The organism is Thioclava sp. F28-4 (genome assembly GCF_002020045.1).
GTDB classification, from domain to species: Bacteria; Pseudomonadota; Alphaproteobacteria; order Rhodobacterales; family Rhodobacteraceae; genus Thioclava; species Thioclava sediminum.
The window spans coordinates 56094-111055 of record NZ_MPZQ01000004.1; the positions used below are offsets into that span (position 1 = coordinate 56094).

The 54962-nt window shown below is 64.1% G+C and carries 57 protein-coding genes (2 of these 57 cut by a window edge); 21 read left to right on the forward strand and 36 right to left on the reverse strand.

The genetic code is table 11. The features are described from left to right. Positions 1–302, reverse strand: partial view of a 5-carboxymethyl-2-hydroxymuconate semialdehyde dehydrogenase gene (gene hpaE, locus BMI87_RS10300; protein ID WP_078521158.1) — the beginning only. Its footprint begins 1207 nt before the window's first position; only the first 302 of its 1509 coding nucleotides appear in the window; its start codon is at positions 300–302; its stop codon lies off the left edge, out of view. After that, a complete protein-coding gene (locus BMI87_RS10305) occupies positions 302–700 on the reverse strand; it encodes a 5-carboxymethyl-2-hydroxymuconate Delta-isomerase (RefSeq protein ID WP_078521160.1) in 399 nt (132 codons plus the stop codon). The genes hpaE and BMI87_RS10305 overlap by 1 nt, the downstream gene beginning before the upstream one ends. A gap of 104 nt (positions 701–804) precedes the next feature. On the opposite strand from BMI87_RS10305, the gene hpaR reads away from it, so the two are divergent. Continuing rightward, on the forward strand, positions 805–1287 hold the full coding sequence (gene hpaR / locus BMI87_RS10310; protein WP_078521162.1) for a homoprotocatechuate degradation operon regulator HpaR: 483 nt from the start codon (positions 805–807) through the stop codon (positions 1285–1287). A gap of 61 nt (positions 1288–1348) precedes the next feature. Further along, positions 1349–1807, forward strand: a complete 459-nt coding sequence (locus BMI87_RS10315; RefSeq protein ID WP_078521164.1) for a MarR family winged helix-turn-helix transcriptional regulator — start codon at positions 1349–1351, stop codon at positions 1805–1807. Positions 1808–1823: 16 nt separating this feature from the next. On the opposite strand, the gene BMI87_RS10320 is transcribed toward BMI87_RS10315, so the two are convergent. Genes BMI87_RS10320 through hmgA form a run of 8 tightly spaced genes read right to left on the reverse strand, consistent with a single transcriptional unit; the run spans position 1824 to position 10039 of the window. After that, positions 1824–3137 (reverse strand): TRAP transporter large permease, encoded by a 1314-nt coding sequence (locus BMI87_RS10320; protein WP_078521166.1) that lies wholly within the window; start codon positions 3135–3137, stop codon positions 1824–1826. Further along, entirely contained in the window at positions 3134–3580 is a 447-nt protein-coding gene (locus BMI87_RS10325) for a TRAP transporter small permease (RefSeq protein ID WP_078521168.1), read from the reverse strand. The genes BMI87_RS10320 and BMI87_RS10325 overlap by 4 nt, the downstream gene beginning before the upstream one ends. After that, positions 3577–4617: a TRAP transporter substrate-binding protein gene (locus BMI87_RS10330; RefSeq protein WP_246832684.1), complete on the reverse strand. Its 1041-nt coding sequence runs from the start codon at positions 4615–4617 to the stop codon at positions 3577–3579. The genes BMI87_RS10325 and BMI87_RS10330 overlap by 4 nt, the downstream gene beginning before the upstream one ends. 40 nt (positions 4618–4657) lie before the next feature. Continuing rightward, positions 4658–4903: a DUF2783 domain-containing protein gene (locus tag BMI87_RS10335; protein WP_078521172.1), complete on the reverse strand. Its 246-nt coding sequence runs from the start codon at positions 4901–4903 to the stop codon at positions 4658–4660. Beyond that, positions 4900–6456, reverse strand: a complete 1557-nt coding sequence (locus BMI87_RS10340; protein ID WP_078521174.1) for an FAD-dependent oxidoreductase — start codon at positions 6454–6456, stop codon at positions 4900–4902. Before BMI87_RS10340 ends, BMI87_RS10335 begins: the two co-directional genes overlap by 4 nt. Positions 6457–6480: 24 nt before the next feature. Further along, positions 6481–7431 (reverse strand): MBL fold metallo-hydrolase, encoded by a 951-nt coding sequence (locus BMI87_RS10345; RefSeq protein WP_078521176.1) that lies wholly within the window; start codon positions 7429–7431, stop codon positions 6481–6483. Positions 7432–7448: 17 nt separating this feature from the next. Then, the gene (gene fahA / locus BMI87_RS10350; protein WP_078521178.1) at positions 7449–8681 is read right to left on the reverse strand and encodes a fumarylacetoacetase; all 1233 of its coding nucleotides are present in this window, start codon (positions 8679–8681) and stop codon (positions 7449–7451) included. After that, positions 8678–10039, reverse strand: a complete 1362-nt coding sequence (gene hmgA / locus BMI87_RS10355) for a homogentisate 1,2-dioxygenase (RefSeq protein ID WP_078521180.1) — start codon at positions 10037–10039, stop codon at positions 8678–8680. Before hmgA ends, fahA begins: the two co-directional genes overlap by 4 nt. Before the next feature lie 174 nt (positions 10040–10213). Here hmgA and BMI87_RS10360 point away from each other — a divergent pair, with 174 nt between their 5' ends. The 3 genes from BMI87_RS10360 (at position 10214) to maiA (ending at position 11864) form a co-directional block, all read left to right on the forward strand. After that, positions 10214–10666 (forward strand): MarR family winged helix-turn-helix transcriptional regulator, encoded by a 453-nt coding sequence (locus BMI87_RS10360; protein ID WP_078521182.1) that lies wholly within the window; start codon positions 10214–10216, stop codon positions 10664–10666. A gap of 125 nt (positions 10667–10791) precedes the next feature. Beyond that, positions 10792–11250: a MarR family winged helix-turn-helix transcriptional regulator gene (locus BMI87_RS10365; protein WP_078521184.1), complete on the forward strand. Its 459-nt coding sequence runs from the start codon at positions 10792–10794 to the stop codon at positions 11248–11250. Next, positions 11247–11864, forward strand: coding sequence for a maleylacetoacetate isomerase (maiA, locus tag BMI87_RS10370; protein ID WP_078521186.1), 618 nt, complete (start codon positions 11247–11249; stop codon positions 11862–11864). The genes BMI87_RS10365 and maiA overlap by 4 nt, the downstream gene beginning before the upstream one ends. 57 nt (positions 11865–11921) lie before the next feature. On the opposite strand, the gene BMI87_RS10375 is transcribed toward maiA, so the two are convergent. Genes BMI87_RS10375 through BMI87_RS10385 form a run of 3 tightly spaced genes read right to left on the reverse strand, consistent with a single transcriptional unit; the run spans position 11922 to position 14828 of the window. Then, positions 11922–13274: an aminotransferase class III-fold pyridoxal phosphate-dependent enzyme gene (locus BMI87_RS10375; RefSeq protein ID WP_078521188.1), complete on the reverse strand. Its 1353-nt coding sequence runs from the start codon at positions 13272–13274 to the stop codon at positions 11922–11924. An 11-nt stretch (positions 13275–13285) separates the two neighbouring features. Continuing rightward, positions 13286–13933: an HAD-IA family hydrolase gene (locus BMI87_RS10380; protein ID WP_078521190.1), complete on the reverse strand. Its 648-nt coding sequence runs from the start codon at positions 13931–13933 to the stop codon at positions 13286–13288. Beyond that, positions 13926–14828: an IclR family transcriptional regulator gene (locus BMI87_RS10385; protein WP_246832685.1), complete on the reverse strand. Its 903-nt coding sequence runs from the start codon at positions 14826–14828 to the stop codon at positions 13926–13928. Before BMI87_RS10385 ends, BMI87_RS10380 begins: the two co-directional genes overlap by 8 nt. 12 nt (positions 14829–14840) lie before the next feature. Here BMI87_RS10385 and BMI87_RS10390 point away from each other — a divergent pair, with 12 nt between their 5' ends. From BMI87_RS10390 to BMI87_RS10410, 5 genes are read left to right on the forward strand one after another with little or no spacing between them, the layout of a single operon-like run. Next, a complete protein-coding gene (locus BMI87_RS10390) occupies positions 14841–15794 on the forward strand; it encodes a tripartite tricarboxylate transporter substrate binding protein (protein WP_078521194.1) in 954 nt (317 codons plus the stop codon). Then, the gene (locus tag BMI87_RS10395) at positions 15784–16395 is read left to right on the forward strand and encodes a tripartite tricarboxylate transporter TctB family protein (RefSeq protein ID WP_078521196.1); all 612 of its coding nucleotides are present in this window, start codon (positions 15784–15786) and stop codon (positions 16393–16395) included. Before BMI87_RS10390 ends, BMI87_RS10395 begins: the two co-directional genes overlap by 11 nt. A gap of 12 nt (positions 16396–16407) precedes the next feature. Further along, positions 16408–17931, forward strand: coding sequence for a tripartite tricarboxylate transporter permease (locus tag BMI87_RS10400; RefSeq protein WP_078521199.1), 1524 nt, complete (start codon positions 16408–16410; stop codon positions 17929–17931). 3 nt (positions 17932–17934) lie between these two features. Then, the gene (locus BMI87_RS10405; protein WP_078521201.1) at positions 17935–19419 is read left to right on the forward strand and encodes an aldehyde dehydrogenase; all 1485 of its coding nucleotides are present in this window, start codon (positions 17935–17937) and stop codon (positions 19417–19419) included. Positions 19420–19429: 10 nt separating this feature from the next. Continuing rightward, positions 19430–20662: a Tm-1-like ATP-binding domain-containing protein gene (locus BMI87_RS10410; protein WP_078521203.1), complete on the forward strand. Its 1233-nt coding sequence runs from the start codon at positions 19430–19432 to the stop codon at positions 20660–20662. A 50-nt stretch (positions 20663–20712) separates the two neighbouring features. Here the strand turns inward: BMI87_RS10410 and BMI87_RS22115 are convergent, their stop codons facing one another. From BMI87_RS22115 to BMI87_RS10420, 3 genes are all read right to left on the reverse strand, one after another. Beyond that, on the reverse strand, positions 20713–20844 hold the full coding sequence (locus tag BMI87_RS22115) for an SDR family oxidoreductase (RefSeq protein WP_146681577.1): 132 nt from the start codon (positions 20842–20844) through the stop codon (positions 20713–20715). A 693-nt stretch (positions 20845–21537) separates the two neighbouring features. Next, positions 21538–23280 (reverse strand): dihydroxyacetone kinase subunit DhaL, encoded by a 1743-nt coding sequence (gene dhaL / locus BMI87_RS10415; protein WP_078521204.1) that lies wholly within the window; start codon positions 23278–23280, stop codon positions 21538–21540. 1 nt (position 23281) lies between these two features. Continuing rightward, positions 23282–24100, reverse strand: a complete 819-nt coding sequence (locus BMI87_RS10420; RefSeq protein WP_078521205.1) for a sugar phosphate isomerase/epimerase — start codon at positions 24098–24100, stop codon at positions 23282–23284. 227 nt (positions 24101–24327) lie between these two features. On the opposite strand from BMI87_RS10420, the gene BMI87_RS10425 reads away from it, so the two are divergent. From BMI87_RS10425 to BMI87_RS10450, 6 genes are all read left to right on the forward strand, one after another. Beyond that, complete coding sequence (locus tag BMI87_RS10425; protein WP_078521206.1) at positions 24328–25179, forward strand: transketolase; 852 nt, start codon at positions 24328–24330, stop codon at positions 25177–25179. Beyond that, a complete protein-coding gene (locus BMI87_RS10430; protein ID WP_078521208.1) occupies positions 25176–26204 on the forward strand; it encodes a transketolase family protein in 1029 nt (342 codons plus the stop codon). The genes BMI87_RS10425 and BMI87_RS10430 overlap by 4 nt, the downstream gene beginning before the upstream one ends. A gap of 33 nt (positions 26205–26237) precedes the next feature. After that, entirely contained in the window at positions 26238–26993 is a 756-nt protein-coding gene (locus tag BMI87_RS10435) for an SDR family NAD(P)-dependent oxidoreductase (RefSeq protein ID WP_078521210.1), read from the forward strand. 143 nt (positions 26994–27136) lie between these two features. Then, a complete protein-coding gene (locus tag BMI87_RS10440) occupies positions 27137–28111 on the forward strand; it encodes a TRAP transporter substrate-binding protein (protein WP_078521212.1) in 975 nt (324 codons plus the stop codon). Positions 28112–28161: 50 nt separating this feature from the next. Further along, positions 28162–28686, forward strand: a complete 525-nt coding sequence (locus tag BMI87_RS10445; RefSeq protein ID WP_232621666.1) for a TRAP transporter small permease — start codon at positions 28162–28164, stop codon at positions 28684–28686. An 11-nt stretch (positions 28687–28697) separates the two neighbouring features. Further along, the gene (locus BMI87_RS10450; RefSeq protein WP_078521217.1) at positions 28698–29954 is read left to right on the forward strand and encodes a TRAP transporter large permease; all 1257 of its coding nucleotides are present in this window, start codon (positions 28698–28700) and stop codon (positions 29952–29954) included. 56 nt (positions 29955–30010) lie between these two features. On the opposite strand, the gene BMI87_RS22925 is transcribed toward BMI87_RS10450, so the two are convergent. From BMI87_RS22925 to BMI87_RS10480, 7 genes are all read right to left on the reverse strand, one after another. Beyond that, the gene (locus tag BMI87_RS22925) at positions 30011–30355 is read right to left on the reverse strand and encodes a LysR substrate-binding domain-containing protein (protein ID WP_256376237.1); all 345 of its coding nucleotides are present in this window, start codon (positions 30353–30355) and stop codon (positions 30011–30013) included. Then, entirely contained in the window at positions 30352–30999 is a 648-nt protein-coding gene (locus BMI87_RS22930; RefSeq protein ID WP_256376238.1) for a LysR family transcriptional regulator, read from the reverse strand. Before BMI87_RS22930 ends, BMI87_RS22925 begins: the two co-directional genes overlap by 4 nt. A 212-nt stretch (positions 31000–31211) precedes the next feature. Beyond that, positions 31212–31979, reverse strand: a complete 768-nt coding sequence (locus tag BMI87_RS10460; RefSeq protein ID WP_078521219.1) for a DeoR/GlpR family DNA-binding transcription regulator — start codon at positions 31977–31979, stop codon at positions 31212–31214. A 22-nt stretch (positions 31980–32001) separates the two neighbouring features. Then, a complete protein-coding gene (locus BMI87_RS10465; RefSeq protein ID WP_078521221.1) occupies positions 32002–32937 on the reverse strand; it encodes a sugar-binding transcriptional regulator in 936 nt (311 codons plus the stop codon). Positions 32938–33032: 95 nt separating this feature from the next. Further along, positions 33033–33965 (reverse strand): sugar phosphate isomerase/epimerase, encoded by a 933-nt coding sequence (locus tag BMI87_RS10470; protein WP_078521223.1) that lies wholly within the window; start codon positions 33963–33965, stop codon positions 33033–33035. Continuing rightward, positions 33965–35473, reverse strand: a complete 1509-nt coding sequence (locus BMI87_RS10475; protein ID WP_078521225.1) for a glycerol-3-phosphate dehydrogenase — start codon at positions 35471–35473, stop codon at positions 33965–33967. The genes BMI87_RS10470 and BMI87_RS10475 overlap by 1 nt, the downstream gene beginning before the upstream one ends. Position 35474: 1 nt before the next feature. Next, positions 35475–37076 (reverse strand): FGGY-family carbohydrate kinase, encoded by a 1602-nt coding sequence (locus tag BMI87_RS10480; protein WP_078521227.1) that lies wholly within the window; start codon positions 37074–37076, stop codon positions 35475–35477. Positions 37077–37605: 529 nt separating this feature from the next. On the opposite strand from BMI87_RS10480, the gene BMI87_RS10485 reads away from it, so the two are divergent. The 4 genes from BMI87_RS10485 to BMI87_RS10500 all read left to right on the forward strand — a co-directional run bounded on the left by BMI87_RS10485 (position 37606) and on the right by BMI87_RS10500 (position 41883). Next, the gene (locus BMI87_RS10485; RefSeq protein WP_078521229.1) at positions 37606–38247 is read left to right on the forward strand and encodes a DUF2291 family protein; all 642 of its coding nucleotides are present in this window, start codon (positions 37606–37608) and stop codon (positions 38245–38247) included. Beyond that, on the forward strand, positions 38244–39794 hold the full coding sequence (locus BMI87_RS10490) for a sugar ABC transporter ATP-binding protein (protein ID WP_078521231.1): 1551 nt from the start codon (positions 38244–38246) through the stop codon (positions 39792–39794). The genes BMI87_RS10485 and BMI87_RS10490 overlap by 4 nt, the downstream gene beginning before the upstream one ends. An 11-nt stretch (positions 39795–39805) precedes the next feature. Continuing rightward, positions 39806–40840, forward strand: coding sequence for an ABC transporter permease (locus BMI87_RS10495; protein WP_078521234.1), 1035 nt, complete (start codon positions 39806–39808; stop codon positions 40838–40840). A gap of 92 nt (positions 40841–40932) precedes the next feature. Beyond that, positions 40933–41883, forward strand: a complete 951-nt coding sequence (locus BMI87_RS10500; RefSeq protein ID WP_078521236.1) for a D-ribose ABC transporter substrate-binding protein — start codon at positions 40933–40935, stop codon at positions 41881–41883. A gap of 161 nt (positions 41884–42044) precedes the next feature. Here BMI87_RS10500 and fba read toward each other — a convergent pair whose 3' ends face one another. From fba to BMI87_RS10520, 4 genes are all read right to left on the reverse strand, one after another. Next, on the reverse strand, positions 42045–43076 hold the full coding sequence (gene fba / locus BMI87_RS10505; protein ID WP_078521238.1) for a class II fructose-bisphosphate aldolase: 1032 nt from the start codon (positions 43074–43076) through the stop codon (positions 42045–42047). 3 nt (positions 43077–43079) lie between these two features. Next, on the reverse strand, positions 43080–44048 hold the full coding sequence (locus BMI87_RS10510) for a class 1 fructose-bisphosphatase (protein ID WP_078521240.1): 969 nt from the start codon (positions 44046–44048) through the stop codon (positions 43080–43082). Positions 44049–44109: 61 nt separating this feature from the next. Continuing rightward, on the reverse strand, positions 44110–44574 hold the full coding sequence (locus BMI87_RS10515) for an RpiB/LacA/LacB family sugar-phosphate isomerase (RefSeq protein WP_078521242.1): 465 nt from the start codon (positions 44572–44574) through the stop codon (positions 44110–44112). After that, complete coding sequence (locus BMI87_RS10520) at positions 44571–45356, reverse strand: triose-phosphate isomerase (protein ID WP_078521244.1); 786 nt, start codon at positions 45354–45356, stop codon at positions 44571–44573. The genes BMI87_RS10515 and BMI87_RS10520 overlap by 4 nt, the downstream gene beginning before the upstream one ends. Before the next feature lie 134 nt (positions 45357–45490). Between BMI87_RS10520 and tkt the strand changes: the two genes are divergently transcribed. After that, complete coding sequence (gene tkt / locus BMI87_RS10525; RefSeq protein ID WP_078521247.1) at positions 45491–47497, forward strand: transketolase; 2007 nt, start codon at positions 45491–45493, stop codon at positions 47495–47497. A 114-nt stretch (positions 47498–47611) separates the two neighbouring features. On the opposite strand, the gene BMI87_RS10530 is transcribed toward tkt, so the two are convergent. The 9 genes from BMI87_RS10530 to BMI87_RS10570 form a co-directional block, all read right to left on the reverse strand. Next, positions 47612–48343, reverse strand: a complete 732-nt coding sequence (locus tag BMI87_RS10530; RefSeq protein ID WP_078521248.1) for a hypothetical protein — start codon at positions 48341–48343, stop codon at positions 47612–47614. After that, positions 48333–49271, reverse strand: coding sequence for a sugar kinase (locus tag BMI87_RS10535; protein WP_146681578.1), 939 nt, complete (start codon positions 49269–49271; stop codon positions 48333–48335). Before BMI87_RS10535 ends, BMI87_RS10530 begins: the two co-directional genes overlap by 11 nt. Before the next feature lie 12 nt (positions 49272–49283). Continuing rightward, entirely contained in the window at positions 49284–50234 is a 951-nt protein-coding gene (locus BMI87_RS10540; protein ID WP_078521250.1) for an NAD(P)-dependent oxidoreductase, read from the reverse strand. After that, the gene (locus BMI87_RS10545; protein WP_371326882.1) at positions 50231–50944 is read right to left on the reverse strand and encodes an amino acid ABC transporter ATP-binding protein; all 714 of its coding nucleotides are present in this window, start codon (positions 50942–50944) and stop codon (positions 50231–50233) included. Before BMI87_RS10545 ends, BMI87_RS10540 begins: the two co-directional genes overlap by 4 nt. An 88-nt stretch (positions 50945–51032) precedes the next feature. Further along, on the reverse strand, positions 51033–51860 hold the full coding sequence (locus tag BMI87_RS10550) for a transporter substrate-binding domain-containing protein (RefSeq protein ID WP_078521254.1): 828 nt from the start codon (positions 51858–51860) through the stop codon (positions 51033–51035). A gap of 35 nt (positions 51861–51895) precedes the next feature. After that, positions 51896–52552 carry an amino acid ABC transporter permease gene (locus BMI87_RS10555; protein ID WP_078521256.1) on the reverse strand — a complete coding sequence of 219 codons (657 nt, stop codon included), beginning with the start codon at positions 52550–52552 and terminating at the stop codon, positions 51896–51898. A 1-nt stretch (position 52553) separates the two neighbouring features. Further along, complete coding sequence (locus tag BMI87_RS10560; protein ID WP_078521258.1) at positions 52554–53222, reverse strand: amino acid ABC transporter permease; 669 nt, start codon at positions 53220–53222, stop codon at positions 52554–52556. A gap of 135 nt (positions 53223–53357) precedes the next feature. Continuing rightward, positions 53358–54371, reverse strand: a complete 1014-nt coding sequence (locus tag BMI87_RS10565) for a LacI family DNA-binding transcriptional regulator (protein WP_078521260.1) — start codon at positions 54369–54371, stop codon at positions 53358–53360. 78 nt (positions 54372–54449) lie between these two features. Next, positions 54450–54962: the final stretch of a DUF2252 domain-containing protein gene (locus BMI87_RS10570; RefSeq protein ID WP_078521262.1), read on the reverse strand. It continues 936 nt past the right edge of the window; 513 of the gene's 1449 nt are visible here — the last part of the coding sequence; its start codon lies off the right edge, out of view — the gene reads right to left on this strand; it ends in the stop codon at positions 54450–54452.

Genomic DNA, 54962 nt, shown 5'->3' on the forward strand with positions numbered 1-54962 from the left:
CGCTCGGCATTCGCCTCGATCGCCTCGGCGACTTTGATCAGGATTTTGCGGCGGTCCGCTCCGGGCATCTTGCTCCAGGTCTTGAACGCGTCTTTCGCGGCGGCGACCGCGCGGTCGATATCCTCGGCTCCGCCTTTCGCGACCTTTGCCAGCGGCTTCAGATCGACGGGCGAGAGCGTGTCGAACGTGGCACCGGATGCGGCCTCGACACTTTCACCTCCGATGTGATTGCGCACGCCGGTTTGCGCGAAATGCGCGATATAGCCTTCGGCGCGGCGCAGGTTTTCCGTCAGATCGGTCATCACTTACCCTTGGCTTGGCCCGACAGGCGGGCGTGAATCGGTGTCTGCTTCCAGCTCAGTTGCGGGTCGATCACCCGGATTTCGAGCGAGAGCGCGAAATGTTCGGTGGCCAGCGGACCGGCAAACGCGGTCTGGGCGGCGGTGAAAATCGCATCGCCCCCCGCGCGCAAGGTCGCCGTGTCGCGCCCCGCCCCCACCGAAAGCGTCAGTGCGGCGAAATCGTTTTCCGGCAGCCCGTCGGCCACGATCGCATGATCGGCGCAATAGGCGCGCACCCGAATTCCGGCCACCGGGAACAGACCACATTCGACCATCGCGGCATGCAGTGCACGGCACACCGCCGAGATATCGACGCGCTCCGCCAGCCCTGCGGAATATTCGATCTTGAGATGCGGCACGATTCTCCTCCCGTGACTTTCATTAACATGTTAAGTTTATCCAGACTTGTCAACTGCTCCAAACCCTCCGATTTTGCCCGCCACCTGACAGGAACGAGGTTTCGATGACCCAAGACAGCGCCCCCCGACAGCGGCCGGACGGGTTCGAGTTGAACGCCCCGCGTCGCTCCTTGCCGATCGCCCTGCTGCGGGCGCGGGAATTGGTGATGGAGCGTTTCCGCCCGATGCTCAACGCGCATGACGTGACCGAGCAGCAATGGCGCGTGTTGCGAGTGCTGCGCGAAAGCGGGCCGCTCGATGCTTCGATGCTTGCCGAACGTGCCTGCGTGCTGGCCCCTTCGCTGACGCGCATGTTGCGCGCGCTCGAGACTCGTGGACTGATCGAAATCCGCCGCGACGGCGAAGACCGCAGGCGCGCCAGCGTCGGGCTGAGCGAGGCCGGCACCGCCTTCCTCCGCGACGTCTCGCCCCAAAGCGCCGAAATCTATGCCAAGCTCGAGGCCGAAATCGGCGCAGAGCGGATCACCCGGCTTCTCGACGAGCTCGAGGCATTCGTCGCTGCCCTGGAGCATGACGACCGCACGTGAGATAAGTCATTTCATTGCGAACGAAACGGTCGTAGGGTTGGGTGTGTAAATCGGAGACTGCATGAAGCTCGAAGAGTTCTTTCCCTACCGTCTGGCCGTCGCGGCAGAAGCCTTCTCCCGTCGCCTGCAGGATGTCTACTCGCGCGAATATGGCCTGACGCGCGAGGAATGGCGGCTCATGTCGATCCTGGACGGGGTCGGTCGGATCAGCTCGCTCGACATCGCGCGGCGCACCACGCTCGACAAGGTGCAGGTGAGCCGTGCGGCGACCCGGCTTGAAGCGCGGGGGCTGATCGAACGGTTCGTGCCCGACAGCGACAGACGACTGCGGGAGTACGAATGCACGCCGGAGGGCCGCGCCCTCTATGCCGAAGCGCGACCAAAGGTGAACGCGCGCGCGAAGGCGATGCTGTCGGCGATGCCCCCCGAAGCGCAGGTCGCCCTCGAATACGGGGTCAACAGCCTGATCGACTCGCTCGCTCTCGATATCGAAACCCGTAACGAGAGCGCCGAGACCTGACCAGCAGCCGGGCCCGTCAGGGCCCGACCAGCCAGAGCGAGATCGCCGGGAAGGCGATGATCAGCACGATGCGCACGATATCCGCGACCCAAAACCACAAGATACCGCGGAACATCGTCATCAGGGGCACATCGGGCAAAACCGAGCGCAGCACGAAGACGTTCATGCCAACTGGCGGGGTGATCAAGGAGATCTCCGTCGCCACCACCACGATCACTGCGAACCAGATCAGAGCGTTATCGGGATTGGCGAGAACGCCCGAGCCGAAATCGAGTTGGTAAATCAGCGGATAGAAGATCGGCACTGTCAGCAGGATCATCGAGAGGCTCTCGAGCACCATGCCGAGGAGCATATAGATCAGCACGATGATGATGATCACCTCGAAGCCGCCAAGGCCCAGGTTGTAGACGATATCGGCCAGCGCGTCGGGCAGGCCGGCAAACGTGACGAAATTCCCGAAGATCTCGGCTCCGATTATGATCGCGAAGATCATCGCGGAGGCGATCGCGGCATCCTTCAGCGCCTCCCAGAGCGCGCGCATCTTCAGCCCGCCCACAGCCGCCGCGATCACCACAGCAGCCGCAGCCCCCATGCCCGCAGCCTCGATCGGCGTAAAGAAGCCGCCATAAATCCCGACCATGATGAAGACGAACAGCGCCAAGGTCGCGAGTACGCCGATGAAATCGGTGCGCTTCATCGGCAGGGGCTCCCGCACCTCGGGGGCGAGTTTCGGGTTCAGCCGCACTGCGACCATGACGGAAACGAGATACAGGCCGATGCCCAGAACACCGGGAATGATCCCCGCGATGAACAGCTTGCCGATGTCGCTTTCGGTCAGCAGGCCGAAGATGATCATGATGACCGAGGGCGGGATCAGAATGCCCAGCGTGCCGCCCGCGGCAATTGCGCCCGTGGCGATCGAGTCATGGTAGCCGAAGCGGCGCATCGAGGGCATCGCGACCTTCGACATCGTGGCCGCCGTCGCCAGAGACGAGCCGCAAACCGCCGAGAAACCGCCGCAGCTGAGGATCGTGGCCATCGCGAGACCGCCGCGCATCCGCCCGAACACCCGGTCGGCACCGGTGAATAGTCCGCTGGCGATGCCGGACCCGGCAAGCACGTTGCCCATGAAGATGAAGAGCGGCACAACGGAGAGCGAGTAGTTCATCCCGGTCTCGAAGACGGCGCTGCCGACCATCGAGCCTGCGGCATCTGCCCCGCGCATCCACGCGAACCCTGCCCCGCCGACAAGCGCCATCGCGAAGGCGATCGGCACGCGCAGAAAGACGAGGGCCAGAAGAATGGCAAAGGCGATCAGAGAAATTGTCATTCCGGTCTCCGGAGCAGGGCGACCACGGCGGAGGCGGCAAAGCTGACGATGCCGATCACGCCGAAATACCACAGTTTGATTCCAAGGCCCGATGTTGCGAGCTGGGTGTGGAACTGATCCTCGGCCAGGATCGCGAGGCGCCACGCGAAATAGCCCATGACGAGGGCTGCCACCACGCCGCCAATCCGCCCCAGCGCCCGGCGGACCGCCGTGGGCAGAAGCGGCATCAGCAGGTCCACCTCGACGTGGCCGCCTTTGCCCGTGGTCAGCGGCATCGCCACAAAGACCAGCGCGCCCAACAAGACCTGCGTGATCTCATAGGCGCCGGTCAGCGGATTATTGAACAGGTAGCGGCCGACCACGTCGACGCAGGTGACGAGGATCAACCCCGTCACCAACCCGGCCGCGATCGCCTCGAGAACGAAGCGGGCGCGTGCAATCATGCGGACACGCCGGTCTGCTTGCGGAACTCTTCCAGCGCCGCGCGCCCGTCATAGTCACCGCCCAGGCTATCGGCCCACTGCCCTTCGAGGACGGCGGCCTGCTCCTTGATCGCATCGAGCACGCCCTGCGGCGCGGTCTCGGCGACCATGCCGCCATCGGCCGCGGCCTTCTTGCCGCGCTCATCCGCACCATTCCACGCCTTGCCGACGCGGGACGCGAAGGCGAGACCCGAGAGCTTGTTGATCGCCTCCTGATCGGTCGGGGAGATCGAATCCCACTTGCCGGAATTCATCACAAGGAACCACGTGGTGTTGTAGATGCCGCCGGGGATCGTCGTGGTGTATTTCAGATAATCCGCGAGGTTGAACGAGGCGATCGCGTCATAGGGGAAAGTGACCCCATCGACGACACCGCGCGAGAGCTTCTCATAGACCTCGCCCGAAGGGGTGAAGATCGTCTCGACCCCGAAATGGCTCATCAGATCGGCGATGTAGCCGCCCGGCACACGCATCTTCAGACCCTGCAGGTCTTCGATCTTGTTGATCGGGCGCTTGTTGTTGTGGATCATCCCGGGTCCGTGGTTGAACAGGCCCAGCAGGTGGGTGCCGGCGTGCTCCTCTTTTGCACCGAGCTTCTCGGTATAGACCGTCCAGAAGGCTTCCGACATCGAGACCGCGTCATTGCCGAGGAAGCTGAACTGGCCGACGCGCGAGTTCTTGAAGCGGTCGTCCTGCGTGAAGCTGTGCAGACCGTAGGTGATGTCGGCCACACCGTCGCGCGCCATGTCGAAATGCGCCGGCGGCGAGCCCAGCGGCTTGGCGAGGACGCGGATGCGCACACGGCCTTCGGTCGCAGCCTCGATATCCTTCGCCCAAGGCTTGATCGCGTCCACCACGATCGGGTGGCGCGGCGGCAGCCAGCTGGACAGTACGAGATCTACCCCTTCGGCTCGCGCCGGAATCGCCGGGAGAGCAAGGCTGGCCCCGGCAAGCGCCGCGGTGCCGAGCATCGAACGTCTGGTCAGTTTGGTCGTCATTTTTTCCTCCCCTGATGACGAAGCCTCGGGCCGAGCCCGATTAACTTAACGTGTTAACTTCATTCGCAGTCGTGTCACTTGTCAACTTCGCCTTGCGTCCGCTCTGCCGTGCGAGCGCAAAAGCTTCTTCCAGAACCTCCGGATCGCCGACGTGATTCATCAAGATCAGAACGAGCCGCGCGTTGAGTGCTGCACTCTCCGCTTCCGTCAGCCCTTTATGTGTCGCGATCAATTTCTCGTAGAGCGCGTCGTGATCCTTGATATTGAGTTCGGTCTGCAAGCTCATGCCCGTCCCTCCTTGATCGCGGTGAGATGGTCGATGACCTGGGCGGGCTCTGCCGTTTCCCAGCGCGCCGCGATAATCTGGTCGGGGCGGATCAGGTAGAGCCCTGCCGTCGCCTGCCCGAGATAGCGCGCGCTCAGCTCCGGCGTGACCTCGAGCGCGAGCGTATTCTGGCCATCAACCTCAGGCGCCTTGCAGCCAATCGCGAGCAGGGTGAACTGGCCCGCAAGCTTTTGTAGGAGCCATTCATTCCCGAGAGGCGCGTCCGGCGCGACTTTCCCGGGGCGGCTCACATCCGGCATCGCCGCGACGTTCGGCGCAGCATCGAGCGGATAGCAACACGGAAGGCTGAGCCGCCCGGAATTGACCATCGGCCGCGCAAAAGGCGCATGTTCCGAAAGCGCCAGAACCGCGTCGCGGAACCAGCGCTCAGCGCCGGCACGAGGCGACATGAACCGTGTCGTCCGGCTGGAATTGGTCAGGTTCTCATCCGAGCCATAGGTGCGTTCCGCATCATAGCGCTCAAGAAGTTCCGGGCTTGCTCCGTCATTGATAATCGCGGCAAGCCGCCAACCGAGCGCATCGACATCCTGCAGGCCGCCATTGCCGCCACGTGCGCCGAACGGGGAAACGACATGGGCGCTGTCGCCCACGAAGATCACACGATCATGCACGAACTTCTCGAGCCTGCGGCACTGGAACGTGTAGATCGACGTCCAGTCGAGCTTGAAGTCCGAATGACCCACTGCCTTCTCGATACGCGGGATGATCCGCTCGGGCTTGCGCTCTTCCTCCGGGTCTGCCTCCCAACCGAGCTGAAGGTCGATGCGGTAGATATTGTCGGGCTGCTTGTGCAGAAGCGCCGACTGCCCGGCGTGGAATTCCGGCTCGAACCAGAACCACCGCTCGGACGGAAAATCGGCCTGCATTTCGATATCGGCGATGAGGAAACGCTCCTCGAACAGCTCGCCTTCGAAATCGAGCCCCATCATCTGGCGAATGGGTGAACGCGCCCCGTCGCAGGCCAGCAGATAGTCTGCTTCAAGCGCGTATTCACCATCGGGCGTTTCGATCTGCACAACCGCACAATCGTCGGTCTGGCTCAGCCCGGTGACCTTGTTCTTGAAACGGAGGTCGATCAGCGGATGGGCCAGCGCCGCCTCGACCAGATACTCCTCAACATAGTATTGCTGCAGGTTCACGAATGCGGGCATCTTGTGGCCGTCTTCAGGCAGCAGGTCGAAGTTGAAGACCTCGCGCGCCCCGTGCCGGGTGCGCCCGACCTTCCAGGTCACGCCTTTCTGCACGCAGGCATCGCCCACGCCGAGACGGTCGAGAATTTCGAGCGAGCGTTTCGACCAGCAGATCGCGCGGCTGCCGACCGAAACGACGTTGTTGTCATCGAGGATGACGGAGCCCACGCCGTGGTTCGCAAGCTCGATCGCAGCCGCAAGACCAATCGGCCCAGCGCCCACGATGATGACCTTGTGGCGTGCCTCCGGCCCCGAAAGGCCGGGAGGCGCTACATAGTCGAACGGTTTGTAATCATACGGCATGGCTCTCCTCCCTCCCGGCTCTCCTCAGCCTTGCAAAGCGTTCCACATTTCCTGATCGCGCTCAGCCGTCCAGACACGCGGGGTGTCGATGCCGCGGGCCTCGTCATAGGCGCGCGCCACATTGAACGGCAGGCAATGTTCGTAGATCGCGTAATCGGCGAATTTTGGATCGCAGGCTTCGCGCACCGCGTCCCATGCCTCTTTCAGGGTGCCGCCGCGGGCCACCACACGTTCCACCGGCTTGTAGCTCGAGCGGATGAAGTCGGCGGTGTTTTCCAGCGCCTCGGTGACCATCTCCTCACCGACCAGCGCATCGCCCCGACCGGGCGCAATCGCCTTGGGCTCGAAAGCCGCGATATTGGCCAGCGTCTCGGGCCAGTCCTGATAGTGCCCGTCGCCGCAATAGCAGGCCGAGTGATACTCGACGATGTCACCGGTGAACATGACCTCCTGATCCGGAACCCAGATCACCGCGTCGCCTGCGGTATGGGCGCGGCCGAGATGCATGATATCGACGCGGCGGTTGCCCAGATAAACCGTCATCTGGTCCGAGAAGGTCGTGGTCGGCCAGGTCAGACCCGGGATTTCCTCATGGCCTTGGAACAGGCGCGGGAAACGACCGAATTCACTGTCCCAGTCTTCCTGACCGCGTTCGGCGACCTGAGCGCGCGAGGTGTCGGACATGATGACTTCGCGGGCACCATAGGCCGATGCGCCGAGAACGCGCACGGCATGGTAGTGGGTCAGCACGAGGTGGCTGATCGGCTTGTCGGTCACCGAGCGGACGCATTCGATCACCTTGCGCGCAAGGCGCGGAGTGGCCTGCGCCTCAACGATCATCACGCTGTCGTCGCCGATGATCACACCGGTGTTGGGGTCACCTTCCGCGGTGAAGGCATACAGCCCCTCGCCCACCTGGGTGAAGCTGATTTTCTTGTCTTCCATGTCGCCTTGCGACGCGAATGCCTTGGCCATGAGATGCCTCCTTATTCCTAAGCCCAGTCCGGCAAGGCGCGGGCGGGCAGAACCTGCCCCGCGCAATCACCGAACCCGATGCGGTATCCTTCGCCCTGCGCAGCACCGCGCAGGGTCAGTGTGTCACCATCCTCGATGAAGCTGCGGGTCGAGCCGTCGGGAAGCTCCAGCGGCTCCTTGCCCGACCAGCTGAGTTCGAGCAGCGAGCCCCGGCTGTCTTTCTCGGTGCCCGAGATCGTGCCCGAGCCCAGCAGATCGCCAACGCGCATGGCGCAGCCCGACGTAGTGTGATGGGCCAGCTGCTGCGCGGCGGAGTAGTAGAGCATCGAGGTATTGGTGCGAGAAATCACCGCTTCCTCGCCGCCCTCGGGGCGCAAAGCGACCTCCAGGTCGATGTCGTAATTCATCGGCCCCGGCTCGCGCAGATACGGCAGGAGCGGTCGCTCGCGCTCGGGCGTCGGGACCCGGAACGGCTCCAGCGCGGCGCGGGTCACGATCCACGGGCTGATCGTGGTCGCGGTCGCCTTGGCCTGGAACGGACCGAGCGGCACGTATTCCCAAGCCTGGATGTCGCGCGCCGACCAGTCGTTGAGCAGCACATAGCCGAAGATCATGTCATCGGCCTGACCGACCGAGATCATGCCTTCGGAGGGCTGGCCGACGATCGCGCCGAATTCCAGTTCGATGTCGAAGCGCGCCGAGGGGGCGAAACGCGGCAGATCCTCGTTCGGGCCTTTCACCTGCCCGTTGGGGCGGGTGACCGGCGTACCCGAAACGACGACTGACGAGGCGCGGCCGTTATAACCGATCGGGATCGACAGCCAGTTCGCCGGCAGCGCGTTTTCCGCCCCCCGGAAGATCGTGCCGACATTGGTCGCGTGGTTTTTGCCTGCGTAGAAATCGGTGTACTCGGCCACGCGGAACGGCATCAGCATCTTCGCGCCGGACTGCGGCACCAGATGCGGCTCGACCGCCGACTTATGCGTCTCGTCAGAGAGAAGCTCGGTCAGCCGCGCGCGCAGCTTGGACCAGGCCTCCGGGCCGGCTTCCATGACGCGGTTCCAAGCGGGCTCGGCAAAGAGCTCCGCCGGAAGCCCGTGATCCACCTTGGCCACATCAAGTATCATATCTCCGATCGCGACGCCCATCCGCGCCCCCTTCCCGTCGTCGAAGACGCCGTAGGGCAGGTTCTGGATCGGAAAGTCGGTATCGCCCTGTGCGGACGACACCCAGCTGGTCTTGTCGGTCATTTGATCCCCGGTTTTCCGTCGAATTTCTTCTCGATGCTGTCCCAACAGTCGATGTAATCGTCCTGAAGGGGCGCTTCCTTCGCCGCGAATTCGGTCAGCATCTGCGGGAAGCGCGTCTCGAACATGAATTGCATCGTATCGGCCTGATAGACCGGCTCCATCGGCTCGTTCGATGCATGTTCGAAGGCGTTGCGATCCGGCCCGTGCGGCAGCATCATGTTGTGCAGGCTCATCCCGCCCGGCACGAAGCCCTGCGGCTTGGCATCGTAGATGCCGTAGATGTTGCCCATCAGCTCGGACATGATGTTCTTGTGATACCACGGCGGACGGAAGGTGTGCTCCGCAACCATCCAACGCTCGCGGAACAGCACGAAATCGATATTCGCGGTACCTTCCTGCCCCGAGGGCGCGGTGAGCACGGTGAAGATCGACGGATCGGGGTGATCAAACAGGATCGCGCCGACCGGGCTGTAAGTGCGCAGGTCGTATTTATAGGCGCAGTAGTTCCCGTGCCATGCCACCACGTCGAGCGGGCTGTGGCCGATGAAGGTCTCGTGGAACTGCCCGCACCACTTGATGACGACCCGGCTTTTCGCATCACGGTCTTCGAAGGCCGCGACGGGGCATTTGAAGTCGCGCGGGTTGGCAAGGCAGTTCGCGCCGATCGGACCGCGGCCCGGCAGGTCGAACTTCTGGCCATAGTTTTCGCAGACAAAGCCGCGTGCAGGCCCGTCGAGAAGCTCGACGCGATACACGAGACCGCGCGGCAGGATCGCGATTTCCTTGGGCTCGAGGTCGATGATCCCGAGCTCGGTGCAGAAGCGCAGACGCCCCTCCTGCGGGACCACCAGCAATTCGCTGTCGGCCGAAAAGAAATACTCGTCTTCCATCGATTTGGTGACGAGGTAGATATGGCTCGCCATGCCGACCTGAGTATTCACGTCGCCGGCCGTGGTGACCGTGCGCATCCCGGTGATCCAGGTCAGCTCTTCGTCGGTATGCGGCACCGGATCCCAGCGATACTGACCAAGGCTGATCACGTCGGGATCGATATTAGGTGCGGATTTCCAATACGGCACGTCGATCTTCTCGAACCGACCGGTGTGCTTCACCGAGGGTCGGATACGGTAGCACCACGTGCGCTCGTTCTGGCCGCGCGGCGCGGTGAAAGCGGTGCCCGAAAGCTGCTCGGCATAGAGGCCATATTCGACCTTCTGCGGACTGTTCTGCCCCTGAGGCAGAGCGCCGGGCAGCGCCTCGGTTTCGAAGTCATTGCCAAAACCGGGCATATAACCTTCATGCGTGCCGGTGGTGCCGGTCGCGCGGATCATGCCCTTCGGAAGCGCCTGATCGGTCATGAGATCCTCCAATCCCTTGGTCACGGGCAGCGCGGAAAGCTGCGGTTTCGAACCTGGCCTGATTTTTCGTTTCATTCGCAACGAAGTCAAGGATATTTATTGCACTCGCAATGAATTCACCGCTGTATTATGATGGTGCGGATATAAAAAATGTTCGAAAGCAGGGAGTTGAGGATGTCTGAAGATGCAGCTGAGATGCCCGAATTTGATCTCTACAGCTTTACCCCCTACCGGCTGGCCGTAGCTGCCGAGAAACTTTCGGAGCGGCTCGCCCGGCAATATCGAGACCGGTTCGGCATCTCGATTCCCGAATGGCGCGTCCTCGTCCATCTCGCACAGAGCGATGACGTGTCGGTGCGGGACATCGAAGCGCGGGTGGCGATGGAAAAATCCAAGGTCTCGCGCGCGGCGTCCCGGCTGGAGGCCAGCGGGCTGATCGCGAAGACCCGCCACGAAGGCGACAAACGACTGGTCAAGCTGCGACTTACCGCGAATGGCCGCGCAATGATGGCGGAGCTTCTGGTGCTGGCGAACGCCTTCCAAGCCGAGTTGGTGGCAGAACTTGGCGACGCGGCCACAAATCTGGAGACCGGTCTGGACCGGCTTCTCGCACTCCCACCACGGTAAACGACATGGCTTCCCGGTCGTTTGGTGCAGTCGACTGCACATCGCCGCCGCTTTGTCGTTGCAAATGAAACGTGTTTTGTGCTTCTTTGTTGCAAGCGCAACAAAACACAGATGCCCACGCGACGATGACCCGACACGAGACCGATACGCCGCTGCCCGAGTTCCAGCTCGATGATTTCCTGCCCTATCTGATGGCGGAGATCGCGACGAAGCTGAGCGACGAGTTGGCTCAAGGCTATCGCGAGGCCGGGCTGAGCATGCCGCAATGGCGAGTGATGGTTCACCTCAGCCATGCCGGGCCGGTGTCGGTGCGCGATATCGAACGGCGCGTCTCGCTGGAGCGGCCCAAGGTCAGCCGGGCCGCGGCGGCGCTGGAACAGGCGGGGCTTGTGACGAAACGCCCCGACCCCTCCGACGGACGCCTGATCGCGCTCAGCCTGACCCCGACCGGACGCGAGTTGATGGCCAAACTTCTACCGCGTGCCATCGCCTATCAATCGGATCTGGAGTCACTTCTGGGCCGCGATCTGGCGGGGCTGCGACGCGGCATGGACAAACTGCTTACAAAGAAGGCGGCACAATGACGGTGCTCTATGATTACTGGCGGTCCTCGGCGAGTTACCGGGTCCGGATCGCCCTCGGTCTGGCCGGAATGGACTGGACGAGCGTTTCCGTCGACTTGACCAAGGGCGAGCAGACCGAGCCCGCGCATCTTACGCGCAATCCGCAAGGGCTGGTTCCTGCGATTGAACTCGACGGAAAGTGCTTCACCCAATCCCTGGCGATTCTCGAATTTCTCGATGAGACGCGTGATCTAAACCTGCTGCCCGGCGATGCCGCTGAACGCGCCAATATCCGTGCTCTCGCCCATGCCGTCGCCATCGATATTCACCCGATCTGCAATCTTCGCGTCGCCAAACACGCAGTCGCCGCCTCTGAGGGAGCGATCACGATGGAGGGCTGGATGCAGGCGTTTATCGGGCCCGGCCTACAGGCGCTGGAAGCGATGGTGGATGCAGGCGATTACTGCCACGGATCGTCGGTCACTCTGGCCGATCTGTGCCTCGTGCCGCAGCTCTACAATGCGCAGCGCTGGAAGGTCGACCTGACAGGGATGCCGAAATTGACCCGGATCGGCGCGCATCTCGAAAGCCTGCCCGCCTTCGCCGCGGCGCATCCCGACAAAACCCCGCATTGAGGCCCATACAGACAGCTTGAATGCACCCGGCCCGCAGATGCAGGCCGGGCGTTTTCGTCAGACCGCCGACAGCCCTGCGTCGAGCGCGCCGAGGATCGTGGCGATGTTCTCTTCGGTCACGATCAGCGAGGGGGACAGGATCACGTTATTGCCCGAGATCCTAACCATCGCGCCCGTCTCGTAGGCACCGCGATGAACCTTGGCGATGCTGGCCTTGTCGATCGGCGCCTTGGTCGCGCGATCCGAGACCAGCTCCAGCGCGCACATGAGACCACGTCCGCCACGCACATCACCCACGATGTCGTGCTTTTTCTGGAGATCGAGCAACCCTTCATAGAGCTGGGCCCCACGCGCGGCTGCGTTGTCCTTGACGTTGAGCGCCTGCGTCTCTTTCAGGCAGGCAATCGCCGCCGCCGCGCCGACCGGATGGCCCGAATAGGTGTAGCCAGAGCCGATCGCCGCCTTGCCGGTGGTATCGGTTTCGAACACTTCGGCCACGCGCCCCGAAATCATCACGGCGCCGAAGGGGAAATACCCATTCGTGATCGCCTTGGCGGTCGTCATCATATCCGGCTGCACCCCCCAGAGCCGCGAGCCCGACCAGGCCCCCGTGCGACCGAAGGCGGTGATCACCTCATCGGCGATCAGCAGAATGCCGTATTTGTCGCAGATTGCCCGTACGCCGGGCATGAAACTCTCATGCGGGACGATCACGCCCCCTGCCCCGAGGATCGGCTCCATGATCATTGCGGCGATTGTCTCGGCGCCCTGGAACTTGATCTCGTCTTCCAGCGCAGCGAGGCAGAGCTGCGCCAGCTTCTCGGGATCGGTTTCGTTGAAGGGGTTGCGGTAGGTATAGGGCGCCGGGATGTGGTAGCAGCCCGGCATCAGCGGTTCGTACTGAGTGCGGAAATTGGCGTTGCCGTTGACGCTTGCGCCCAGCGTATGGGTGCCGTGATAGCCCTTCTTGAGCGAGAGGTATTTCACCCGGCCCGCCTCGCCGCGCAGCTTGTGATATTGCCGCGCCAGACGCAGCGCGATCTCGACCGAATCCGAACCGCCCGAGGTGTAGAACGCGCGCTCCAGCCCGTCGGGAGCGAAAAACTCGGCCAGCATCTCCCCCAGTTCGATCACCGCGTCGTTCGTGGTGCCGCGAAAGATCGAGTAATAGGGCAGACGGTCGAGCTGTGCGGCAATGGCGTCCTTCACCGGCTGGCACGAGAACCCGAGATTGACGTTCCAAAGCCCGCCCACACCGTCGACCGTCTTGTGGCCATCGACATCGGTGATCGTCACTCCGCCGCCCGCCACGATGATCTCGGGCAGATTCTTCTGGCTGTCCGCGGGATGCGCCATCGGGTGCCAGATCGAACGGGCGTTGCGCTCTTTCAGGAAATTCTCGTCTTTCATGTCGGTCCTCATCATAGGCCCAGCAGGCGCAGCGCGGTGGCGTAGCCCTGAGCGGGAGATTGCACATCGAAGTGAACGGGGATCATGCCGACGGCCTCGGCGCCGCGAATGTTGCGCAGCTGGTCATCGACGAAAACGCAGGCTTCGGCCGGAAGGTCGAGCGCCTCGAGCACACCGTGATAGGCGCGCGGGTCGGGTTTCAGAATCTTGGTATAGGTCGCGTCGATCACAGCATCGAACCGGCGAAGGAAGGGCAGCTTCTCGCGGAAATCCGCGCCGTAGAACAGATCGAGCTCGTTGGACAGGATCGCGAGGCGGCACCCTGCAGCCTCAGCCTTGTCGATCGCTGCGAGGAATTCCGGGCGGATCACATCGGCAGGGCTCGCCCCGCGCGCCGCGCGCACGAAATCGGACATCTCGCTCCAGTCGCGTCCGACCAGAGCCGCCACTTCCTGCGTGCGCTGGCGCCAATAGTCGCGCTCCGAGATTTCATCCGCCTGCATCGCGCGCCAGAGCGGGTCGGTCTGAGGCTCGAACGGACCGCGCCAGGTCAAGCTTCCCGACGCAAGACCCAACGCAGCCTCGGTCAGATCATGCGTTTCGAACAGCGTGCGTGAGATCACGCCACCGAAGTCGAGCACGAGCGCGCGCTCAGCCATGCGTCACCTCGCGTTGCTGATAATCCGCAGGAAGCGAACCGCCCATGAGCTCGGACAGTCGGGGCACCCATTTTCGCAGAGCCTCCACCATAGCTGCGCGCTTCTCGGCCCCCGCGCGCGACGAAGGAACCGCGATCGAAACCGCGCCGATCACCGCACCGCCAAGCCCGAAGATCGGACCAGCAAGGGAGGAAACCTCGTCGTCGAAGCCCTTCTCCACCCACACACTGCCATTGGCACGGCATTCCGCCAGCTTTTCGCGCAGGCTATCAGGGTCGACGACGGTCTGGGCGGTGAAGCTCTCCAGCGGCGCATCCAGAACCCGCGCCCGCAGATCGTCTCCGCCGAAGCAAAGCATCACCAAGCCAGAGGCTGTCGCGTGCAGAGGCAGAAGCTGCGACTCGTCGAAAGCGACCTGCGTCCCGTGCAGGCGCGGATCATGATGCACGACCGGCGAAAGCTGCTGGCCTTGCAACAGAGAGACATGGACCAGCTCGCCGACTTCCTGCGCCATCTCTTCGATAAAAGGACGCAACACCGAACGCAGCGGCATATTCGCCTCGCGCACCCCGTAGAGACGCAGAATCGCGGGGCCCAGCCGATAGCCACGGGTCTCCGGGTTCTGTTCGAGAAAGCCGCATTCGGCTAATTCGACGAGATGACGGTGCACCGTAGCCTTATCGCGCTGCGTGAGACGAACATATTCGCTGAGCCCGATCTCGGGGCGCTGAGTGGAGATATAATCCAGCAATTCCAATGCCTTTGTGATCGTTCCCATCGCGCCCTTTGGCAGCCTCCCGTAAAAATTCCGTTCGTTGCAACTGAAACGTTGACAGAAAAGAAAACCCGATGCAAGAATATTTGATACCAATGGTTCAAATAATAAACCACTCAACAGGAGAGCTTCATGACTTCGACCTTCAAGCTGCTGGCAGGGGCGCTCGCCCTCGGCCTCCCGCTTGCCGCGGGCCTGCCCGCGCAGGCCGAGTACCCCGAGAAACCCGTCGAATTCGTCGTCCCGTTCCCGCCGGGCGATCTGGAAGACGTGCTGACCCGGATGATCGCGGACGAGTTCCAGAAGACCTATGGCGTTCCCGCTGCGGTGGTGAACAAGCCCGGCGGCGGCGGCGGCCCCTTCCCCGGCGCGGCCGAGGTCGCACAGGCTCCGGCCGATGGCTACACGGTCGGCTCTTTCGTGATTGACGTGCCCGTGGTCGGCCCCTCGGTTGGCATCCCCGCGCTCAGCCCCGATCCTTTCGAGCCGGTGGGCATTTTCCTGACCTACCCGTTCGTCATCGCCGCCTCAAAGGACGCGCCCTATGCAACGATCGACGAGCTGGCCGCCTATGCCAAGGACCACGACGTCGCACTCGGCCACTTCGGCTCCTTCCTGATCCCGACGCAGGTGACCTTCGCACTCGCGAAGAAAAAGGGCTTCGATTTCGGATCCGAAGCGGCGTTCGACGCGCTCGACTGCAACACGCTGGCCTCGGGCGATGCGGATGTGATCAACACCACCCTGCAACTGATCCTCCCCTGCCTCGACGATATCAACGTGATGGCATCGATCGGGGAAAAGCGTACTCCACTGACGCCCGACACCCCGACGGTCGGTGAATTGGAACCGGATCTCGACCTGGCGCTGTGGGATGGCCTCTTCGTCAAGAAAGGCACTCCTGAGGACGTGCGCGAAAAGATCGCTGCCGTCGCCGAAAAAGTCATGAGCTCGGACAAGGCCAAGGAGCTGGCCGATCAAACGGGTGCGCTGATCTACTGGCAAGATGCCGCGACCGCGACCCAGCGCATCGCGCATGACAGTGAAACCCTCGGCACGATCGACGGTCTAATCAATGGCGAATGAGCCATCCTCTCCAGGCCCCGCGCGCGAGACCCCTCCGCGCGCGGGCGCCCGCTTTGCCCGGGCGATCCGCACCAAGAACCTGGAAGATCTGTTCAAGCGCTATCGCCGTCCCGGTGACATGGCCTTCGCCGTGCTGTTCTTCGCGCTCTCAATCGGTTTGTTGATCGCCCTGCCGTGGCAGACCGAATGGGTCAAACGCACGAAGACCTACGCACAACCCGCCTTCTGGCCGATGATCTCGATCATCGCGATGGTTGTATTCAGCATGTTTCACCTTCTCGGCTCGTTTGTCTCGGAGCGCATTCCCGGCCGATGGCGCGAAGTCATGCAATGGCTACGCTCGCTCGAATATGCGGTGTGGTTCATGGCCTATGTCGCGCTGGTCCCGCTCATCGGATACCTGCCCGCCACGATCCTGTTCAGCTGCGCGATGACGCTGCGTCTGGGATACCGCGGCTGGCGCTGGATGCTGATCTCCGTCCTGTTCTCGGTCGTCGTCGTGGTACTTTTCAAAAGCTTCCTGCAAGTCAAAATCCCCGCCGGACTGATTTACGAGGCCGCCCCTGCGCCCTTCCGCGCAATTCTAATGACCTACTTCTAAGGAGCGTCCCTCATGGACATGCTGCTTTCCGGCGCAGAGATGCTTATGCGCCTCGACGTTATGGTCGCTCTCTTGATCGGTTCGATTGGCGGGGTGATCATCGGTGCGATCCCCGGCGTCGGCCCGGCCGTCGCAATCGCCATCCTGCTGCCCGCGACCTTTGCGATGCCGCCGCTGGTCGGCTTGACCATGCTTCTGGGCATCTACGGGTCATCAATGTTCGGCGGATCGCTGCCCGCAATCCTGATCAACACGCCCGGCACGGCGGTCAACGCGCTGACCACCTATGATGGTCACCCGATGACGAAGAAGGGCGAGGCGTTGCGCGCACTTGGTCTCGCCTATGGAGCCTCGTTCTTCGGCGGCGTCGCCTCGATCATCGCTCTGATCCTGCTTTCACCCGTGCTGGCGAAAATCGCGCCGATGTTCGGCTCGCGCGAGATTTTCCTGGCCGCGCTGCTGGGTATCGTCCTGGTGATCCTCGCCCATCGCGGCCAGACCTTCGCGGCCGGAATGTTGGCGGCCTTCGGAATTTTTCTGCAGACCGTCGGGCTGGAGCCCGTCAAATACACGATGCGCTTCACCTTTGGTTTCGACTTCCTGAATTCGGGCTTTGATTTGATCGTGGTGGTTCTGGGGCTTTTCGCGCTGAGCCAAGCCTTCCTCCTGCTGATCGAACCGGAATCGGCACCTCATGCGCAACGCATCGAAGGCTCGATGGGACGGGCGATGATGGGTGTCCTTCGCCACAAAAGGGTGGCGGGCTTTGCCGCCAGCTGCGGCGTGATGATGGGGATGATCCCCGGCGTCGGCGAATTTACCGCGCAGTTTCTTTCCTACACCTACGCACAGAAAACCTCGAAGACGCCCGAGGAATTCGGCAAAGGCAGCCCCGAAGGCCTGATCGCCTCGGAGGCGGCGAACAATGCGGTTCCTGCCGCCGCGATGATCCCGCTACTGGCGCTCGGCATCCCGGGCGAGGCGCTCACCGCAATGATGCTATCGGTCTTCTACGTCCATAACGTGATCCCCGGCCCGCAGCTGTTCCAGAACAAGCTCGATTTCGTCTACGCGCTCTATATCGCGATGATTTTGCTCAACATCATCGTGGTGTTGTTTATGCTCGTCTCGTCGAACTGGCTGCTCAAGATCATCCAGATCCCGACGCGCTTCCTCGGCATGATGATCCTCGTGCTCAGCTTCGTCGGCGTCTATTCACTGCGCAACTCGATTGTGGACTGCGCGATCGCTGCCGCGTTCGGTGTCCTCGGACTGATCCTGAAACGGCAAAACCTGCCGATCGTCCCGATCGTTTTGGGCATGGTTCTGGGCGGCATCATGGAAACCAAGTTGCGGTCGTCGATGGCGCGCGTGCACGTGCCGATCGACTTCTTCGACCGTCCGATCGCGGCAATCCTCGGATTGGCCATAGGCGGACTTCTGATCGCCCATTTCGCGAGCCTTTACCGCGAGCGCCAGAACCGCGAGCCAGAGAGCACGCACGATCACGACATGCATGACAGCTTCACGAGGTAAGCAATGCTCGATACCGACAAGATCGCGGCGCTGCGTAGCGCCGACATCCCCCCTGCCTTGCATCTGATCGAGGGCGCGGCACAGCCCGCCTCGGACGGTGGCATATTGCCTGTGATCTCACCGCTCGACGGGCGCGAGATCACCACGCTGGCGCGCGGCACCACCACCGATGCGGAAGCCGCCATCGCCAGCGCACGCGCGGCCTTCGATGACGGGCGCTGGTCGGAACTGGCCCCGGCTGCACGCAAGGCAGTGCTCATGAAATGGGCCGCGTTGATCGAGGCCAACGCACTGGAGCTTGCCGTTCTCGGCGTGCGCGACAACGGCACCGAGATCGGCATGGCACTGAAGGCTGAGCCGTTCTCCGCCGCCGCGACGATCCGCTACTATGCCGAGGCCATCGACAAGATCTATGGCGAGATCGCCCCCACCGCGCCCGATGCGTTGGGGCTGGTGCATCGCGAACCGGTGGGCGTGGTCGGCGCGATCGTACCATGGAACTTCCCGCTGATGATCGGCGCATGGAAGCTGGGCCCGGCGCTGGCGGCGGGAAATACCGTGGTTCTGAAACCGGCCGAGACCGCGTCGCTCACGCTGCGCCGTATTGCCGATCTGGCGCTCGAGGCCGGGATGCCGCCGGGCGTGTTCAACGTCGTGCTGGGCGAAGGAGCTGTGGTCGGCGAAGCGATGGCTCTGTCGATGCAGATCGACGTGATGGTGTTCACCGGCTCGGGTCCGGTCGGGCGGCGTCTGCTGGAGAACGCCGCGAAATCGAACCTCAAACGCGTCTATCTGGAACTGGGTGGCAAATCGCCCAACATCGTCTTTGCCGATGCGCCCGATCTGGACACGGCGGTGAAGGTCGCGGCCAACGGCATCTTCCGCAATTCCGGCCAAGTCTGCATCGCGGGGTCTCGGCTGCTGGTCGAGCGGTCGATCCATGACGCCTTCGTCGAGAAGCTGCGCGCCTTTACCGAGACGATTCAGGTGGGCGATCCGCTCGATCCGGCGACGCAGGCCGGAGCGGTGAACTCCGCCCGTCAGCTGGAGCAGAACCTCCGCTTCGTAAGCGAGGCCGAGGCGGCGGGTCGTCAGGTCTATGGCGGCAAGCGCATCCGTGAAGAGACAGGCGGGTTCTTCATGGAGCCCACGATCGTCACCGGGGTCGCCCCCGACGATCCGATCGCACAGCGCGAAGTCTTCGGCCCGGTTCTGGCAGTGATTCCGTTCGACACCGAAGAAGAGGCCCTGCGCATCGCCAACGGCACCGATTACGGGTTGGCCGCGGCCGTCTGGACCGCAGATCTGAGCCGCGCGCATCGGATGATTCGGGGCATCCACGCGGGCGTCGTGCATGTGAACACCTATGGCGGATCCGACCTGACCGTGCCCCTGGGCGGGGTCAAGCAGTCGGGCAACGGGCATGACAAGTCACTGCATGCGTTCGATAAATATCTCGACCTGAAAACCGCTTGGATCAAACTTTAAGGGGGCGCGTATGACTGATCGAACCATTCTCGTTGTCGGCACTTACGACACCAAGGACGATGAACTGACCTATCTGCGCGAGGTGATCGAAGCACAGGGCGGGCGTGTCCTGCGTATGGACGTCTCGGTTCTCGGCGAGCCCTCGACCCCGGTCGAATACAGCAAGCATCAGGTGGCCGAAGCGGGCGGCTCCTCTATCGAGGCTGCGATTGCGAGCGGCGACGAAAACCAGGCGATGCAGATCATGGCGCGCGGGGGCGCGACGCTGGTCGCGCAACTCCACGCCGAGGGCCTGTTCGACGGGATGGTCGTGCTGGGCGGAACGATGGGCACCGATCTGGCGCTCGACCTATGTGCGGCGCTGCCGATCGGGGTGCCGAAATATATCGTCTCGACGGTCTCTTTCTCGCCGCTTCTGCCGCCCGAACGGATCGCGGCGGATGTGCAGATGATCCTCTGGGCGGGCGGGCTTTACGGGCTGAACTCGATCTGCAAAGCCTCGCTCAGTCAGGCGGCGGGCGCGGTTCTGGGCGCGGCCCGAGCGGTGGAACGGCCCGATCGTTTGAAACCGCTGATCGGGATGACGTCCTTCGGGAAATCCTTCCTGAAATACATGGTGACGCTGAAGCCCGAACTGGAAGCGCGCGGCTACGAGGTCGCGGTATTTCACGCCACGGGCATGGGCGGGCGCGCCTTCGAGAGCCTCGCGGCACAGGGCGCCTTCGCCTGCGTTTTCGACTTCGCGACGCAGGAAATCGGCAACCACTTGCATGGCTCGTCCATCAGCGCGGGTGCCGACCGGATGACGAATGCAGGCGCCTCGGGCACGCCGCAGATCGTCGCTCCTGCCTGTCACGATCTGGTCGATATGATCGGCTGGCAGCCCCTGCCCGAGAAATGGAAAGATCATCCGAGTCACGCGCATAACCGGCTGCTGACCTCGGTCGTGCTCGATCATGCGGAGCGCCGGGCGGTGGCGCGTGCGCATTGCGAGAAATTGGCTGGGGCAAAGGGACCGACCGCGCTGCTGCTGCCCTTGGGCGGGGTGCACGAACTGGACCGCCCCGGCCACGATCTCCACGACCCCGAGGGGCTGGCGGGCTTTTTCGACGAAATCCGCGCCTGCGCGCCCGACAATGTCGCATTGCACGAGGTGAAGGCTCATATCAACGACCCCGACTTCCCCGCAGCCGCGCTTGAGATCTTCGACGCGTGGCGGGAGGAGGGTCTGATTAAGGGCTGAGTTAGAGCAGCATTCGCCGCAGGTTTCGTGAGATAGCTTCCTGGTTGAGGTCAGACGGACAGGAAACCACCATCGACCGGCAGCACAGCACCGGTGAGCAAACCGGTCTCGTAGGAGAGCAACAGCGCGATTGCATGTGCGACCTCCTCGGCCTCCGCAATAGCTCTCGCCGCTACGGTCATCTATTGGCTATGTGTCCTGAGCAGAATCGGGGAAGCAACATCGAATTGTCGACCCAGAGCGATGTCCAACTCGAGCGGAAACTTTTCGCCTGAAGGCGCGTTCCGGTACCGGTCACCGATCTCAGCCTCGATGCTAAACAGTTTTGCCGAGCGCGATACACCGCACATAGCCGATACCGACCCAATATTCGCTACAAGCCCGGGAGGTTTACAACTCGCCCTTTAAGTCATTGATATTCCAGCAAGCCAAACTCATTTAGTTTACAATAAAATTCAATGAAATCAGCGATCAAGCGCGGATTGCAAATCCGTGTACACCGGTTCGATTCCGGTACTCGCCTCCACTATTCAGCCGAAATTCGGAACACTGCATTGCAGGTTGGTTTCCAGAACCGACCCCGGTTTCCGGGTTTTCCGGCTGACATTTCAGATGCCCAATCGTAGCCTGGCGCCGTAGCAGCAGCGGACTGGAATGAGGCGGAAAACGCCGCGATCATAGCGGATTGCTTCGCCATGATCGCAGACGGTCTTTACGGGAAAGCGCGCTCCGCGACGCCGTTTGCGACAATCTCGCCCGCCAGCAGATCGTAGAGGTGGTGATGCGATCCTCACAAACGGGACCAACTGAAGCCAGACGCTCGGACATCGAACGCGATGACGGGCGGGGCGCCTTTGAGAGCGCCCCGATCATGATCACTCGCGCAGGGCCTCGGTCATCGCGACCAGCATGACATGGGCCGAGGCCGCGCCCGGGTCCATGTGCCCGACGGATCGTTCTCCCAGCTTGGCCGATCGACCCCGGCGGCTTTCGATTTCCGCGGTGTAATCGCGACCGTTTTTTGCGCCGGCGCAGGCCGCCTCGAGGCAGGCGATCACGTCACCTCCCGATTGCAAGGTCTCGCGCGCTTTGGCCACCGCGGGAACCCATGCGTCGATCATCGTCTTATCGCCGACCTGCGCACCGCCGCGCGACTGGATGCCAGCGCAGATTCCCTCGATCCACGCGACCATCGCGCCGGCATCGAGGTTGAGCCGATCGGACACAGCCTCGCCCGCCTTGCGGAAGGCGGTCGCATAAAGTGGCCCTGACGAAGCCCCGACCGCGTCGAGAAACGCCTTGGCCATGCGCGCGCAGGTCTCGGACACGGTTTCATCCGTCGGGTCTTTCAGCTCCTTGCGCACAGCGGTCCAGCCGATATCCATCGTGACGCCGTGATCGCCATCCCCGATAACCCCGTCGAGCTCCGACAGCCAGTCGCGGTTCGCGTGGATCGCATCTGCGATCGCCAGCATCATCTGGCGGAACCGCTCGGGGGTGACAGGGCCGTCGATAGCAAGGTCAGACCGCTCGATCCCCCTCGTGCTGGAGGCGGCGGCATGAGTGCGGCGGGTGCGCTTGCCCACCGGCTCAAGGCTTCCGGCGACCGTGAGTGCAGGCGTCCGGCACGGCATATCGAGCAGCGTCTTTAGGTCGTCGTCCAGCTTGAGCAGCGTGACCGAAGCCCCGGCCATTTCCAGAGAGGTGCAGTATTCCCCGACCCAGCTGTGGTGGATTTTCACGTCGCGCTCGCCAAGAAGCTGCGCGATCCGGCGGTGCAGGATGTAAAGCTCAAGCGGCCCGGTTGCGCCCAGCCCGTTGACCAGCACCGCGACCTCGTCGCCCTTTCCCAGTTCCATGTCGGTCAGGATGGCCTGCATCAGCTCGTCGCTCACCGCATCGGCGCTTTCCAAGTGACCGCGACGCATGCCCGGTTCACCATGGATCCCCATGCCGATTTCCATCTCGCGCGGTCCGAGGTCGAAATTGAGCTTGCCGGTCTGGGGCAAGGAGCACGCGCTCAGCGCGACGCCCATCGAGCGGCAATTGTCATTGGCGTGCTGTGCTGCGGCATAGCAAGCTTCGAGATCGCGACCGGCCTCGGCTGCGGCGCCTGCGATTTTGAAGACGAAGAAATCCCCGGCAATTCCGCGTCTTTCTTTCTCCCGGCCCTTGGGCGCCGAGGCCACGTCATCGGTGACCTGAACCGAACGGGCGGGAATACCCATCCCCTCGCATTCCTCGGCGGCCATGTCGAAATTCATCACGTCGCCGGTGTAATTGCCATAGAGGAACATCACCCCCGCGCCCCCTTCGACCGCGCGCGCGGCATCCATGATGTGCTCGGGCGAGGGCGAGGCAAAGACGTTGCCGACCGCCGCCGCATCCGCCAGGCCGCGCCCGACATAGCCCGCGAAGGCCGGTTCGTGCCCGGAGCCGCCGCCGATGATGATACCGACCTTGCCGTCGCGCGGGCCGTCCTTGGCCACGATCGCGCGGCGCGTGGCACCCTCGACGGTCAGCAGGTCGGGATGGGCGGAAAGCATCCCTTCGATCGCCTCGGGGATGATGTCCTCGGGCGCGTTCATCAGTTTCTTGGTGCGAATGTCGTCGGTCATCTCAGCGCCCCTCGGTAAAAGTTTTCGCGGCTGCGGTGGTCTGTTCGATCCACGGCTGTTCCTTGGCAATCGCCGCCTCGAGGCCGTCGCTCTCCAGCATCAGCCAATGTTCGAGGATCACGCTCATGTCGGCGGGGCAATGCGCCAGCTGGTCGAGGGTCCACGCGATCGGCGCGCGGCCCGTGCCCAAGGGCACGCCATGAATGCGGAAGCCGACGCCATAGGGGTCCGGCGTGATCTCGTAATCCTTCAGGTGCAGGTTGATCGTCCAGGGCGCCAAAAGGCTGATCGTCTCTTCGGGCCACTCGTTTGCACAGATCGAATTCGCCACGTCGAGACAGACCCCGAGGTGATCATCGCCGACCGCCTCCAGCAGCTCTACCATGCGCGGGCTGGGATAGTTGAAGTGGTTCTCGATCGCGATTTTCATGCCTGCGGCACGCGCACGATCGACCCGGGGGCGCAGCTGCTCGGCCAGCTCGGCCACCGGCATGTGGCTGTCTTCGGCATCGAGCGCGACACGCATGATCTTCGAATGAAGGCGCTGGCCGATCTCGATATAGCGGTCGACTTCATCGGCATCGAAACATTGCGTCCCAAGCTCGAGTTGCAGGCCCTTTTGTTGGGCGATCTCATAGAGCTTGTGATGATCGTCCGCAGTGTAACGATCCAGCGGCATGTTGTCCGCATATTGCACGACCTCAAGTCCGAGCGCTTCCGCACGATCCAGAAGGTCGAATGCCGTCAGTGGCTTAGAGGGGATCTGATCCTTGATCCCGATGGACCAGCGATAGGCGTAACTGCCCAAACCCAGTTTCATGATGTCCTCCCGTAGTCATGCTCTGCACGCGACCTCCTCAGTGTGGCGCGCAGAGCTTCCCAAACAGGAGTAGCGGGGAAACCACCGCTCGGACATCAAAACCAGCCGGGAAGTTGTGAAGAAATACTAACAACGAGTTTAAGTTTCCTTTCTTTTTTTGGAGCGCTCCTCGCGGCAGTGTTCGGGGCAGGATGCGGCTGATGGAGGATCGCCGCAGGGGAGGAACCATGCCAGAACTTACCGCAAATCTGCGGTCGAACGTCTCGTTGGCGCGCCGCGCCTGGGGCATCCGTCGCAAAGCGCTCCAGATGGGCGAAGTCCAGGGACAGGGCTATGTCGGTCAGGCGCTTGGTGTGGCTGACGTTCTGGCGACCTCTTATTTCCACGCATTGAATCTGCGCGCCGACGATCCCGAATGGGAAGGGCGCGACCGTTTCCTGCTGTCGATCGGCCACTATGCGATTGCGCTTTATGCCGCGCTGATCGAGGCGGGCATCCTGCCCGAGGACGAGATCGGCACCTATGGGATGGACGACTCTCGCATGCCGATGTCGGGCATGGCCTCCTACACGCCGGGGATGGAGATCACCGGTGGCAGCCTCGGACATGGGCTGGGCATCGCGGTCGGCATGGCGCTCGGGCTGAAGGCGAAGGGCGGCGATCAGTTCGTCTACAACCTGATGTCCGATGGCGAACTTGGCGAAGGCTCGACCTGGGAGGCCGTGATGTCGGCAACCCAGCATCGCCTGAGCAACCTGATCTGCATCGTCGATTTCAACAACCAGCAGGCCGATGGCCCGACCCGTGACGCGCTCGCCGTCGGGGCCGAGGCACCGAAATGGGAGGCCTTTGGCTGGCACGCGCAAGAGGTCGACGGCAATGACCTCGATGCGCTGGTCGCGGCCTTTGACGCTGCCCGCACCTGCCCCGAGCAAAAGCCCCGCGTGATCATCTGCAATACCAAGATGTGCAAGGGCGTGCCCTTTCTCGAAGAGCGCGAGATCACCCATTTCGTCCGCGTCGAGCCCGATGAGTGGACGCGCGCACTGGATATTCTAGACGCAGAGGTGCCCGCATGACCGCCGCAGCCCGCGCCCGCAAATACGAACCCCGCCGCGTGCCTGAAACGAAGGTCGCGACGAGCGCGATGATCGCTTCGCTGGCGGCGGAAGGCTATGACACCGTCGCCGCCCCCTTCGGCCACGCCTTGGTCGAGGCCGCCAAGGACGATCCTCGTATCGTGGGGCTGACTGCGGATCTCGCGAAATATACCGATCTGCATGTCTTCGCGCAGGCCTATCCCGACCGTTTCTACCAGATGGGTATGGCCGAGCAGCTTCTGATGTCGGCGGCGGCAGGGATGGCGCATGAGGGGTTCATTCCCTTTGCGACGACCTACTCGGTCTTCGCCTCGCGCCGGGCCTATGACTTCATCTGCATGGCGATCGCGGAGGAGAACCTGCCGGTCAAGATCGTCTGCGGTCTGCCGGGCCTGACCACGGGTTACGGGCCCAGCCATCAGGCGACCGAGGATCTCGCGATCTTCCGCGGGCTGCCGAACCTGACCATTCTCGATCCCTGTGACGCGGCCGATGTCGCGCAGATGGTGCCTGCGATGATCGCTCATGACGGACCGGTCTATGCCCGGCTTCTGCGGGGCAAGGTGCCTTCGGTGATCACCCGCTATCGGCCCGACTACCAGTTCGAGCTGGGCCGCGCGCAGATGATCCGCGAGGGGCGCGACGTTCTGGTGGTCTCCTCGGGGATCATGACCATGCGCGCGCTCGACGCGGCGGAGTTGCTGGCCAAGGACGGGATCGACGTCGCGGTTCTGCACTGCCCGACGATCAAGCCACTCGATACCGAGACGATCCTCGCCGAGGCCGGCAAGGGCCGACTTCTCGTCACCGCCGAGAACCACTCCGAAGTCGGCGGGCTGGGCGAAGCGGTTGCCCGCTCCCTCCTGCGCGCAGGTGTGACGCCGGCTTTCCGCCAGATCGCGCTGCCCGACCAATTTCTCGAAGCGGGCGCGCTGCCCACGCTTCATGACCTCTATGGCCTGAGCACCGCGAAGGTCGCCCAACAGATCCGCGGCTGGCTCTGAGCGCCGCGTCAACGACACGAAGAAAGGAACACAATGGGACTTCTGGACGGTAAATTTGCCATCGTGACCGGGGCGGCCAGTCCCCGCGGGCTCGGCAAGGCGACGGCGACGCTTTTTGCGCAGCATGGCGCGACCGTGGCAATCCTCGACCTCGACGCAGATCAGGCCGCTGCAGCTGCCGCCGATCTGCCCGGCGAGGGACATGTCGGGCTTGCCTGCAACGTCGTCGACAAGGCAGCCTGTCAGGCCGCCGCAGACGAGTTGATCACCAAATGGGGCGCGGTGGATATCCTCGTGAACAATGCGGGCATCACCCAGCCGCTCAAGCTCATGGACATCATGCCGGAGAATTACGACGCGGTGACCGATGTGAGCCTGCGTGGCACGCTCTACATGACGCAGGCGCTGACGCCGCATTTCCGCGACCGCAAGACCGGTTCGATCGTGAACCTGTCCTCGGTTTCCGCGCAGCGCGGCGGTGGCATCTTCGGTGGCCCGCACTATTCGGCCGCGAAGGCGGGCGTACTGGGGCTGACCAAGGCCTCGGCGCGCGAGCTTGCCCCCGACGGCGTGCGCGTGAACGCGCTTTGCCCGGGGTTCATCGCCACCGACATCACCGCAGGCAAGCTGACCGAAGAGATGCGCACGCAAGTCCTCGCCGGAATTCCGATGGGACGCGCGGGCACGGCAGAGGATGTGGCTGGCTGCGCGCTGTTCCTTGCCTCTGACCTTTCGGCCTACTGCACCGGCACCGAAGTCGACGTGAATGGCGGCTCGCTCATTCACTAGGCCGACCGAATAACGCCTGTTCGCGGTTGTGCCTGACCGCAAGGCAACTAATCTCCGGCCCGCAGTGAGGTGGGCCGGATGAAGCCGGAGCCAATCCGGCGGGACGGTGAGGAGACCGTCCGAACCAATCGGGAGAGAGACCAATGAAATCTATGTTGACCATCGCACTTCTCGGCGCGACGGCCCTTGCGGGGGCCTCTACGGCGCAGGCTGACGAGGTGATCTTCGCGCACGGTGCGAACCCTGGAAACCCGCGCTACATCGCGGCGGAAAAATGGGCTGAAATCTTTAGCCAATGCACCGACGGCAAGGATACGGTGAACGTCGCGGCCTCGGCCACGATGGGCGACGACTCTGAGATGCTGACCTCGACCGCGGCGGGGGTGATTCAGGTCACGGCTAACAGCCAGGGTCCGATGGCGCAGATCGTGCCGCAGATCGGTCTGCTGGGCCTGCCCTTCCTGTTCAAGGATCTGCCAACCGCGTGGAAAGTGCTCGACGGGCCGGTGGGTGACTCGCTTGACGCGGACGCACAAAAAGCCGGGCTCAAGATCCTCGGCTTCTGGGATAACGGCATTCGCAACATCACCACGGTCAACAAGTTCGTCAAAGAGCCTGCCGACCTCAAGGGCCTGAAGATCCGCACCCCCCCGGATCAGATGACGATCGACATCTTCGACGCGCTCGGCGCATCGCCCGCGCCGCTGGCGTGGTCCGAACTGCCCTCGGCGCTGCAATCGGGCGTGTTCGACGGTCAGGAAAACCCGCTGACCAACATCAACTCGGCCAAGCTGCAGGAGATCACGCCCTACATCACGATGACCGGGCACAAGTATGAAAGCACCCCGGTCGTGGCCAGCCTGTCGTGGTGGGAAGGCCTTGATAAGGCGACGCAGGATTGCGCGCTCAAGGCGACCTCGGAAGCGGGCGCGATGGAGCGTGACATGTCGCTCAAGGCAGACAAGGAGCTGATGCCGAAGATGGAGGCAGACGGCGCCAAGTTCGCTGAGGCGGACCGCGCGGCTTATATCGAGGCAACCAAGTCGGTCTATGACAAATACGCCAAGGACTACCCCGATACGGTCGCCGAACTCAAAAAGGCTGCGGGGCTGGAATGATCGACTCTGACCGCAGCGACGCCGCGGGATCAGGCGAAGGGAGGGGGCGTATGCGCCCCTTCCTGCGCCTCGCGCAAGGCGTGATCGACCTGCTGGAATGGTCGGGAAAGCTGATCGCTGCGGGCACGCTTTCGGTGCTGTTCGTGGCGCTTTTGACAAACGTGATCCTGCGCTACGGGGCCGGCAAGGGCATCCCGTGGGCCTATGAAATCCATGCGATCCTGCTGCCATGGCTCGTGGCTGGCGGCATCGTCATCGCCACCGCGCGCTCGCGCAACATCGCGATCACCTTGTTGCCGGAGTTGGCCGGAGCCCGGGTTCGGCGCGCCTTCATGCTGTTTGTCGAAGCCGCGATCATCGTGATCTCGATCTCGGTCCTCTGGTCCAGCCAGCCGATCCTGCGCGCCTCGACCTTTCAGACGCTGTCCACGCTCGGGGTCAAGGCGATCTGGGGCTATTCCAGCATGGTCTATTCATTCGGAGCGATGGCCATCATCGCCGCGCTCGACATCGTGTTGCTGCTGGGGGGCAAGTCCGTGATGGATGACGATCCCGCCCATGCAAGCCTGAGCTGAGGAGACCCGCAATGGCCGGTGTCATGATCTTCGTCTTCTTCGTGCTGCTCGCGCTTGCCGTGCCGGTGGCACATGCGATGCTGGGCGGCGTCGCCGCCGCGCTGTGGCTCGACCACAAGCCGCTGGCGGTGATCGTGCAGCGTCTCTACACGCCCACCCAAAGCTTTCCGATGCTGGCGGTGCCGTTCTTCATCCTCGCGGGCAACCTGATGATGGCGGGGCGGTTCGGCACCTATCTGGTGAATATCGCGCGCCTCGTCGTGGGGAATTTCAAGGGTGGCCTGGGACAGGTCTCGATCCTCGGATCGGTGATGTTCGGCGGTGTCTCGGGCTCGGCTGTGGCCGATGCGACCGCGATGGGCAACGCGCTCATCCCGGTGCAGAAAGCCGAGGGCTATCCGGGCGGTTTCTCGGGGGCGATCAACTCTGCCTCCTCGACCGTCTCGGTCCTGATCCCGCCGTCGATCCCGCTCATTCTGTATGGGCTGGTGTCGGGAACCTCGATCATCAACCTCTTCGTCGCGGGCATCCTGCCGGGGGTGATGCTGGGCGTGGGCATGTTCATCGCCGTCGCGATCGTGGCGCGCCGCCGCAATCTGCCGCGCTCGCCGCTGGAAGGAGGCTTTGCCGCCTTCCGCAGCCAGATCTTCAGCGCGATCCCCGCCCTGCTGATGCCCGTCTTCGTGATCGGCACCCTGCGCTTCGGCGTGGCGACCCCGACCGAGGTCAGCGTGATGGCGGTCGCCTATGCCCTTCTGGTCAGCGGTGTCATCTACCGTGACCTCAATCCCAAATCCCTGTGGGAGGCGGTGGTCGACACGGCGATGATGACCGGCGCGGTCATGTTCATCATCATGGCATCCTCCACGATCCAGTGGCTCCTGACCGCCGAGCGCGTACCGCAAGAGCTCGCCGCATGGGTGGCTGCGACCATTCAGGAGCGCTGGCTGGTGATCCTTGCACTGAACGTGGTGATGTTGGTCGTGGGCGCGTTCCTCGATCTGCCCGCAGCGGTGCTGCTGCTTGGCCCGCTCTTCGTGACGATCGGGCATACGATCGGTCTCGATCCGGTGCAGCTTGGCCTGATGATGGTCGTGAACCTGTCGATCGGTCTTTATACGCCACCGGTAGGAACGACGTTGTTCATCTCAGCCGCGATCGCACGGGTTGGCGTGATGGAGGTGGTGCGTTCGCTGGCGCCCTTCTACCTCGTGGCGATCCTCGTGCTGGCGCTGATCTCCTACGTACCGGCGCTGACGATCTACTGACCCGGATCCAGCGTCCGCATCCATTGCGCGCGCCTTGGCAACAGGGCGCGCGTATTTCATTCGGGCAGGTACTCTTCCCCCGGTAGCTGTCGCCCGCGCTGCTCGCGGATGCGACAGCCCAAGCCAGTGATCAGCGCCGAGGCGCGTGCATCATGGGCAGCACCTTCCTCTCGCATCCAGTCCGAGAAGATCCGCACGATCCGACGGCTGGTATGGCGCGCCGGAGAGACGAGCCAGTAGGCAGGGAAACGGATCGCTTCGAAAGCGGTCGACAGCGGCACGAGGGCCCCGCGCTCCAGCTCGTTCAGGGCGAGCGTCGTGCTTTCCAGAACGACCCCTGCCCCGTCGGTCGCCAGCTGAATCGCCATCGACGAGCGGTCAAACCGCATCGGGTAGATCATCCGCTCTCCCATGATGCCGTGCCGCGCCAGCCAGAAATCCAACGGTAATGCGTCTTCACCGAGTCGATCAGCCGCGCCTGTCGCAACTGTCCGATCGGATCGTCGGACAGCGCGCGCAACTCTTCCAGATAGCCGGGCGAGCACATCGGCAGCACGAGGTCATGGACCACCGGTTCTTGATGCAGGCCGGTCCAGCCGCCTTCGCCATAGCGCAGGTCCAGATCGACGACCTCTGTCTCGAAGTCGGAGAAATCGGGCGCGGCATCGATCCGCATGTCCCAGTTCGGCGCAAGCTCAAGAAACGACTTGAGCCGCGGAGAGAGCCAGCGCACCGCAAAAGAGGGCGACACCCGCAGGATGAAATGGCGCGTCTCGCGCTGGCGCTGGATCGCGGAGCGCACGTCGCGCATCATCCGGAATGCCTGCGTCGTCGTCTGGAACAGTCGCTCGCCATCCAGTGTCAGCGACAGCCGCCGTTTCTCGCGTTTGAATAGACGCACACCCATTTGCTGCTCGAACTGCCGGATTTGCTGGCTGACGGCGGAAGGCGACACGCCCAGCTCCTCGGCCGCCTTCGATATGCCGCCGAGCCGAGCGACGGCCTCGAAGTGGTTCATCGCGTTGAGATTGATGTCTTTGAGCATGTCCTGCGCCTTGGAAATACGACCGTGCCGGATGCGATTGCGCGCAAATCGTGTGGCGGAAGCCGTCACGGATGCTGCCCGGCATCGCGGCAAGCCTTTCCTTGATGTTTAATAGCAGATGCAAATCCTGTGAAGCGCTGCTTCAATTCACTGCGCTTTCTCGATGGCGCAACCGACCCGCCGTCGTGACAGAGGTCGCAAAAAACGGTGCCCTACCCGCTTTTCGCGACTTTGAGCACGGCCCCCGTGGCTTCGATCTGCGCCCGGGCTGCTTCCGACGGTTCGGCATCGGTGATGACCGCCGCGAATTCCGAGAAGTCGGCCAGAACGTGCAGCGCCGTCCGGTCGAAACGCAGATGGTTGATCAGCAGCACCGACTGCGCCGCGGCGTCCATCATGCCCCGTTTCGCACGCGTGATGTCGTCGTCCATGTGATAGGCGCGCCCATCCCCCGCCGCCGGCGTCGAGATGAAGGCCAGATCGGCGCGCAGCGTGGCCAGCGCGCCTTCCGTGACCCGCCCGATCCAAGCGTTGTATTTCGCCGAATAGCGCCCGCCCAGCGCGATGACGGTCATCCCCGGCTCGGCTTTCAGCGCCTCCATCACCGCGTCGTTGTTGGTGATCACCGTCAGCGGACGCTTCTCCGGCAACAGGCTGCCCAACACGGACGCGGTCGAGCCATCGTTGACCATAACGGTCATTCCCGGCTCCACCCATTCGAGCGCGGCGCGGGCCATCCGTTCTTTCAGGTCATGGCCCTGCAACTGGCGGAACCGGAAATCGCTCTCGAATTGCGAGCCGGGCTCGATCGTGGCGCCGCCCCGGATCTTGCGCAGCAGCCCTTCCGTTTCGAGATCGTCCAGATCTCGATGGATCGTCATCTTCGAGACACCGAACCGTTCGGCCAACTCGTCGAGCTGCACCGCCCCGTCGCGTACCAGTGCGTCGAGGATGCTCTGCCTCCGGTCGTCTCGTTTCATCAGGGTCGTCCTTTGCGTGCCGTCAGCTCAGTAGCGCGCGTGCGGTCCGCTCGTCGGTGATCAGCCCGGCCACCCTGCCAGACCGCAGAACCGCCCGGATCGCTTCGACCTTGTCCGGCCCGCCCGCGATGGCGACGATATCCTCTTCGCGCTCGGGATCGTAGCCCACTGCGAGCGTTCGGGCGGAAAGCGTGGTTTCTACAACATTTCCGGAGGCGTCGAAGAAATCGCCAAGCATCTCGCCCTGCGCGCCCGCCGCTGCAATCGCCTCGATCTCTCCCGGTTCGATCATCCCCGAGGAAACCAGCTGCGCATCCGCCGTGGCAGTGCCGATACCGACGATCTTGAGCGTCGCGGATTGCGCCATGCGGAAGACCTCATCGACGCCGCGCTGCGATAGCAGCACCTCGCGGTCCTCGACGGTATTGGCGAAGAACGGCACCGGCATGACATAGGCGCGCGCGCCGGTTTTCTCCGCGATGCGATGCATCACGTCATGAGGGTTCGCCGCGAAATTGCGGGTCAGCCCGCCAAGCAGCGAGACGAAATGCAGCCCCTTGGCATCGGTACGCGGCAATTGCCGGGTCACTTCGGCCAAGGTACGGCCATGCCCCAGCCCGATGATCGAATGTTCGCCCGCTTCGAACTGCCGCTTGAGATAGGCCGCGCCCGCCAGTGCCAATGCGCGCAGCGGCAAGCCCTCTTCGCCGATATCCGGCGCGACTTCGCAAAGCTTGAGATCGTAGGTCTCGAACAGCCGCGTCTCCAGCTCGACGCATTCGACGATATCGCCCTCGATCGACACTTTCACCCTACCGTCGGCCACCGCCTTGGCGATCAGCCGGTGGGCCTTGACCGACGGCAGACCAAGCCGCTTGGCGACCTTGGCCTGCGTGAGCCCGCCCACGTAGTGCATCCACGCTGCGCGGATGGCGAGTGTTTCATCGGTGTCGTTCATGCTGTCCTTCGGCTCGGGCCGCGCAAGATCGTTGCGCGGCGTTATTGATAAGGCGCAGGCGAGGCCTAGGGAAGCCCCGCCGCGTTGCCCGGACTTCAGACCTTGAGGTCGGAGGCTCCGGTGTCGATATGCGGCGCCCAGAACGCCACGCTCTCGGCGATCTGCGGGATCACCTCGCGGTCGTTGGGCTCGCGCTCCTTGAAGGACAGCTCGAGGCAGATTTCATTGTCCGCCGCGCCACCCTCGGCAAAGGCCTTGAGCAGCGGCTCGGGCTGGATGCGGCCGCGCGCGTTGAACTCCGCCGTGAAGGGACGATGCCCGCCCTTGTCCATCAGGCTTTGCTTGATGTGGATGATCGGAGAGACCTTCGGCACGGCCCGCGCCCAGGCATAAGGGTCGAAGTCGTCCGGGTTCTCGGAGGTCACGTCGCCATGGTCGATATCGGCCATCATCCACATCGGGATCGCCATATTCGCCGCGGTCAGCCGGTCCTGCAGCGCCATGCATTCGGAGATGGTCTCGCCGAATTCGCGCGCCACGCTCATCGGCTCCCAGAAGACATAGTCCAGCCCGGCGGCTTTGCCGTGCTCGGCCACTTCGGCCCAGCAGTCGATGGCGATCCGGATCATCTCTTCGCGCTTGGCCGGGTCGTCCTGCTCGCGATAGGTCAGAATGGCGAACTGCGTGCCCACCGACGTTCCGCCGAGATCGGCGGTGATGTCCGCGAAACTCTTGAACCAGTCGACATAGTAGCGCCGCACGTCTCGGTCGGGATGGCCGAAATGGTTCAGCCGCCCGTAAGGCCCCGTCATCCCAGAGGTCACACGCACCCCGGTCAGCGACAGTGCCGCGCTCATCTGCCGCGTCAGACGCCGGATCACCGGCGCGGGCCAGGACGGGTTGATGAACTCGTGCGTCAGTTGCAGGTCGCGAATCCGCAGATCGCGGGCGACGCAATCGATCAGGTCATCCGGATCGGCGAAGCGGTTCACCAGCGGATTGGTGTTCAAAGACAGCGTCAGTCCCATCAGGCAGCCACCGCATGCGCTGTGTCGAACCATTCGGTGAAGGCCGCAATCTCGGCCTCGGACATGGTCAGCCGGTGCTTGGTGCGTCGCCAGAGGATATCCTCCGCCGTGGCCGCCCATTCGTTCTCGACCAGCCACGTCACCTCGGCCTCATAAAGATGCCCGCCGAAGTGACGGCCCAGACCCTTGGGGTCATTGGCCGTGCCCACGATCCGATGCGTGAGCGTGCCGTAGCGACGTCCGTAATATTCGCGCAAGTCCCGGGACATCCACGGATATTCAGCCTTCAGCGTCTCGCGGAACGCATCGTAATCCGCCCCCGGCATGTCGCCGCCCGGCAGCGCCGCCTCTTCGGTCCAGTCGCCGCCCATCTTCGGGAAGACATGGCGAATCTCGTGCATGCCCCGTTCGGCCAGCTCGCGGAAGGTGGTGATCTTGCCGCCGAAGATATTCAGCAGCGGCGCGCCGCCGGTCTCGTCGAGATCGAAGACATAGTCGCGAGTCACCGCAGAGGGGTTGCCCTTGCCGTCGTCGAAGAGCGGCCGCACCCCCGAGAAGGTCTCGAGGATATCCTCGCGCCGCAGCTTCTCCTTGAAGTAGCGGTTCACGCAGTCGAGCAGGTAGGTGATCTCGCCGTCGTCGATGGCGACATCTTCGGCCCGGCCTTCATAGGCGATATCGGTCGTCCCGATCAGCGCCTTGTCGCCCTCATAGGCATTGATGAAGATCACTCGCTTGTCGGTATTCTGCACGAGGTAGCTATGCGGCCCCTCCCAGAATTTCGGCACGATGATATGGCTGCCTTTGACCAGCCGGACATTGCGCGTCGAATTGGCCCCGGCGACCCGGGTCAGCACATCGGTCACCCAAGGACCGGCGGCATTCACCAGACATTTGGCGAGGAATTCGCGCTTTTCTCCGGTCAGGGTGTTCTGCGTCACCACCCGCCATTTACCGTCCTCGCGCCGCGCGCTGATCGCGGGCGAGCGGGTCATCACGATGGCCCCGCGCTGCGCCGCATCGAGCGCGTTGAGCGTCACCAGACGCGCGTCATCGACCCAGCAATCGGAATATTCGAAGCCGCGCGTATACTTGTCGAGGAGCGGCGCGCCTTCGGGATCGCGAAGCAGGTCGAGCGTGCGCGTCCCCGGCAGCTTCTTGCGCCCGCCGAGATGGTCGTAGAGGAACAGCCCCAGCCGCACGAGCCATGCCGGGCGATCCTGCGGCGAATGCGGCAGCACGAAGCGCAGCGGCCAGATGATATGCGGCGCGGCGTTCATCAGCACCTCGCGTTCGATCAGCGCCTCGCGCACGAGCCGGAACTCGTAATATTCGAGATAGCGCAGCCCGCCATGCACCAGCTTGCCCGAGCGCGACGACGTGCCCTCGGCAAGGTCATCCTTCTCGCACAGCGCCACCTTGAGGCCACGGCCCGCCGCGTCGCGCGCAAAGCCCGCGCCGTTGATGCCGCCTCCGATGACGAAAAGATCCAGTTCCTGCGTGCTCATGTCACGATCCTCCTTGCGCGGTGCGCGGCGCATCGATTTCGGGGGTGGTCCGCCGGTCGCGATGCTCTGCGAGCCGGTCCCAGACCGGTTCGAGCGCCTCGCGGGCTTCGGCATAGGCGGGGTAAAGGTCTGCATAGGTGGTCTGAAGCGCCGGGTCGGGGGCCTCGGCCTCGCCCAGAAGCGGCGTGACCCATTCGGCGACGCAGCTTTCCATGTCCGGATAGGCGCCGATCGCGACGGCGGCCATCATGGCGCAGCCAGCAGCCCCGGCCTCCTCGCGCGCCGACACCCGCACCGGGGCCCCGACGGACGCCGCAAGGATTCTACGTAACGCGCCGGAGCGCGCAGCGCCGCCGGTCAGTCGTAGCTCGCGCGGCAGCTCTCCCATCGCGCCATAGCAATCGCGCGCGGCCATGCCGAGGCTTTCGACCACGGCGCGGATCATGTCCGGGAACCGGTGACCTGCGGAGAGGCCGATAAATCCGGCGCGGGCATTGGCGTTGACCATCGGCCCGCGCTCGCCCGCCTCGGAGACATAGGGTTGATAGAGCAGCGCACCCGGTTCGGATCGGGCGAGCCAGCCGTCGATCCGCGCCACCAGATCGGCGTAGTCATGCGGATGGCCGGTCTCGCTCATCAGATCGGCCGCGACGCGCAGTGCCCAGTCGATGTTCAGCGTGGCGGCCATATTGGTCTGCACCTGCGTGACCATGCCCTCTGCTGGAAGGCAGATCACATAGCCCGAGCGCCCGTTCAGCGTGACGTCCTCGTCGCGCACCGCGCGCATATGCACTCCGGTCGAGCCGATAGTGGAACAAGCCGCCCCCGGCGTATCGGTATGCACGCCCGCACCCAGCGCGGTCATCACCATATCCACGTAGCCAAGGCTGACGGGCGTGCCGGCCAGCAGGCCCGTCGCCTCAGCGGCCGCGTCGCTCAGCGGATGGGTCTCGCGGCTGCCGTCAAGGATCGGCGGCAAAAGATGGCTGCGGCCCCGCAGCTCCAGCGCCTCGATCACGAGGTCGGAATAGCTGCGGGTGCGGAAATCGCCGAAAGTGAAGCTCGCCTCGGAGGGATCGGTCGCGCGGACGCCCGTGAGGTTCAGATAGAGCCAATCCTTGCAATGCAGCGCCACCTCGGCGCGATCCAGCAGATCGGGGCAATGGCGATCCATATGCGCCATCTGCGCGCCTTGCTGGCAGGTGTTGAGCGCGGTGCCAGTGGCGCGGAAGCGGGCCGCGTCGCGGCCGTGCCCGGCCAGCCTGCGGGTGGTCTCCGCCGCCCGCGCATCGAGCCAGAGCCAGGCATCACCGACCGGGCGATCGCCCTGCCCCACGAGCCATGTGCCATCACCCTGCGCGGTCACGGCCAGCGCAGCGGTGCGGCGGGCGAGCCCGTCGACACGCTCGCCAAGGCTGCGCAGCGCGCTTGCGCAATCGGCCCATGTCCGGTCCATGTTCTGAGTTGCGGCTCCGTTCGGGCCGCTGTCGTAGCGGTTCGGCACAGCCGCCGCCGCGATCTGCCGACCCGACAAATCGAAGGCCACAGCCTTGATGACGGAGGTTCCCGCATCGATGCCGATAATAATGTCGCGATCAGCCATGCTGCACCGTTTCGGGACGCAGATGGCGAGCCACGCAAGGCGCTTGAGCCATGCGACCTCCTCCCTTGATTTGCGACCGCGACCCCTCCAGCCAGTGCGGTCTTCTCGGGGACAAATCTGCCCTCGAGACGCATCAAGCATACCCAAGCCCGACCACATGTCGAGTGTATTTTTTTTCTTTCTTTGTAATTTTTTTCAGGTATGGTGATCAGCACGAACCGAACGCCACTGCCCGCCAAACGGAGGAAAAGGCTGGCAAATTCAGTGGATTCGGCGAGTGGCAGGCGGAACGGGCATCGGCACGATTCGTCTTGCGAAACGGGAGGATGGCGGTCTGCACTTTGGATAGGCCGCGCGAGATCTCAGCCGCGACACGCACCCTGACGACGCCGCCCGCGCGGCGTGCGAGAGGTGCTGGTCTCAAGCGCGCCGGGATCGAGCGAGCCGGTGTCGTTTGGCGCCCGGGTCAACATCTCCCGACACAGGATCAACAGGCCCCGCCGGGGCCCGAGGGGAGGAGCGACAGGCCATGAATGCCACCGATATTTCCATGAAACCGCGTATCGGCCGGCGGGGCGTCATTGTCGGCGCCGTGGCGCTGTGCACCCTCGTCGCGATCGGGCTCGACACCACCGTCGTCACCATCGGCTCCGAGCAGGACACCCGCGTCGACGGGTTCTCCCCCGATGCCTATGGCGCCAAGGAATTCCCCCGCATCCGCGACGATGTGGCCAAGCGCGCCGTCGACGCCAAGACGCTCGCCGCCGCACTGGCCGAGGACAAATCCGCAGCCGCCAAGAAATACGGCACCGGTGGCGCGATGCCTGTGCTGCCCGTGCGCGTGACCGGAACGGTCGGCGAAGGCAAATCGGGCATTTACGATATCAATGTCGACGGGCTCGACAAAGTGCGCATCCGCGTCCAGACCGGCCCCGCGATCAACGGCACCGACCTGCGCGACGCCCCCGGCGACATCTCCTTCGGCGCCTTCAAGAACCAGATCGAATACCAGGACGCCGGCGCGGGCATTAACCGCGCGATGAAGGCCGAGGTGCTCGACGGGATCGATACCGGCAACCTGACCGGCAAGACGGTGACCGTCACCGGCGCCTTCAAGCTGATCAATCCGAAAATGTGGCTGATCACCCCGGTCGAGGTGAAAGTCCAATGACCGTGCAGCAAAGCATTCGTCCCGACGCCCCGCGAGGGACCGGCGAGGTCGTCATGTCGGCCCGCCATGTCGCCAAGCATTACGGTGCGGTGAAGGCGCTCAAGGGCGTGAATTTCGACATCCATCGCGGTCAGGTGACGACGCTGTTCGGCGAGAACGGCGCGGGCAAATCGACACTGATGAAGATCCTCGCCGGGATCGTGACGCCGACCTCGGGGCAGATTCTGCTCGACGGCGAACCGGTCACCTTCAACGGCGCGAATGACGCGCTGGCGCAGGGCATCTCGATCATCCACCAAGAGCTCGCGCTCGCGCCGAACCTGAACGTGCGTGACAACATCTTCATGGGGCGCGAAATCCGCACCCGCCGCGGCGTCGATTTCGCCGAGGAAGAGCGGGTCACCCGCGCCTTGATGGAAGAGCTGGAAGAAGAGATCGATCCCCTCACCCCGGTGGAGGAACTGCGTCTCGGGCAGCAGCAGATCGTCGAGATCGCCCGCGCCCTTCAGGCGAAAAGCCGCATCCTGATCATGGACGAGCCGACCTCGGCGCTGTCGGCCTCGGAAGTGGAAGTGCTGTTCAAAGTGATCAACGACCTCACTGCGAAGGGCGTCAGCATCGTCTATATCTCGCACCACCTCGAAGAGGCGCTGGAAGTGACCGATCACGCGGTGGTTCTGCGCGATGGCGAAATGACCGCCTATGCGCCGCGCGACGAGATCGACCTCGAATGGATCGTGCGCAACATGGTCGGCGAAGGGTTCGACCTCGGCACGCCCCCCGACAGCAAGATGGGTGAACCCTCGCTGATCGTCGAAGATCTCTGCGTTCCCGACCCGTCGGGTCACGGGCTGGTGGTCGATCACATGAGCCTGAGCGTGCGCGCCGGCGAGATCGTCTGCATCTACGGGCTGATGGGCGCCGGGCGCACCGAAATGATGGAATGCGCCGCCGGGCGTTTGCGCGCGAAAAGCGGCGCGGTGAAGCTACACGGGCGCGACATCTCGCATATGTCGATCGCCGAGCGCATCGAGGCCGGGCTGGTGCTCGTCCCCGAGGATCGGCAGCGCGACGGGCTCGTGCAGACGATGACCGTGGGCCAGAACTTGTCGCTGTCCTCAATCGGTGCCTTCACGCGCGGGCTGTTCACCAGCCGCAAGGACGAGCGCAAGGTGATCGACGACTCGATCCGCGAAGTGACGGTGAAAACCGATGGCGGCGGCGCGATGATCGGTTCGCTCTCGGGCGGCAACCAGCAAAAGGTGGTCATCGGCAAGATGCTCGCCACCCGGCCCGAGGTGATCCTCCTCGACGAACCGTCGCGCGGCATCGATATCGGCGCCAAGGCCGAAGTCTTCAAGCTGCTCGCGCGCACCGCGCAGGAGCGCGGGCTGGCGGTGCTCTACTCGACCTCGGAAGTCGGCGAATGCCTGAGCATCGCCCACCGGATCATCGTGATGAACAGGGGCCGGATCGCGGCCGAGTTCGATCACACCGCAACCAAAGAACAGATCATGGCCGCCTCTGGCGAAGCCGTGCACCACTAAGGGAGGCCAACATGGCGGACGTTACGAATTCCAAGCCCGGATCGGGCGGCATGGGCCTGAACATCGGCAAGATCCTTCTGGAGGGCCGCGCTTTCTTCGCCCTCGTCGCGATCATCGCCGTCTTCTCGATCCTGTCGCCGGTTTATTTCAGCATCGGCAACTTCCTGATCATGTCGTCGCATGTCGCGATCTTCGGGCTGCTGGCGATCGGTATGCTTCTGGTGATCCTGAACGGCGGCATCGACCTGTCCGTGGGCTCGACGCTGGGCCTCGCCGGGGTCGTCGCGGGCTACCTGATGCAGGGGGTCGAGATACCGGCCGCCGGTGTCGTGCTCTACCCGCCGGTCTGGGCCGTGGTGGTGCTGACGATTTGTCTGGGCGCCTTCGTGGGCCTGATCAACGGCGTACTCATCGCGTTCTTCAACGTGCCCGCCTTCGTGGCCACGCTGGGGATGCTCTATGTGGCGCGCGGCGTCGCGCTGCTGATGACCAACGGTCTGACCTACAACAACCTTGGCGGCGCGGAAGCTCTGGGAAATACCGGCTTCGACTGGCTCGGCTTCAACCGCATAGCGGGGGTGCCGATCGGGGTGATCGTGCTGGCGCTGGTCGCGCTGACGGTGGGCCTCGTGCTGGCGCGCACCGCCTTCGGTCGCTGGCTCTACGCCTCGGGCGGTAATGAGCGCGCAGCGGAACTCTCCGGCGTGCCGACCCGCAGCGTAAAAATCTCGGTCTACGTGCTGTCGGGCATCTGTGCCGCCATCGCGGGCCTCGTGCTGTCGTCGCAGTTGACCTCGGCAGGCCCCACCGCAGGCACCACCTACGAACTGACCGCTATCGCGGCCGTCGTGATCGGCGGGGCCGCCCTGACCGGCGGGCGCGGCAACGTGCGCGGCACGATGCTGGGCGCGTTCGTCATCGGCTTCCTGAGCGACGGGCTCGTCATCATCGGCGTCTCTGCCTACTGGCAGACCGTCTTCACGGGCGCCGTGATCGTGCTCGCCGTGCTGCTCAACAGCCTGCAATACGGCCGCGCACGGCGCTGAGACTTCGAGGACGCGGGACAGGGAGGTTCCGCGCCCGAATACCCGCCGGACCTATCCGGCATCTACAACAACCCAACGGGAGGAAACCCAACATGAAATTCACCAGGCGCACCATTCTCGCGACCGTCGCAATGATGCCGTTGATGGCACAGGCCGCGATGGCTGACGGTCTGATCTCGATCATCGTCAACGATCCCTCGAACCCCTACTGGTACACCGAGGGCGAGGTCGCCAAGGCCACCGCCGAAGAGCTTGGCTATGACGCCAACGTCTCCGCTCACAAGGGTGACACCAACACCGAGAGCAACCTCGTCGACACCGCGATCACCAACAAGGCCAAGGCGATCATCCTCGACCCGGCGAACGCAGACGGTTCGGTCGGCGCCGTGAAGAAAGCGGTCGAAGCCGGTATCCCGGTCTTCATCGTCAACGCCGAGATCAACCAGTCGGGTCTGGCCAAGGCACAGCTGGTGTCGAACAACGCGCAAGGCGCGGCACTCGGCGCGATGAAATGGGTCGAGGCAATGGGCGAGAAAGGCTCCTATGTCGAGCTGTTCGGCGCCCCGTCGGACAACAACGCGCAGACCCGCTCGAACGGTTTCGAGACGGTGCTGAGCCAGTATCCCAACCTCGACAAGAAAGCGCAGGAAGTGGCCAATTGGGACCGTACGCAGGGCTATTCCAAAATGCAGTCGATGCTGCAGGCCAACCCGGACATCACCGGCGTGATCTCGGGCAACGACGAAATGGCGCTCGGTGCGATCGCCGCGCTCAAGGAGGCAGGCAAGCTCGACGGCATGGTCGTCGGCGGCTTCGACGGCTCGCCCGATGCGGTCGACGCAGTCAAGGCAGGCGAGATGACCTACACGGTCCTGCAGCCGGTCGCGATCTTCGCCGAGCAAGCCGTGCGTCAGGCCGATCACTTCATCCAGACCGGCGAGCTGGAAGTCTCGGAAGAGAAGCAACTCTTCGACTGCATGCTGATCGACTCGAGCAATGTCGACGCCTACACCGGCCCGTTCACCCTGGATCAATCCTCCTGATCCGGCGCAACGGGACACTGGAAAGGGGGCCGCGCGGTCCCCTTTTTCGTTTTGACAGGCGCGTGGGGATTTCGGGGGCGTCACGTAGAACGCGACCTCGCAACGAAGAAAGGGCGCCCGCGCGGGCGCCCTTTTTCTGTGTTCTGCAGAGGGTGACGCGCTTAGCGCGCCGCCATCGCCTCCAGCGGCAGCGGCGTGATCCGCGAGGCGTGACCGGCGGTGCCAAACGCTTCGAACCGCGCCTTGCAAAGCTGCTGCATCAGCGCCTTGCCCTCGGTCAGATATTTCCGCGGATCGAATTCGCCGGGCGTCTCGGACAGGACTTTGCGCACGCCTGCCGTCATCGCCATGCGGTTGTCGGTGTCGATATTCACCTTGCGCACGCCCGAGCGGATGCCGCGCTGGATTTCCTCGACCGGCACGCCCCAAGTCGGGCGCATATCGCCGCCATAGCTGTTGATCATCTGCCGCAGATCCTCGGGGACGGAGGACGAGCCATGCATGACCAGATGGGTATTGGGCAGGCGGCGGTTGATCTCTTCGATGACATTCATCGCGAGAATGTCGCCATCGGGCTGGCGGGTGAACTTGTAGGCGCCGTGGCTGGTGCCCATCGCCACAGCCAACGCATCGACGCCGGTTTCGCGCACGAAGCGTTCGGCTTCTTCGGGGTCGGTCAGCAACTGCTCTTCCGAGAGCTTCTCGGTCGCACCGTGGCCGTCTTCCTGATCGCCCATGCCGGTCTCGAGCGAGCCGAGCACCCCCAGTTCGCCTTCGACCGAGACGCCGCAGGCATGCGCCATCTCGACCACGCGCGCGGTGATATCGCGATTATAGGCATAGTCGGCGGGGGTCTTGCCATCGGCCAGCAGAGAGCCGTCCATCATCACCGAGGTGAAGCCGTGCTGGATCGCGGTGGCGCAGGTTGCCAGATCGCTGCCGTGATCGAGATGCATACAGACCGGGACTTCGGGGAAGGTCTCGACCAGCCCGTCGATGAGCCGCGCCAGCAAGCGATCCCCGGCATAGGCCCGCGCGCCCCGCGAGGCGGCAAGGATTACCGGCGCATCGGCCTCGCGCGCGGCGGTCATGATCGCGAGCCCCATCTCCATGTTCGAGATGTTGAAGGCGGGCACGGCATAGCCGTTCTCCGCCGCGTGATCGAGCAACTGGCGCAGGGTGATGCGGGCCATAGGTCAGGTCTCCTCCGAAAGATATGTCTTGATGATGTCGACCTCTTCCGCTGCGCCGAACACGAGCGGCACGTTCTGGTGCGGCGCCTCCGGCACGAGATCGAGAATGCGCGTGGTGCCATCGGTGGCGTGCCCGCCCGCCGCTTCGATCAGGCAGGCGATCGGCACCGCCTCATAGGCCAGCCGCAGCCGCCCTTCGCGATAGCCCTCGCGCCGGTCCGCCGGATAGAGGAACGCGCCGCCTTTCAGCAGGATGCGGTGCAGCTCACCGACCGCCGCCGCCAGCCAGCGCATGTTGAAATCACGCCCGCGCGGACCATCCGCACCGGCGCGCAACTCGGCGGCCCAGCGTTGCAGCCCCGGGCTCCAGTGACGCTCGTTCGAGGCGTTGTACGCGATGGTCGATGCCTTGGCCGACAGCCGGACATTCTGCGCCGTCATGCGGAAATCGCTGCCATCGTAGGTCGCGATCTGCACCCCCTGCCCGGCCGTGAACCCGAAATCCAGCGAATGTCCGAAGGAGGCGTAGCCAGCCGCGATTGCCTCCGAGCCCGGACGCCGGAAATCGGCGGGACCGGTCGGATAGATCGCGAACAGCATCCCGAGCGGCGCGCCGATACCGATGGAGCCCGACCCATCGATCGGATCAATCGCGAGATCGAACTGGCCCTCCGGGTCGAGCAACTCGACCTCTTCGGCCTCTTCCGACAGCATGTGCCGCACGCCCAGCCCCGCGAGCGCCGCAAGGATGTGGTCATGCGCACCGACATCGAGCGCCTTCTGCACATCGCCGCTTTCATTCTGACCGCAGGGCGCGGCCGGATCGCCGGGCAACCGACCCGCCGCGAGCCGCTGCTCGATCGGGGGCAAGGCGGCGGCCAGCGCGGCGATAATCTCTCCAAGCCCGCCAGCAGGCAGGCAGTCACGCAGGTACGCCGCCTGCGAGGGACGGTCGTTCGGCAAGGTCAGCATGTGGGAATTCCGTCAGTGAGTTGGGACCGGGCGGCGAACCGCCCGACCCTCGGGAGTTCGCTCAGGCCGTCGTGTGATACTTGGCGTCGACCGCGTCAATGGCCTGAACGTTGCCCGCCGATTTCCCCTCGGGGTCGAAGGACGAGGACAGGAAGGCATCGGCGATGTCTTTCGCGAGCTCCGCCCCCACGACCCGCGCGCCCATCGTGATGATATGCGCGTTGTTCGAGGTCGCCGCCTTGCCCGCCGAGTAAGTGTCGTGGGTTTGCGCGGCGCGGATACCCGGCACCTTGTTGGCCGAGAGGCAGACGCCGATCCCGGTGCCGCAGCACAGGATCGCCCGGTCATAGGTTCCGGCTTTCACGCCCGATGCGACGCGATCCGCGAGGTTGGCGTAGAATTCATCCGGCCCGGCCTCGGTGCGCGAAGCTTCAGTCACCTCGTAATCCGGGTTCTGGCTAAGATATTCGGCCAGGATCTTGGCGAGCGGTTCGCCGGCGCTGTCGCCGGCCACTGCGATTTTCATGACAGTTCCTCCGTTTTGACTTGTGCGTCCAGCGCGGCGTTGCAGCGCGCGAGAAGGTCGAGATATCCGGCCACGTTCCAAGCGGAGCGACCGATGAACAGCCCGTCGATATGCGGGCAGGAGATCAGCTCTGCGCAGTTGTCGGGATTGACCGAGCCGCCGTAGAGGCAGGGCACGCGGCGGCCCGTCACCTCCTGCGCGACCGCGATGATCTCGGCCTGGCGGGCATCGGCGTAATCGGCCGTGGCGGGGATACCGTTTTCGCCGATGGCCCAGACCGGCTCGTAGGCCAGCCAGATCTCGGCCTGTTTCTGTTCGTCCGACAGTTTCGACAGCGCGCCGCGCACCTGCGTGGCCAGCACTTCTGCGGCCCGCCCCTCTTCGCGATCCTCGAGCGTCTCGCCGATACAGATGAGCGGGATCAGGCCATGGCGCACCGCAGCCTCGGTCTTGAGGCCGACCGTCTCGTCGGTCTCGCCGAAATGGGCGCGGCGTTCGGAATGGCCGAGCTCCACAATGTCGAGACCGCAATCCACCAGCATCGGCGCGGACACTTCGCCCGTCCAGGCGCCGGCATCGGCCCAATGCATGTTCTGCGCACCGACCAGCGCGGGCGTCTCCGCCAGCGCGGCCTTGACCTGCCGGGTCGCGGTGAAGGGCGGAATGACGAAGCTCTGGATACGCGGCGACAGGGTCGCAGCCGCGAGGCCATCCGCCCAGGCCAGCGCCTCGGACAGGGTTTTGTTCATCTTCCAGCTGGTGCCGATCCAAACCTCGGGCATGTCGAACACTCCTCCGTCGTGTTGAGGTTAAATAACATGCGCCACGTTAGTTTCAACATTATTTTTGTTACTTTGTGATTTTTAATTGTTAGAACCTGTGACCGCTGCTAGCGTTCGCGCCATAGGAGGATCCCATGCTCGATCACGCTCAAGTCGCGGCCAAAGCCGCTATCGACCCTGAAAACTTCGCCCTCGCCAATTGCCTGCGGGCGTTGGCCATCGACGCGGTGAATGCCGCCAATTCCGGCCATCCCGGTGCGCCGATGGGCATGGCCGACGCGGCCACCGTGCTGTTTCGCAACCATCTGAAATTCGACGCCTCGGCCCCCGACTGGCCCGATCGCGACCGTTTCGTTCTGTCCAACGGCCATGCCTCGATGCTGCTTTACGGGTTGCTGCATCTGACCGGCTACGAAGACATGACGCGCGACCAGATTCGCAATTTCCGGCAGTGGGGGGCGATCACGGCCGGCCATCCGGAATGGGGCCATGCGAAGGGCGTCGAGACGACGACCGGCCCGCTGGGACAGGGTTTGGCGACCGCCGTCGGCATGGCACTGGCCGAGCGCGCGCTGGCCGCCGAGTTCCCCGGCCTCGTCGATCACCGCACATGGGTGATGCTGGGCGACGGGTGCCTGCAGGAAGGGATCGGACAAGAGGCGATCTCGCTTGCGGGGCATCTCGGGCTGGGCAAGCTCAACCTGCTTTACGACGACAACGACATCACCATCGACGGGCCGACCTCGGTGTCCTTCTCGGAAGATGTCCCGGCGCGGCTTGCGGCCTGCGGCTGGCATGTGATCCGCTGCGACGGGCATGACGCCAAGGCGCTCGACGAGGCGATGGAAGCGGCGAAGGCCGAGACCGCGCGCCCCAGCTTGATCGCGATGAAGACGGTGATCGGCTTCGGCTCGCCGAACCGGGCGGGCACCGCGAAGGCGCATGGTGCACCGCTCGGGGATGAGGAAGGCGCGCTGGCCAAGCAGGCGCTCGGCTGGGAGGCTGCGCCCTTTGAAATTCCCGAGAACCTCGCCGCAGCCTGGGCCGCCATCGGGGCCCGTGGCACGCAGGCCCGCGCGGAATGGGAAGACGCCCTCGCCGCCTCCGGCAAGGCTGCCGAATTCACCGCCCGCGTCGCTGGCAAGCTGCCCGAAGGCTACGCCGCCGCCGTCGAGGCTGCGCGCGCCGAGCTGTTCGAGAAACCGCAATCGGTCGCAACCCGCAAAGCCTCGCAGATCGCGCTGGAGCATCTTGCCAAGGCGGTGCCTGCAATGATCGGCGGCAGCGCCGATCTCACCGGCTCCAACCTGACGCGCGTCGCCGCCGTCGACTCGTCGTACACCGCCGCCAAACCGGGCCGCTACATCGGCTACGGTGTGCGCGAATTCGGCATGGCGGCGGCGATGAACGGTCTCGCCCTGCATGGCGGCTTCAAACCCTATGGCGGCACGTTCCTCGTGTTCTCGGATTACGCGCGCAACGCCATTCGCCTCTCGGCCTTGATGGGGCTTGGCGTCACCTATGTGATGACCCACGATTCCATCGGACTGGGCGAGGACGGCCCCACCCACCAACCGGTCGAACATCTGGCATCCCTGCGCGCGATCCCCAACCTCAACGTGTTCCGCCCCGCAGATGCGGTGGAGACCCTGGAGGCATGGGACCTCGCGATCCGGTCGACGGGCACGCCGTCGCTGCTGGCACTGTCGCGGCAAGGGGTGCCGCAACTGCGGGGCGCGGGGGATGAGAACCTGACCGCGCGCGGCGCCTATGTGATCCGCTCCTTCGGGGAGGGCCGCGATGTAACGCTTCTCGCGACGGGGACCGAGGTGTCGCTGGCCGTCGAAGCCGCAGAGGCACTGCATGCGGACGGCGTCAATGTCGCTGTGGTCTCGATGCCATGTTGGGAGTTGTTCGACGCGCAGTCCGAGGACTACCGCGCCGAAGTTCTCGGCACCGCGCCGAGGATCGCGGTCGAGGCCGCGTCGGCCTTCGGCTGGACCCGCTACGTCGCGCGCGAAGCGGATGTGATCGGCATGCCGGGCTTTGGTGCGTCCGCCCCGGCAGAACGGCTCTATGCCGAGTTCGGCATCACCAAAGATGCGATCGTCGAGCGCGCCAAGACGCTGATCGCGGGCTAAAGATCGCGCGGGCCTGAGCGACAGGCCCGCGCTTTTTCCTCAGACGTCGAGGCGACGCTCGATCCTTCGCGGCTTGCTTTTTTGCCGTCGACCAGCCGCAGCGTGCATGAGCTTTCAGAGCGCCCGCGTGGTCATCGAAACCTGACAGCCCTCTAGCCCGCCACGCACCTCCGCGCCCGCGGGCAGAGGTTGCGGGCCGATGCGCGCGCCGGTGACGATGCAATGCTCCGCCCGCAGCCCCGGCCCGATGACGGCGGCTCGCTCGGCGAGGAAGCTGAGGAAGCACACGATCTCGGAGAGCGACATGCCCGCAGCCATCGTGGGCGGATCGGACGGCGTGCCGATCGCAAGCGGCAGGCGCGTCAGATCGCGGCTCTGCCAATCCGGGACCTCGTCGCCCAGAACGATAGCCTGATTCGAGAACCGGTCCGCCATCTGCGCCAGCGGCGGCTGGTTTTCGAGCGCGGGGAAGCGCGACTGCAGCACCTCGAAGGCGACATGAACGCTGCCGATCGCATCCAGAATCTCGGCGGGCTTGGCCCTGGGTGAAATATCGGCGCGCAGCCGCACCGCGATCTCTAGCTCGAGCCGGGCATGGGGTGCGACGGCGAGGGTCGTCCCCGACGGGTGAATCGCTCGGCCCAAAACGGGCGCGCAAGACAGATCGCGCCCCCCCAGCAGCGCGTGTTTCCAGCCGCCCACCGGCCCGAGATGGCGCAGGCTCTCGGCCTGCACCGCATAGGCCTCCGCCGGGCTTTCCGGGAGCGGGTTCAGCGCGTCGAGCGTCTCGCCGTCATTCGCGGCGGCCAGAGCTTCGGCTGCGCTTGCGATCTGGTCACGCTGCATGATGTGCAACCTCTTCTTTCATAGCTTCGCGCGGGATAATCGCGCCGGGATAACGGACGACGCAGCTCGCGAGCCGTGCGCCATCGAGAATTGCCGCCTCCAACGGCATGCCGCGTTGCAGGGCCGAGAGAAGCGCGGCATCGAAACTGTCGCCTGCGGCGGTGGTGTCGACGGCCGGAACCGGCGCGGGCAGCGCAACCCGTAGCGCCGTACCCGATGCGTCGCGCGCCAGCACCGCACCGCCCCCCGTCGTCAGCACGATGGCGCCGGGCGCATGTGTCTCGCAGCGCGCCATGACCGCCTCGGGGTCGGTCTCGTTCCAAAGCGCGGCGAGATCGTCGAGCGAGGGCAGCGCGAGGCTCGTCGCCGCCAAGGCGCGCTCCGTCCACTCCGCCGCCTCGGCCCGGTCGCGCCAGAGCCGCGGGCGGTAATTCGTGTCATAGGCGACGGTGACGCCACGCTGGCGCAGCGCATTGAGCTCCGCCAGCAGCCGCGCGCGCGCCTCCTCGGGAAGGATCGCCAACGTGATACCGGAGAACAGCAGGACACGCGCCTGACCGAGCGCCGCGACCTCAGTCCCTTCCGCGCCGAACATCCGGCGCGCCGGCGCCTGATCGCGCCAATAGGTGAAGCTGCGCTCACCCGTGGCATCGGTGGCGATGAAGCTCAGCCCCGGGCTGCCATTGGCCTCGGCCCCGATCGCCTCGATCTCGACACCCTCCTGCGCAATCGTGTCGCGCATCCAGCGGCTCATCCCGTCTTCGCCCAGCCGCGAGAGATAGCCGACCCGCAGATCAGGCCGCAGCCGCGCGAGATAGATCGCCGCGTTGAGCGTGTCGCCGCCGAGGCGACGATGGAACAGATCGGGCGTTGCGGGATCGTTGGTGAATTCGGCGAGAGGCTCGCCGATGCAGAGAAAGTCCAGCATGTAAGGCTCCGGTCAGGCAGGCGTTACCGGGCTCGGAAGCGGGCTTCCGGCCAGATAGGCGTCGATATTGGCGATCACCAGCTGCGCCATCGCGCGCCGCGCCTCGTTCGTGGCCGAAGCGATGTGCGGCGTGAAAAGCGTATTGGGCGCGCGCAGCAGACCGTCCTCCGCCCCATCGGGCGCGACAGGTTCAACCTCGAACACATCGAGCGCGGCAGACCCCAGCGTGCCGCCATGCAAGGCCGCAGCCAGCGCCGCGCTATCGACGACCGAGCCGCGCGCGACATTGACCAGAGTGCCCTCGGAGCCCAGCGCCTCCAGCACCGGCGCATCGACAATATACCGCGTCTCGGGCGTGGCCGAGAGCGTGACGAACAGGACATCGCTTTCGGCGGCCAGCGTCCGGGTGTCGGGGCGCCATGCCTCGGGGGCGTCATCATGGGGCTTGCGCGCGTGGTAGATCACATCGCCCCCCAGAGCGCGGAGCATATCCGCCAGCGCCCGCCCGATCCGGCCATAGCCGAGGATACCCGCGCGGCAACCGGTGAGCGCCTGACCCAGCCTCGGTTTCTGTCCGTTCGACCAACCGCCGGAGCGCAACAACCGCTCGCCCTCGCCGATCCGGCGCCGCACCGAAATCGCAAGACCCAGCGCCAGTTCGGCCACTGCCTCCGACAGCACGTCGGGCGTGGTCGTCACATGGATGCCGCGCGCGGTCGCCGCATCCAGATCGACCGCATCGGTTCCAACGCCATTGACCGCGATCAGGCGCAGGTCGGGGAATTCGGCAATCTCCTCGCCCGAGAGGCCGCGCGCGCCGCTGGTCAGCACGACCTCGATGCCGTCGCGGGCCTCGGCATCGCGGGTGACCGGATGCTCGGCGCAGAACGCTTCCATCATGTCGGCGGGCTTCAACTCGATCAGCGCGAGGATCGACGGGTTCGCTTTGGCCTCGTCCTTCATGAGATCTGCCCCAGGAAGTTGCGCAGCCGCTCGGATTTCGGATTGCCGAAGAACTCCGCCGGCGGCCCTTCTTCGATGATCGCGCCCTGCTCCATGAAGATCACCCGGTCGGCAACGGCGCGGGCGAAATCCATTTCGTGAGTCACGCAGAGCATCGTCATGCCTTCGCGGGCCAGATCGATCATCGTGTCGAGCACTTCCTTGACCATCTCGGGATCAAGCGCCGAGGTCGGCTCGTCGAACAGCATGATCCGCGGCTCCATGCAGAGCGCCCGCGCAATCGCGACACGCTGCTGCTGGCCGCCGGAGAGCTGGGCGGGAAACTTGTCGGCCTGTTCGGGGATCTTCACGCGCTCCAGATATTTGCGCGCGGTCGCCTCTGCCGTGGCCTTGTCCGCACGTCCCGTCTTGAGCGGCGCGAGCGTGCAGTTCTGCAGAACAGTCAGGTGCGGGAACAGGTTGAATTGCTGGAAGACCATCCCGACATCGCGACGCACCTTGGCGACGTTCTCGCCGCCAGCCGTCAATTCGATCCCGTCGACGGTGATCTTGCCCTCCTGAATCTCTTCGAGCTGGTTGAGCGTGCGGATCAGGGTCGATTTGCCGGAGCCGGACGGACCGCAGACCACGATCCGCTCGCCTTGTTCGACCGTCAGATCGATCGACTTCAGCGCCTGAAACGCGCCGAAGAACTTGGTGACGCCGCGCATCTCGACGGCGGGCTGCTGTGCTTGTGTCATGGGATGCCTTGTAGGGTGATCCGGCGCAGCGCGGGGCTGCGCCGGATGTGGGATGAGATCAGTTCGTAGCCGATTTCGGCGTCGCGGCTTCCTCGGCCGAGCCGTTGCGGACGAAATCGGGGATGTCCGTCGCGAGCCACTGCTCGGAAATCTTGTCCATCGTCCCGTCTTTCATCGCGGAGCCGACGAACGCGTTGATTTTCGCCAGAAGCTTGTCTGCGCCCGGCTCGACCGCGATGCCCTGAACCTGGCTCGAGAGCGGGAACTTCTCGTCGAAGCGACCCGGCGCGGCCTTCTCGATCTGTGCTGCCACGACGTTCGACACGCCGATCAGCGGCACCTGACCCGAAAGCAGCGCTTGCACCGCGCCCGCGTCGTCGTCGAAACGGCGGATCGTGGCATCGTCGGGGGCGACCTTGGTCACGCCCGCATCCTGCGTCGAGGCGCGCACGACGCCGACCGACTCGCCCGACAGATCAGCCGGCTTGGAGACCTTCTCGTCCTTCTTGCCGTAGACCATGATCTCGATCCCGGCATAGGGGCGCGAGAAATCGACCCGCTTGGCGCGCTCGGGCGTGATGCCCAGCGAGGCGACCAGCACATCGACCTGCCCCGAGAGCAGGTAGGGGATGCGGTTCGGGCCGGTCACCGGCACGATCTCGATCTTGGTGCCGAGGTAATCGGCGAGCGCCTTGGCGGTATCGGCGTCATAGCCCTCGGGCTTGCCGGTGGTGCCCATCAGACCGAAGGGCGGGAAATCGACGAGCATGCCGACCTTGAGCACACCGGCCTTCTCGACCTGATCGAGCGTGGTGGCCTGCGCCTGGCCTGCCATCAATGCGCCGACCGTCAGGGTCGCCGTTGCAACTGTCTTGAGAAACTTCATGGATTACTCCTCCTAAACCTGAAGCGGGTGAAAAATTAGCGGGTGAATGCGAGGCGCATCCGCCCTTCCAACCGGCGCGCATACAGCGACAGCGGCCAGCAGATGATGAAGTAGATCGCGGCCACCAGCCCGAAGACGACGAACGGGTCGAAGGTCGCGTTGTTGACGATCTGACCGGCGCGGGTCAGCTCGGTGAAGCCGATGATCGAGGTCAGCGAGGTGCCCTTGATCAGCTGCACGAGGAAGCCGACGGTCGGGGCCACGGCGATCCGCGCCGCCTGCGGCAGAACCACATGCTGCATCCGGTCGCGATAGCTCAGCGACAGCGCGGTTGCAGCCTCGGTCTGCCCCGATGGCACCGCCTCGATGGAGCCGCGCCAGATCTCGCCCAGATAGGCGCTGGCATGGAAAGTCAGCGCGATCGCCGCCGCCAGCAGCGGGTTGATCGGCAGGTTCAGCACGGTCAGGCCGAAATAGAACAGGAACAGCTGCATCAGGAGCGGCGTGCCCTGGAAGATGCGGATGAACCCGGCGCTGATCCGGCGCAGCGCTTTCGAGCCGGAACTGCGCGCCAGTGCCACGAAGAGCCCGCCGATTGCGCCGCCGATGAACGCGATGGCCGACAGCAGAAGCGTCCAGCGTACGGCCTCGATGATGAACAGGATGTCGGAAGGTCCGAATTGGCGGATCATGTCAGCGGCTCGCAGGATAGTTGAATACGGCGTTCTGGATGAGCTTGAAGAGCCCCGAGAACAGCAGCGAAAGGACAAGGTAGATGCCGGTCACGACAAGGTAGATCTCGAAGCTGGCGAAGGTCTTGGCGTTCAGATCCGCGCCGATGGAGGCCAGATCGTTCGCCGAGATCGTCGAGACGACCGACGAGGTCAGCATCAGGTAGATGAACTGGCTCGTCATCGCCGGATAGACGTTGCGCAGGGCCGGTTTCAGGATCACGTAGCGGAAAATCTGGATCGGCCCGAGACCCAGCGCGCGCCCGGCCTCGATCTGGCCATTGGGCACGGATTCGATCCCGGCGCGGGTAATCTCGGTCCCGTAGGCGCCGACATTGATCACCAGCGCGATCAGCGCCGCGACATTGGGATCGAGCGAGATCCCGATCGCGGGCAGCCCGAAATACAGAAAGAAGATCTGCACGAGGAAAGGCGTGTTGCGGATGATCTCGACATAGGCACCAACGATCGCGTGCAGCACCTTGGAATGCGACGTGCGCGCGGCAGCCCCCAGAACCGACACGATCAACCCCAGGATCATCGCCGCGAAAGACAGGCGGATGGTCAACCATGCGCCATAGAGCAGCAGGTCGAAATTCTCGAATACGGGCGTGAAATTGAAGTGATACACGTCGCCTCCCCTGCGTGTAACCACATGCCCCTCCGCTCCTCAACGATCGGACATATGCATTTTTAGATCGATCCAATTAGAACGATCTAAATCCTGAGTCGCAAATCACGGATGCGTGATGCTCTTTGTTGGATATCAGTCGACGGGGCCGGTGGTGTCGCGCACCCGCAGGCGCGGTGTCACGATCTCGGATTTGAGCTCTGCGCCCGGGTCCTTGATCCGCCGCAGCAGCAGCTTGGCCGAGGCCGCCCCGATCTGGCGCGGGAAGACCTGCACCGTCGTAAGGCGCGGCGGCGCACCGAGATCGATGAAGGACAGGTTATCGTGCCCCACCACCGAGAGGTCGCGCCCCGGCATCAGGCCGAGGTCGAACAGCCCCCGCAGCAGCCCCGAGGCGAGGATGTCGTTGAAGCAGATCGCGGCGGTCGGGCGCGGCTCCAGCGCCATCAGCATCGCGGCGGATTGCGGCGAGCCATCCCATTCCAGCGGCACGTCGATCACCCCGGCATTGACGAGCCCCTGCGCGCGCAACTCCTCTTCGAAGGCCCCGAGACGTTCTTCCCGCGTCGACACCTTCCCGGCGAGCGAGACAAAGGAAATCCGCCGGTGGCCGAGATCGCGCAGATGCCGCACGCTCAGCCGCACCGCGAGGCCGTGGTCGGACCCTGCGAAATCGCTCAGGTCGCGCCCGACATGGCGCATCGCCTGCACCAGCGGCACCCCTGCTGCGACCAGCTTCTCTATCGTGTCCGGCTCGGTCCCTTCGGCGGGAAAGAGAATGATCCCCTCGGCATCGTGCTCGCGCAACCGGCGCAGCAACCCCGACTGCCGCTCCGGGTCATCGCGCGAGCTCGCGAGCATGACCTGATACCCTTGCTCGTCCAGCTCCGCCTCGATCCCCTCGACGAATTCCGAGAAGAAGCTGTTCACCAGGTTCGGGATGATGACGCCGACCGTGCGGCTTTTCTGGCCGCGCAGTCGGGCTGCCCCGCTATTGGGCACGTAGTCGAGCTCGGCGATGACCTTCTCGACCTTCTCGCGCGTCTTGTCCGCGACCAGATCGGAGCCACGAATGACGAGAGAGGCGGTCGCGCGGGACACGCCCGCCGCCCGCGCCACATCCATCAATGTCGTACGCTTGACCGCCATAATCGCGGAGTAACGGCACGAAGGCGATCACGCAAGCACGACAGATTCCCCGCGCCGACCGCTGCCCGGACGCGGCCCCTAGCGGTAATGCTTCTGCGTCATGTCGAAAGCGCCGCGCTTCAAATCCATCTTGAAGAACTTGTGGTCGCGCTTGAGACGCTTCACCGCCTCGCGCCCGAAACACAGCAGATCATCGACGAACAGGTCGAAGGGCTGCATCGCCTCGATGATGCGCGGCTCGATCCGGTAGTCCAGTTCGCCCGCATCGTCGGAACGCGCATGGGCCTGCGCCAGCGCCTGACCGCAGGCATGGGCATAGTCGCGCCAGCTGCCCTTCGACAGATCGTCGAGGTCGATATCGTCGCGGAACGGCGCGCGCTCGCGCGACATGAAGCTCATCTCATCGATCTCCACGCTTCCGTAGAACACATCGCCCTGCGCCAGATGAACCCGCTGGCCATGCGCGATCCGGTCGCCCTTGTCGCCGGCGACGAAATCATTTTCCGGCACGAGGCCTTCCAGCGCGGATTGCCGTGCGCGCTTGAATTCGATGATCAGATCGTCGCTCGCATCCTTGCTCGGCCCTTCGAT

What these genes read in the sequence shown, in the direction of transcription:
- BMI87_RS10325 (WP_078521168.1), bottom strand. Translation starts at nt 3,580, where the DNA reads ATGATTGCACGCGCCCGCTTCGTTCTCGAGGCGATCGCGGCCGGGTTG.
- BMI87_RS10545 (WP_371326882.1), bottom strand. Translation starts at nt 50,944, where the DNA reads ATGCGCGGCGTCACCAAGTTCTTCGGCGCGTTTCAGGCGCTGAAGTCG.
- BMI87_RS10395 (WP_078521196.1), top strand. Translation starts at nt 15,784, where the DNA reads ATGGCGAATGAGCCATCCTCTCCAGGCCCCGCGCGCGAGACCCCTCCG.
- dhaL (WP_078521204.1), bottom strand. Translation starts at nt 23,280, where the DNA reads ATGACCGACGACATTCGCACCAAGAAACTGATGAACGCGCCCGAGGAC.
- fahA (WP_078521178.1), bottom strand. Translation starts at nt 8,681, where the DNA reads ATGACCGACAAGACCAGCTGGGTGTCGTCCGCACAGGGCGATACCGAC.
- BMI87_RS10550 (WP_078521254.1), bottom strand. Translation starts at nt 51,860, where the DNA reads ATGAAGTTTCTCAAGACAGTTGCAACGGCGACCCTGACGGTCGGCGCA.
- BMI87_RS10475 (WP_078521225.1), bottom strand. Translation starts at nt 35,473, where the DNA reads ATGAGCACGCAGGAACTGGATCTTTTCGTCATCGGAGGCGGCATCAAC.
- BMI87_RS10460 (WP_078521219.1), bottom strand. Translation starts at nt 31,979, where the DNA reads ATGAAACGAGACGACCGGAGGCAGAGCATCCTCGACGCACTGGTACGC.
- BMI87_RS22925 (WP_256376237.1), bottom strand. Translation starts at nt 30,355, where the DNA reads ATGATCTACCCGATGCGGTTTGACCGCTCGTCGATGGCGATTCAGCTG.
- BMI87_RS10495 (WP_078521234.1), top strand. Translation starts at nt 39,806, where the DNA reads ATGGCGGACGTTACGAATTCCAAGCCCGGATCGGGCGGCATGGGCCTG.
- BMI87_RS10490 (WP_078521231.1), top strand. Translation starts at nt 38,244, where the DNA reads ATGACCGTGCAGCAAAGCATTCGTCCCGACGCCCCGCGAGGGACCGGC.
- BMI87_RS10450 (WP_078521217.1), top strand. Translation starts at nt 28,698, where the DNA reads ATGGCCGGTGTCATGATCTTCGTCTTCTTCGTGCTGCTCGCGCTTGCC.
- BMI87_RS10530 (WP_078521248.1), bottom strand. Translation starts at nt 48,343, where the DNA reads ATGCAGCGTGACCAGATCGCAAGCGCAGCCGAAGCTCTGGCCGCCGCG.
- BMI87_RS10390 (WP_078521194.1), top strand. Translation starts at nt 14,841, where the DNA reads ATGACTTCGACCTTCAAGCTGCTGGCAGGGGCGCTCGCCCTCGGCCTC.
- BMI87_RS10345 (WP_078521176.1), bottom strand. Translation starts at nt 7,431, where the DNA reads ATGGCCAAGGCATTCGCGTCGCAAGGCGACATGGAAGACAAGAAAATC.
- BMI87_RS10540 (WP_078521250.1), bottom strand. Translation starts at nt 50,234, where the DNA reads ATGAAGGACGAGGCCAAAGCGAACCCGTCGATCCTCGCGCTGATCGAG.
- BMI87_RS10515 (WP_078521242.1), bottom strand. Translation starts at nt 44,574, where the DNA reads ATGAAAATCGCAGTGGCCGGCGACAGCGCCGGCGAACCGCTCGCCAAG.
- maiA (WP_078521186.1), top strand. Translation starts at nt 11,247, where the DNA reads ATGACGGTGCTCTATGATTACTGGCGGTCCTCGGCGAGTTACCGGGTC.
- BMI87_RS10335 (WP_078521172.1), bottom strand. Translation starts at nt 4,903, where the DNA reads ATGAGCTTGCAGACCGAACTCAATATCAAGGATCACGACGCGCTCTAC.
- BMI87_RS10485 (WP_078521229.1), top strand. Translation starts at nt 37,606, where the DNA reads ATGAATGCCACCGATATTTCCATGAAACCGCGTATCGGCCGGCGGGGC.
- BMI87_RS22930 (WP_256376238.1), bottom strand. Translation starts at nt 30,999, where the DNA reads ATGCTCAAAGACATCAATCTCAACGCGATGAACCACTTCGAGGCCGTC.
- BMI87_RS10320 (WP_078521166.1), bottom strand. Translation starts at nt 3,137, where the DNA reads ATGACAATTTCTCTGATCGCCTTTGCCATTCTTCTGGCCCTCGTCTTT.
- hmgA (WP_078521180.1), bottom strand. Translation starts at nt 10,039, where the DNA reads ATGACCGATCAGGCGCTTCCGAAGGGCATGATCCGCGCGACCGGCACC.
- BMI87_RS10330 (WP_246832684.1), bottom strand. Translation starts at nt 4,617, where the DNA reads ATGACGACCAAACTGACCAGACGTTCGATGCTCGGCACCGCGGCGCTT.
- BMI87_RS10315 (WP_078521164.1), top strand. Translation starts at nt 1,349, where the DNA reads ATGAAGCTCGAAGAGTTCTTTCCCTACCGTCTGGCCGTCGCGGCAGAA.
- BMI87_RS10510 (WP_078521240.1), bottom strand. Translation starts at nt 44,048, where the DNA reads ATGCTGACCTTGCCGAACGACCGTCCCTCGCAGGCGGCGTACCTGCGT.
- BMI87_RS10465 (WP_078521221.1), bottom strand. Translation starts at nt 32,937, where the DNA reads ATGAACGACACCGATGAAACACTCGCCATCCGCGCAGCGTGGATGCAC.
- BMI87_RS10375 (WP_078521188.1), bottom strand. Translation starts at nt 13,274, where the DNA reads ATGAAAGACGAGAATTTCCTGAAAGAGCGCAACGCCCGTTCGATCTGG.
- BMI87_RS10430 (WP_078521208.1), top strand. Translation starts at nt 25,176, where the DNA reads ATGACCGCCGCAGCCCGCGCCCGCAAATACGAACCCCGCCGCGTGCCT.
- BMI87_RS10425 (WP_078521206.1), top strand. Translation starts at nt 24,328, where the DNA reads ATGCCAGAACTTACCGCAAATCTGCGGTCGAACGTCTCGTTGGCGCGC.
- BMI87_RS22115 (WP_146681577.1), bottom strand. Translation starts at nt 20,844, where the DNA reads ATGACCGTAGCGGCGAGAGCTATTGCGGAGGCCGAGGAGGTCGCACAT.
- BMI87_RS10535 (WP_146681578.1), bottom strand. Translation starts at nt 49,271, where the DNA reads ATGCTGGACTTTCTCTGCATCGGCGAGCCTCTCGCCGAATTCACCAAC.
- BMI87_RS10555 (WP_078521256.1), bottom strand. Translation starts at nt 52,552, where the DNA reads ATGATCCGCCAATTCGGACCTTCCGACATCCTGTTCATCATCGAGGCC.
- BMI87_RS10445 (WP_232621666.1), top strand. Translation starts at nt 28,162, where the DNA reads ATGCGCCCCTTCCTGCGCCTCGCGCAAGGCGTGATCGACCTGCTGGAA.
- BMI87_RS10440 (WP_078521212.1), top strand. Translation starts at nt 27,137, where the DNA reads ATGAAATCTATGTTGACCATCGCACTTCTCGGCGCGACGGCCCTTGCG.
- BMI87_RS10420 (WP_078521205.1), bottom strand. Translation starts at nt 24,100, where the DNA reads ATGAAACTGGGTTTGGGCAGTTACGCCTATCGCTGGTCCATCGGGATC.
- BMI87_RS10400 (WP_078521199.1), top strand. Translation starts at nt 16,408, where the DNA reads ATGGACATGCTGCTTTCCGGCGCAGAGATGCTTATGCGCCTCGACGTT.
- BMI87_RS10435 (WP_078521210.1), top strand. Translation starts at nt 26,238, where the DNA reads ATGGGACTTCTGGACGGTAAATTTGCCATCGTGACCGGGGCGGCCAGT.
- BMI87_RS10380 (WP_078521190.1), bottom strand. Translation starts at nt 13,933, where the DNA reads ATGGCTGAGCGCGCGCTCGTGCTCGACTTCGGTGGCGTGATCTCACGC.
- BMI87_RS10405 (WP_078521201.1), top strand. Translation starts at nt 17,935, where the DNA reads ATGCTCGATACCGACAAGATCGCGGCGCTGCGTAGCGCCGACATCCCC.
- tkt (WP_078521247.1), top strand. Translation starts at nt 45,491, where the DNA reads ATGCTCGATCACGCTCAAGTCGCGGCCAAAGCCGCTATCGACCCTGAA.
- BMI87_RS10520 (WP_078521244.1), bottom strand. Translation starts at nt 45,356, where the DNA reads ATGCCCGAGGTTTGGATCGGCACCAGCTGGAAGATGAACAAAACCCTG.
- BMI87_RS10500 (WP_078521236.1), top strand. Translation starts at nt 40,933, where the DNA reads ATGAAATTCACCAGGCGCACCATTCTCGCGACCGTCGCAATGATGCCG.
- fba (WP_078521238.1), bottom strand. Translation starts at nt 43,076, where the DNA reads ATGGCCCGCATCACCCTGCGCCAGTTGCTCGATCACGCGGCGGAGAAC.
- hpaR (WP_078521162.1), top strand. Translation starts at nt 805, where the DNA reads ATGACCCAAGACAGCGCCCCCCGACAGCGGCCGGACGGGTTCGAGTTG.
- BMI87_RS10365 (WP_078521184.1), top strand. Translation starts at nt 10,792, where the DNA reads ATGACCCGACACGAGACCGATACGCCGCTGCCCGAGTTCCAGCTCGAT.
- BMI87_RS10470 (WP_078521223.1), bottom strand. Translation starts at nt 33,965, where the DNA reads ATGGGACTGACGCTGTCTTTGAACACCAATCCGCTGGTGAACCGCTTC.
- BMI87_RS10410 (WP_078521203.1), top strand. Translation starts at nt 19,430, where the DNA reads ATGACTGATCGAACCATTCTCGTTGTCGGCACTTACGACACCAAGGAC.
- BMI87_RS10340 (WP_078521174.1), bottom strand. Translation starts at nt 6,456, where the DNA reads ATGCCGTATGATTACAAACCGTTCGACTATGTAGCGCCTCCCGGCCTT.
- BMI87_RS10565 (WP_078521260.1), bottom strand. Translation starts at nt 54,371, where the DNA reads ATGGCGGTCAAGCGTACGACATTGATGGATGTGGCGCGGGCGGCGGGC.
- BMI87_RS10480 (WP_078521227.1), bottom strand. Translation starts at nt 37,076, where the DNA reads ATGGCTGATCGCGACATTATTATCGGCATCGATGCGGGAACCTCCGTC.
- BMI87_RS10360 (WP_078521182.1), top strand. Translation starts at nt 10,214, where the DNA reads ATGTCTGAAGATGCAGCTGAGATGCCCGAATTTGATCTCTACAGCTTT.